We start from the raw sequence: 57,184 nt of genomic DNA on the forward strand, positions 1-57,184 counted from the left end.
CGCGCGGGCGCGGAGTGCGATGCGCGCGCCGGGGCGGTGCTCGACGCGGCCGCCGGCGCTCCCGCCTGTTCGCGCGCCGGTTGCGCACGCGCGGGCGCCGGAGACTGCACTTCCGCGCGGGTCTGGTGCCGTGCCGGAGGCATGGCGAAGGCCCGGACGTCCACCGAGTCGGTGATCACGTCCGGAGCGTCGGCGTCGGGCTCCCCCTCTTCGGCGGAGCGCGCGCGCAGGTCCTTGGCGTACCGGCGCTCCATCCCCGCCCGTCCGGACAGCAACCGGATGGCTGTGCTGAAGCGTTCCGTCGGACGGGCCTCGTTCAGCTCGTCCTGCCTACGGAGCCACATCGGCACCAAGTAGGCGGCCCAGGCCCCGACAATGACTGCGTAGATGAGGCCGCTGCTGCTCACGCCTCACACCGTAGAGGGGTTTGCGCGAGGCCATCCGCCAATTGGGCCGGTGTGTCGCACGATCTGGCTGATATTTCGAACTTTTTTTGTGATCGATGCGATCAGCGGGCCGCCGAGGCGGCGAATTTAATGCCTTGAGGCGGTCGCAGAGCGATCAATTTCGAACACTTATTCAATTTTCCTGACTACGGGACGGCCATGCGGGATTCCCCGGCGTGTTCTGGGGGTCGCGCGCCGTCTCCTGCGGGGAGTCGGCCGAGGTGCGCTGGGATCGTGCCCGTCGCCAACGGTTGAGCAGCCCGTCCGGAACCTCTTCCGCGGTGAGCGCGAAGACGAGATGGTCGCGCCAGGCGCCGTCGATGTGGAGATAACGCGGCCGGAGCCCCTCCTCGCGGAATCCGAGTTTCTCCACGACCCGGCGACTGGGCCCGTTCTCCGGGCGAATGCAGACCTCGATGCGGTGCAGACCGACCGTGCGGAAACAGTGGTCCACGACAAGCGCCACGGACGTCGGCATCACTCCGCGCCCGGCCACCGACTCGTCCACCCAGTAGCCGACGTGCCCCGAACACATCGATCCCCAGGTGATTCCCGCGACCGTCAACTGACCGACCAGCCGCCCCTGGTACTCGATGACGAACGGCAGCATGCGGCCCGAATTCGCCTCGGCCCGAAGATGCCTCACCATCTGCCGATAGGTCGGCCGGTGTGCGATCGGCCCGCTGGGCGTGGGCGGCGGAATGGTCGCCTCCCAGGGGCGCAGCCAGTCGCGGTTGCGCCGGTTGACCTCGCGCCACGCCCGTTGGTCGCGCAGCTTTATCGGCCGGAGGACGATGTCGCCGTCCGCCAGCACGACGGGCCAGGATGGGCTGTTCAGCTCGCACCCCCACTGGTGGCGCCGGGTCTGGGATGGTCGCCGCCGCGGATCTGGTCGACGGCGTGGGTCAGAAGGGGCTCCAGAACGGCCAGCCCGTCCTTCACCCCGCCCGTGGAGCCCGGCAGGTTGACGATCAAGGTCCGTCCCGCCACTCCGGCCAGGCCGCGGGAGAGCACGGCGGTCGGTACCTTCTCCCGTCCGAACGCCCGGACGGCCTCCGCGATGCCCGGCACTTCGTAGTCGATGACGGCGCGGGTGGCCTCGGGCGTACGGTCGGTGGGCGAGATGCCCGTGCCGCCGGTGGTCACGATCACGTCGTAGCCGTCCTCGGCGCCGGCCCTCAGGGCGGCCTCCACCGGATCGCCGTCCGGGACGACCTGCGGACCGTCGACGGCGAAGCCGAAGCCCTCGAGACCCGCGGCGATCAGCGGGCCGCCCTTGTCCTCGTAGACACCGGCGGCGGCGCGGTTGGAAGCGGTCACGACCAGCGCGCGATACGGCGCACCGCTCCCGGCGCGCGCCCCGGCGCTCACGCCCGGCTCCAGTCGCCCGACTTGCCGCCCGTCTTCTCCTCCACGCGCACGTCCGTGATGACCGCTCCCTTGTCGACCGCCTTGACCATGTCGATCACGGTGAGCGCGGCGACGGAGACCGCGGTGAGTGCCTCCATCTCGACGCCCGTACGGTCCGTGGTCTTCACGGTGGCCACGATCTCCACGGCGTCGTCCGCGACCGACAGATCCAGTTTCACACCGGACACCGCGAGCGGGTGACAGAGCGGGATGAGGTCCGGGGTGCGCTTGGCGCCCATGATCCCCGCGATCCGCGCGGTGGCGAGGGCGTCGCCCTTGGGCACACCCTCCCCGCGCAGCAGCTCGACCACGCGCGGTGAGACGAGGACGCGTCCGCTGGCCCGCGCGGTGCGCGCGGTCACGTCCTTGCCGGATACGTCGACCATGCGGGCGGAGCCCGCCTCGTCGATGTGCGTCAGTCGGTCCTGCGTACTCATGCTGTGCGGCGCTCCCGGTCCGGGCCCTCGCGGTGCGGCGCGTGGGCCTGTTGTGCGCGACACGGTACCCCCAAGTCGGCGCCGGCAACGGACCAGGACTGCCCCATGGTCCGGTACACGCGCGGGGGCTCAGCCGAGCAGGACGACCTCGACCTCGGTGCCCGGCTCGACGGACTCCACGTCCTCGGGGACGACGATCAGCGCGTCGGCGTGCGCGAGGGCCGCGACCAGGTGCGATCCGGCGCCGCCTACCGGCGTCACGGCGCCGTCCGCATACGTCCCCCGCAGGAACTGCCGCCGGCCCTTCGGCGAGGTCAGCGCGTTGCCGGCGGTGAGGGTGGCGCGGGTCGTGGGCCGGTGGACGTCGTCGAGCCCCATCAGGGCGCGGATCGCGGGACGGACGAACAGCTCGAAGGAGACGTACGAGGAGACGGGGTTGCCGGGGAGGGCGAGCAGCGGGGTGTGGTCGGGGCCGATGGACCCGAAGCCCTGGGGCTTTCCGGGCTGCATGGCCAGCTTGCGGAACTCGACGCCGCCGCCCTCCTCGTCCTCGTCCCCGACGTGGGACAGGGCTTCCTTGACGACGTCGTACGCCCCGACGCTGACGCCTCCCGTGGTGACCATGAGGTCGGCGCGCACGAGCTGGTCCTCGATGGTGGAGCGCAGGGTCTCGGCGTCGTCGGCGACCGCTCCCACGCGGTAGGCGATGGCGCCGGCGTCGCGGGCGGCGGCGGTGAGGGCGAAGCTGTTGGAGTCGTAGATCTGGCCGCTGCCCAGTTGCTCGTCGGGCTGGACGAGTTCGCTGCCGGTGGAGAGGACGACCACGCGCGGGCGGGGGCGCACGCGGACCGTGCCGCGCCCGATCGCGGCGAGCAGACCGATCTGCGGCGGCCCGAGGACGGTGCCGGCCTCCAGCGCACGGTCCCCGGCCTTCACGTCGCTGCCCGTCGCGCGCACGTGCGCGCGTGCCTGGGCCGACCGGTACACGTGCACGTGCCCCTCGGCGCCCTCGGGGGCCAGGCTGCGGGCGCGCATGCCGGTCACCGGGCCTTCGCCGAGGCCCCCGTCGGTCCACTCGACCGGCACGACCGTCTCCGCCCCCGGGGGCAGCGGGGCGCCGGTCATGATGCGGGCGGCCTGGCCGGGCCCCACGTGGAGCAGGTCGGCCTGGCCCGCCGCGACGTCCCCGACGACGTCCAGGACCGCGGGGAACTCCTCGCTCGCGCCCGCGACATCCGCGACCCGCACCGCGTACCCGTCCATGGAGCTGTTGTCGAACGGCGGCAGCGACACCGGCACCGTGACGTCCTCGACCAGGACGCAGCCCTGCGCGTCCAGGAGGTTCAGCTCGATGGGCTCCAGGGGGCGGACGGTCGTGAGGATGTCCTCCAGGTGTTCGTCCACCGACCACAGGTGGTCCGGGCCGGTGGCGCGGGTCGCGGCGCTGCTCAAGTTCCTACATCTCCTCGGCTACGTAACTTCGAAGCCAGGTCCGGAAGTCCGGGCCCAGGTCTTCACGTTCGCACGCGAGTCTGACAATGGCACGCAGATAGTCGCCACGGTCCCCGGTGTCATAACGACGGCCCTTGAAGACCACGCCGTGCACCGGACCGCCGATCTTCTCGTCCTGCGCGAGCTGCTGCAGGGCGTCGGTGAGCTGGATCTCGCCGCCCCGGCCCGGCTCGGTCTTGCGCAGTATGTCGAAGATGTGCGGGTCGAGGACGTAGCGGCCGATGACCGCGTAGTTCGAGGGGGCGTCGGAGGCGTCGGGCTTCTCGACCATGCCCGTCACCCGGACGACGTCGCCGTCCTCGGTGGCCTCGACGGCAGCGCACCCGTAGAGGTGGATCTGCTCCGGGGCGACCTCCATCAGCGCGATGACGCTGCCGCCGCGCTGCTCCTGGACCTCGACCATGCGCGCGAGGAGCGGGTCGCGCGGGTCGATCAGGTCGTCGCCGAGCAGGACGGCGAAGGGCTCGTGCCCGACGTGCGGGGCGGCGCACAGCACGGCGTGACCCAGGCCCTTGGGGTCGCCCTGGCGCACGTAGTGCATGGTGGCGAGGTCGCTGGACTCCTGGACCTTGGCGAGCCGTCCGGCGTCGCCCTTCTTCTGCAGGGCCGACTCGAGCTCGTAGTTGCGGTCGAAGTGGTCCTCGAGGGGGCGCTTGTTCCGGCCTGTGATCATGAGGACGTCGTCGAGGCCGGCGGAGACGGCCTCCTCGACCACGTACTGGATCGCCGGCTTGTCGACGACCGGCAGCATCTCCTTGGGAGTGGCCTTGGTGGCCGGCAGGAAGCGGGTGCCGAGACCTGCTGCGGGGATGACAGCCTTGCTGATCCTGGGTTGCGCCTGAGTCATGGCCGCAACCCTATCCGGTGCCTTGGTAGGGAATCTGAGGCTCCGGTTAATTGGCTCTCATATGAGCGCATTAGGAGGGATACGCGGTGCCAGACGCACGTCACGACGGATCTGCGGCCGAGCCTGACAAGCGAATGTTGCGGCGAGAGCTCCTCGCGGTGAGAAACAGGTTGACGGCGGACGACATGCGAAGAGCCGCCGAGGCGCTGGCCGGGCGCGCTGTCGAACTGCCGGAACTGGCGCACGCGCGCACGGTGGCGGCGTACGTCTCGGTGGGAAGCGAACCGGGCACCCTCGCGCTGCTGGACGCGCTGCGCGCGCGGGGCGTGCGGGTCCTGCTCCCGGCGCTCCTGCCCGACAACGACCTGAACTGGGGCGCGTTCACCGGCGAGCACTCCCTCGCTCGCGTCCAACACGGCGGGAAGATGGCGCTGTTCGAGCCGTCCGGGCCGCGCCTCGGGCCGGACGCGGTGACCGAGGCGGACGTCGTGCTGCTGCCGGGGCTGGCGGTCGACGCGCGCGGGATGCGTCTGGGACGCGGCGGAGGGTCGTACGACCGCGTGCTCGCCCGTCTGGAGCGCGCGGGCGCACGCCCCGCGCTCGTGGTCCTGCTGTACGACACGGAGGTGGTCGAGCGCGTACCGGAGGAGGCGCACGACCGGCCTGTGCACGCGGTGGTGACGCCGTCGGGCGTGCGCCGCTTCCGTGGCGGCGCGTGAGTGTCCGGGGGCGCTCGGCGATCGCCACGCGCCCTGCTTCTCGCGCTCACGCCCCGCTTGCGCGCCACACGCCCCGCGTACCTCGCGCCTCATGAGCCCCGCTCCGCGCGAGCCCCGCGCCCGCCCCCGCGCGCACTCTGCCCCCGTGCACGGGAAAGGGGCCCTCCACGCGCGTGAAGGACCCCTTTCCCGGCTCCGCGGTCTACCGCCGACGGCTCACGGTTTGAGCACCAGCGTGTCCCGGCTGTTCTTGTCGACCGCCTTCTGCGAGAAGTCCCAGTCGAGGAGTTCACCCTTGGCCCACTTGCCGGTCTGATCGGTGTAGTGGGCGCTGAAGGCGTGTCCGGAGGCGCCGGTGAGGTTGATCCACTTCGATTTGTCGAGGTCGCCGAGGTTGACCACCATGCGCATCGACGGCACCCAGACGACGCCGTAACCGCCCGCGGCGTTCCAGCCGCTGGCGTTGACGGTCGCCTCGCCGCCGCTGAGCTTCCAGGGGCCGCGGTTGAGGATGTACCGCAGGAAACCGGGGCCTTCGGTGCCGAGCGTCTGGTTCTTCAGGAACAGCCGGTGCAGCCGGCCCCAGCTCCAGGAGTCGATGTCCTTGCCGAGCTTGGCGGTCAGCTCCCAGCGGGCGTCGATCATCGCGCGCTTGAACAGGTCGTCGCGATTGTTGCTCGCTCCCGGCCGGGTGAGGGACTTCGGGGTGGACCACCAGTCGCTCTTGGGGTCGTTCATGAGGGTGCGCACGACCTCGAACCAGCGGTCGCCGCCGTCCGGCTGCGCCTGGTCGGCGTCACGCTCGCCGCACTCGCGGACCTTGTTCGTCTCGTCGGCCGGCCCGGTGGTGTTGACCGGGTCGACCCACAGGCACTGGCCCTTGACGCGCAGTTCCTTGGGCAGCTTGTTGCCGAAGGCGAGCTTGAGGATGTTGCGCCAGACCGCGTTGAAGTAGGCGGCCGCGGCCGAGTCGGCGTCCTGGGTGTAGTCCCAGCCCTCGAGGAGCTCCTGCGCCTGGCGGACGCTCTTGTCCTCGATGTCGATCTTCAGCAGCTTGGGCACGAGCAGCTTGGCGATCTCGCTGCTGTTGTCCAGCTGCATCTGCCGCATGTCGTCGGTGGAGACCTTGCCGCCGCCCTTGATCTTCGACTCGATCAGGTCGCTGATGCGCTGGCTTCGGGTGCCGTAACCCCAGTCGGTGGTGAGCGTGTAGGGGTACTTGTCCTTGTCGATCACGGCCTGGTTGGCGGTGACGATGTAGCCGCGCTTCGGGTTGAACTCGTAGGGCAGGGCGGCCTTCGGGATGTACCCGGTCCACTTGTAGTCCGAGTTCCAGCCCGGCATCGGGATCGAGCCGTCGTCCTTCTTCGCGCGCGTGGGGATCTTTCCGGGCAGCGTGTAGCCGATGTTGGTCTTGTCGGCGTAGACGAGGTTCTGCGACGGCACGTCGAACAGGGTGGCGGCGGAGCGGAAGTCGCTCCAGTCGGACGCCCTGTCCATGGCGAAGACGGCGTCCATGGAGGTGCCGGGGTCGAGCGCGGTCCAGCGCAGGGCGATGCCGTAGCCGTCGCCGCGGTCGGGCGCGGCGGTGTCGACGGAGGCCTTCTTGCCGACCTTCACGAGTTCGTCGTCGCGGTCGGACAGCAGCGGCATGCCGTCGGCCGTCTCGCGCACGATGATCTTCTTGGACGCGCCCCCGGCGACCTTGATGGTCTCCTCGCGGGTCTTGAACGGCTTGACGGTGCCGTCGTAGAGGTAGCCGTCGCCGTTGATCTTCTCCAGGTACAGGTCGGTGACGTCGACACCGGAGTTGGTCATGCCCCAGGCGATGTCCTGGTTGTGGCCGATGACCACGCCGGGCATGCCGGCGAAGGTGTAACCGGTGACGTCGTACTGGCACTTGCTGGAGACCGTGCGGCAGTGCAGGCCCATCTGGTACCAGACGGACGGCAGCGAGGCCGACAGGTGCGGGTCGTTGGCGAGGAGGGGGTGGCCGGTGATGGTGTGACTTCCGGCGACGACCCACGAGTTGGAGCCGATGCCCTGGCCGTTCACGCCGACGGCCGTGGGAACGTCGTCCAGGACCTTGTACAGGCCCGAGAGCTGGCTCTGCAGGGCCGAGGTCCCCGACGTCGACGATGTGCCCGCAGAGCCGCTCGTGGAGGTTCCGGACGAGGTTCCGCCGCTGGAGGTGGAGCCGTTCTGCTCGAACGTCTTGCTGAACGAGTTGTACGCGCCCTCCTGCACGATCGCCTTGTTGCGGCTGTACGGGTAGTCCGGGTACAGGTCGGCGATCTGCTTGGGGCCGAGGCGGCTGGTCATCAGGGCGCGGTCGATCTCGTCCTGCATGTTGCCGCGCAGGTCCCAGGCCATCGCCTTCAGCCAGGAGATCGAGTCGACCGGGGTCCACTTCGCGGGCTTGTAGTCGTTGGTGAAGCCCAGGGCGGCGTACTCCAGGGAGATGTCCTTGCCGTCCTTGCCCTTCAGGTAGGCGTTGACTCCCTCGGCGTACGCCTGGAGGTACTTCTTGGTGGAGGCCGACAGCTTGGTGTCGTACTCCTCCTTGGCGACGCGGTCCCAGCCCAGGGTGCGCAGGAACTCGTCGTTCTTGACCTGGCCCTTGCCGAACATCTCCGACAGGCGCCCGGAGGTCATGTGCCGGCGCACGTCCATCTCGTAGAACCGGTCCTGCGCCTGGACGTAGCCCTGCGCCATGAACAGGTCCTCGTCGGAGGAGGCGTAGATCTGCGGGATGCCGTAGCCGTCGCGCTTGACGTCCACGGGCCCTGACAGGCCGTCGAGGGTGAGGGAGCCCTTCGTCTGCGGGAAGGACGCGCGCACCGTACTGATGGACCAGTACGCCCCGTAGGCGATGCCTCCGATGATGGCCAGGACCAGTACCAGCACGACGAGTCGGGCTTTTCGCCCCTTCTTCCTGCCGGACTTGCCGGGCTTGTCACCCGTTGTGGCGGTGATGTTGGGGGGCATCGCTGTCCTTGCTGTCCTAACGCGAGCGGCAGGCGGTCCTGGAGTGCTGGAGCAACCATAGGCGCAGGGCCCTGTGCCCCTTGACGCGGAGTCGGGAACGAGAGCCGGCCGGTGTTCGATCTTGCCTCGGCGAGCGTCAAGAAAGCGTCAAGAGTTAGGTAAGGTAACGAAGTACTTGGGTGCGGGGTTTCACGACCTCGTGTCCTATGTACGAGAGCTCCCGCGCGCGATGCGCGTGAGCCGGGGAAGGGAACGGCCGCTGACTGTCCACCACCTCAACCAGCTTCTGCTCGTCTGCTCGCTCGTCCTGCTCGTCGCTGTGGCAGCGGTCCGGATCTCCTCGCGCAGCGGGCTCCCCAGCCTGCTCGTCTACCTGGGGATCGGGGTCCTCATGGGCCAGGACGGCATCGGCGACATCCACTTCGACAACACCGAGCTGACCCAGGTCATCGGGTACGCCGCTCTCGTGGTGATCCTGGCCGAGGGCGGTCTCGGCACGAAGTGGAAGGAGGTCAAGCCGGCGTTGCCGGCCGCCTCCGCGCTGGCACTGGCGGGGGTCGGGGTGAGCGTCGGGGTCACGGCGTGGGCGGCCCACTACCTGATCGGGCTGGAGTGGCGGCAGGCGCTCATCGTCGGGGCGGTCGTCTCCTCGACGGACGCGGCGGCGGTGTTCTCGGTGCTGCGGAAAATACCTCTCCCCACGCGCGTGACGGGCACCTTGGAAGCCGAGTCCGGCTTCAACGACGCCCCGGTCGTCATCCTGGTGGTGGCCTTCTCCACCGCGGGACCGGTGGAGCACTGGTACGTGCTGGTGGGTGAGATAGCGCTCGAACTGGCCATCGGCGCGGCCATCGGCCTCGCGGTGGGCTGGCTCGGCGCCTGGGGCCTGCGGCACGTGGCCCTGCCCGCCTCCGGTCTGTATCCGATCGCCGTCATGGCGATCGCCGTCACGGCGTACGCGGGCGGCGCGCTGGCGCACGGCAGCGGCTTCCTGGGCGTCTACCTCGCCTCGATGGTCATGGGCAACGCCAAGCTGCCGCACTGGCCCGCCACGCGCGGTTTCGCCGACGGGCTCGGCTGGATCGCCCAGATCGGCATGTTCGTCCTGCTCGGCCTCCTGGTCACACCGCACGAACTCGGCGACGACGTGGTGCCCGCGCTCGTCATCGGCCTGGTGCTCACCATGGTCGCGCGCCCCCTGAGCGTGGTGCTGTGCCTCACGCCGTTCCGGGTGCCCTGGCAGGAGCAGGCCCTGATGTCCTGGGCCGGTCTGCGCGGCGCGGTGCCCATCATCCTGGCGACGATTCCGATGGTGGAGGGCGTGGACGCGAGCCGCCGCATCTTCAACATCGTCTTCGTGCTGGTCGTCGTCTACACCCTCATCCAGGGCCCGACGCTGCCCTGGCTCGCCCGCAAGCTGCACCTGGGCGGGAGCGGCGAGGCCGCCGACCTGGGCATCGAGTCCGCCCCTCTGGAGCGGCTGCGCGGGCATCTGCTGTCCGTCGCCATCCCCGAGGGCTCGAAGATGCACGGCGTCGAGGTCAACGAGCTGCGGATGCCCGCCGGTGCCGCGGTCACCCTCGTCGTGCGCGACGGAAAATCGTTTGTCCCCCTGCCGACGACAGTGCTGCGCAAGGGCGACGAGCTCCTCGTCGTGGCCACGGACCCGGTCCGCGACGCCGCGGAGAAGCGCCTGCGCGCCGTCGGACACGGGGGCAAGCTGGCGGGGTGGCTCGGGACGAACGGGGCGGGTACGGGGCGCTGAGTGCGGGGTGAGCGCGGGGCGCGGGGCGCTGGCGCGGCGGAGTGCTGGGCGCGGGAGCGGGCGCGGGGCGCGGGGCGCTGGATTCGGGGCGCGGGGCGGGGGGCGTGCACGGCGCGCAACGCGGCGCTCGCGACGTTAAGGGCGCGTTTCGTACGGTTCACACCCCCGCCAATCGCAGGCGCGCCCGGCCCATGGTGCTCACTTTCACAGGCGCGCCGCTGGTTGATCCTTGTAAGATGAAGGCATACCTTGATCGAACCAACTCTGCCTGACGCAGAGCTGGCGCGACCGTATGGCGGTCGGGCTGCCCTCCACTGCGGGCGCCGGCATCTACCGCAGTCCGCGCAAGAGGACAGCTCTCGGCGCCCCCGCACGGGCGCGCTACCAGGCGGCAGAAAGGCACGGGCCGTGGCGTCCACGGTCACCACCGAGCCGTCGAAGGACTCGTCGGCTTCCTCCCGCCCCGGATACGGGCAACTGCTGCGCACCCGAGGCGCCTGGACGTTCCTGCTCCCCGGTTTCGCGGCGCGTCAGCCGTTCGCGATGCTGACCATCTCCATCGTGCTGCTCGTGCAGCACACCACCGGCTCCTACGGCGCCGCGGGCGCCGCAGCGGCGGTCACCGGTGTCTCCATGGCGCTGTTCGCGCCCTACAGCGGCCGTCTGGCGGACCGCTACGGGCAGCGTGCCGTACTGGTCCCCGGCGTGCTGCTGCACGCGCTGTCGGGCCTGACCCTGACGGCGCTCGCGCTGGCCCACGCGCCGCTGTGGGCGCTGTTCGCGGCGGCCGTGCCCACGGGCGCCTCGGTGCCGCAGGTCGGGCCCATGGTGCGGGCCCGCTGGGGCGGGAAGCTCCAGGGCACGCCCCTGATGACCACCGCGGCCGCCTTCGAGTCCGTCACGGACGAGCTGACCTTCGTCTTCGGCCCGCTGCTGGCCACCGCCCTGTGCACCGCCGTCGACCCGGCCGCGGGTCTGGTCACGGAGGCGGCGCTCACCCTCCTCGGCGGCCTGCTGTTCGCCGCGCAGAAGGGCACCCAGCCCACTGTCGCCCCCGCCGGGCACGCGCGCGTGGAGCACGTTTCCGCGCTGCGCGTCCCGGGTGTGCGCGTCCTGATCGCGGTCTTCCTCGGCATCGGTTCCGTCTTCGGCGGGATGCAGGTGTCGCTGGCCGCGTTCAGCGAGTCGATCGGCGAGCCGGGCCTGAACGGCGTCCTGTACGGCGTCTTCGCCGCGGGCAACATGCTCTCCGGCATCGTGTGCGGCGCGGTCGCCTGGAAGGTGGCCCCGCAGCGTCGCCTCGTGGTCGGGTACGGCGCGCTCGCGCTGGCGGCCTCCGGTCTGTGGGCCGCGCACTCGGTGCTCGTCCTGGCCGGTCTGGGTCTGCTCGTCGGCATGTGCATCGCGCCGGCGCTGATCACCGGCTACACGCTGGTCGAGGGACTGGTCCCGGCCGGGGCCCGCACCGAGGCGTTCACCTGGCTGACCGGCGCGGTGGCGCTCGGCCAGGCGGCGGCCGTGACCGTCGCCGGTCAGCTGGAGGACCGGTTCCGGGACGGCGCCGGTTTCCTGGTTCCGATGGCCGGTACGGTCCTCGCCCTGGCGACCCTGGTGGCCCTGCGTTCACGCCTGGTCTCACGGCCCCGGAGCCGGACCGTGGCACGTGGCGTCGGTCACCGCATGCCGATGACAGTGGACTGATCCTCAGGAATACGTCACTATGGACCCCCGTTAGCACTCATTGAGTGAGAGTGCCAGGAGGAGACAGTGCCCACCTATCAGTACCAGTGCACCGAGTGCGGCGAGGGCCTCGAGGCGGTGCAGAAGTTCACCGATGACGCCCTGACCGAGTGCCCCAACTGCGGTGGTCGCCTGAAGAAGGTGTTCTCCGCGGTCGGCATTGTCTTCAAGGGCTCGGGCTTCTACCGCAACGACAGCCGCGGCTCCTCGTCGAGCAGCTCGCCGGCGTCGTCCAAGCCGTCGACGTCCACCTCGACCCCGTCTTCGTCGTCCTCGGACTCGAAGTCCTCGGGGACGAACACCTCCTCGAGCAGCAGCTCCGCGGCGTAGGACGCGCGCACAGGACCCTGCCGTCGTACGACGGCGGGGTCACCGGTGTTTCCGGGGCCTGTCGGTGTTTGCGGAGCCCCTCTCCACGCGAGGCTGCCGCCGGATACTGTGCTGGCCATGGTGAACGCAGAGATCGGTGTAATCGGCGGCTCGGGCTTCTACTCGTTCCTCGAGGACGTGACCGAGGTCCAGGTGGACACCCCGTACGGGCCTCCCAGCGACTCCCTCTTCCTCGGCGAGGTCGCCGGGCGACGGGTCGCCTTCCTGCCCCGCCACGGCCGCGGTCACCACCTGCCTCCACACCGGATCAACTACCGGGCCAACCTGTGGGCCCTGCGGTCGGTCGGTGCCCGTCAGGTACTGGGTCCGTGCGCGGTGGGCGGTCTGCGTCCCGAGTACGGCCCGGGCACCCTGCTCGTGCCGGATCAGCTGGTCGACCGTACGAAGTCCCGCTCCGCCACCTACTTCGACGGGCTGCCGCTGCCCGGTGGCGACATGCCGAACGTGGTCCACGTGTCGCTGGCCGACCCCTACTGCCCCGTCGGGCGTGCGACCGCGTTGAAGGCCGCACGCGGCCGGGACTGGGAGCCGGTGGACGGAGGGACGCTGGTCGTGGTCGAGGGACCGCGCTTCTCGACCCGCGCCGAATCGTTGTGGCACCAGGCTCAGGGCTGGTCGGTGGTGGGCATGACCGGCCACCCGGAGGCGGCGCTCGCCCGTGAACTGGAGCTCTGCTACACCTCGATGACCTTGGTAACCGACCTCGACGCGGGTGCGGAGACCGGCGAGGGCGTGTCGCACGACGAGGTGTTGCAGGTCTTCGCCGCGAATGTGGACCGGCTGCGCGGTGTGCTGTTCGACGCCGTGGCCGGGCTGCCGGCGAACGAGGACCGCGACTGCCTGTGCACCAAGGCGCTGGGCGGCATGAATCCCGGGTTCGACCTGCCGTGACGCGGCGCCGGGAAGAGTGCGGGGAAGAGCGTGCGCGGCGGCGGAACCTCCCGTTCGGGTGAGGGAGTTATCCACAACTCGTCGGTAGTCCACCGGTCTCGGCGGGGATCGGCGCAAGGCCTCATCGTGGGCCTGCAAGCCGATTCCCCGACGCAGGTGGTGATCCCGCATGTCCCTACCCCTCCCGCCCTCGTACCCCGCCCCCTCCTCCTCGCACCCGCCCGGAACCGACGTACCCGCCACGTGCGAGGTGCCGCACTTCGCTCCCGTGCGGGTGCGCGGCGGGCGGTACCAGCTGCAACGCCTCGTACGGCACCGCAGGCGCGCCGTCGCGGCCGGCCTCGCCGTGACCGCGGCGGCGCTGGTGGCGGCGGGCCCGCGCGCCACCGAGCAGACGCGCGGGCATCCGGTGGCGGAGCCCGTACGAAAGCACCGTGCCGTCAAGGTCGTGGCCGCGCCGGTCCGTATCGCCGACACGGCCGCCGTCCGGCTGCTGCGACCGGGCGACCGGGTGGACGTCATCGCCGCCCGCGAGACGGCCACCGGGGGTGACGCCCGGGTGGTCGCGCGTGGGGCGCGGGTGACCAGGGTTCCGGAGCCGTTGGACGACGATCCCGGGAACGGGGCGTTGGTGGTGCTGTCGGTTCCCCGGGCCACCGCGGCCCGCCTGGCCGGCGCGGGCGCGACGGCACGCCTGGCGGTGACGCTGTGCTGAGCCACACTGTGCGTATCCTGCGGAAATTCCTGTCAAGTCCCTCGTTGGAGCTACCTGATTGGACAGGACGGCCGAGTGTTGACGTAGGTTGCGGAGCTGTTTGTTCTTCAACCTGTGCATGCGAGAAGAGGCCCGTAGGTGATCGAGAAGAGGGAACCGAGCGTCTGGCAGGGCTTCAAGGCCTTCCTGATGCGCGGGAACGTCGTCGACCTGGCAGTGGCGGTGGTCATCGGCGCCGCCTTCACCAACATCGTCAACACGCTGGTGAAGGGGATCATCAACCCGGTGGTCGGGGCGATCGGGACGAAGAATCTCGACAACTACACCTCGTGTCTGCAGGATCCCTGCAAAGTGGCCGCGGACGGCACGGTGAAGAGCGGCATCCCGATCATGTGGGGCTCCGTCCTCGGCGCCACCCTCACGTTCGTGATCACCGCGGCGGTCGTCTACTTCCTGATGGTGCTGCCGATGTCGAAGTACCTGGCGCGGCAGGAGGCCCGCAGGAAGGCCAGGGAGAGCACGCACGAGGTCATCGAGGTGACCGAGCTGGAGGTGCTCAAGGAGATCCGCAACGCGCTGGTCGCGCAGCGTGGGGGCGGGCACGACGGGCGCTAGCGGCGGCGGCCCGCTGGGGCCGGCGGACGATTCTCGGCGCGGTTCAGAGGTGGTGGGGCGGCTTCTCGTCGAGGAAGCGCTTCAGGTCGGCCGCGCTGTCGTTCCCGGCGGCGGGCCGCTCGCCCCAGCCGCGGTCGGTGTCGTCCGAGGACTGCTGGTCCAGCGGGTCGTCGAAGATCAACACGGGCTTGGGGGCGCGCGGCTCGGGGGCGGGGGCGGAGGTCATGCCTCCAGGGTACGGCCCAGGGGGCGGGCGCCGTCCGGATGGCTCAGACGGCGCGCAGTCCGTGGGACTCGAAGATGCTCCTGGCCGCAGCGGTCTGTTCGGCGGTCGGGGCGGGTGTGTCGTGCAGGACGAAGGGGCGTCCCAGCGCCTGCCACTTGGCCTCCCCGAGCTTGTGGAAGGGCAGGACGTCGACGCGCGTGACATTGCCGAGCGAGGCGGCGAAGGCGGCGACACCGTCGACGTTGGCCGGGTCGTCGGTGAGGCCGGGCACGAGCACGAAGCGGACGTGGACCTCCTTGCCGAGGTCTGCCAGACGCCGGGCGAAGACGAGGGTGGGCTGCAGGGGGCGGCCGGTGACCTTGCGGTAGGTGGCGGGGTCCCAGGACTTGATGTCGAGCAGGACCAGGTCGGTGTCCCTCAGCAGGGCGTCGGTGGCGCGGACGCCGAGGAATCCCGAGGTGTCGAGCGCGGTGTGCAGGCCGAGTTCGTGCTTGAAGCGGTTGAGCAGTTCGCCGGTGAAGACGGGCTGGAGCAGGGGCTCGCCCCCGCTGATGGTCGCCCCGCCGCCGGCGGCGGCGATGAACCGCGTGTACTTGCGGGCCTCGGCGACGATCTCGTCGGCCGTGGTGCGCTTGCCGTCGCGCATCCGCCAGGTGTCGGGGTTGTGGCAGTACAGGCAGGTCAGCGGGCAGCCCGACAGGAAGGTGACGAAGCGGGTGCCGGGGCCGTCGACACCGGTCGACAGGTCCCACGAGTGGACCGAGCCGACCACCTCGCGCCGGGTCGCCGCGGCGGCCGGGGTGGCCGCCGCGGGAACGGGCCCGCAGGCCGGCGTCGGCAGAACCGACGCCGTAGGAAGAAGCGGAGTCATCGTCCTTGCTCCTCAGAGCGAGCCGTGGAAGGTGCGGTTGATGACGTCGAGTTGTTGCTCACGGGTGAGGCGGACGAAGTTGACCGCGTAGCCGGAGACCCGGATGGTCAGCTGCGGGTACTTCTCGGGGTGCTCCATCGCGTCCTCCAGGGTCGCCCGGTCGAGGACGTTGACGTTCATGTGGAAGCCGTCGTCGGCCACGAACCCGTCCAGGACGCCGGAGAGGTTGTCGACGCGCTCCTCGGGGGTGCGGCCCAGGGCGTCCGGGGTGATGGTGTTGGTCAGCGAGATGCCGTCCTCCGCGTCGTCGTACGGGAGCTTGGCGACGGAGAGCGCCGAGGCGATGTAGCCGTGCTCGTCCCGGCCGTTCATGGGGTTGGCGCCGGGCGCGAAGGGAGTGCCCGCGCGGCGGCCGTCGGGAGTGTTGCCGGTCTTCTTGCCGTAGACGACGTTCGAGGTGATCGTCAGGACCGACTGGGTGTGCACCGCGTCGCGGTACGTCGGGTGACGGCGGACCTTCTCCATGAAGTCGTGGACGATCCAGCGGGCGAGGTCGTCGGCGCGGTCGTCGTTGTTGCCGTACGCCGGGTAGTCGCCCTCGACGACGTAGTCGACGGCCAGGCCCGTCTCGTCCCGCACGACCTTCACGCGTGCGTGCTTGATGGCGGACAGCGAGTCGGCCGCGACGGACAGGCCGGCGATGCCGCAGGCCATGGTGCGCAGGATCGCCCGGTCGTGCAGGGCCATCTCGAGGCGCTCGTAGGCGTACTTGTCGTGCATGTAGTGGATGACGTTGAGCGCGTGCACGTAGGTCTTGGCGAGCCAGCCGAGCATGGCGTCGTAGCGGGCGAGGACGGTGTCGTAGTCGAGGTACTCGTCGGTGATCGGTTCGAAGCCCTCGACGACCGTCTTGCCGGACTTCTCGTCGCGGCCGCCGTTGATGGCGTAGAGGAGGGCCTTGGCGACGTTGACGCGGGCGCCGAAGAACTGCATCTGCTTGCCCATGGCCATCGCGGAGACGCAGCAGGCGATGGCGGTGTCGTCACCGTACTTGGGGCGCATCAGGTCGTCGGACTCGAACTGCAGGGCGCTGGTGTCGATGGCGACCTGCGAGGCGTACTTCTTGAAGGCCTCCGGCAGACGCGGGGACCAGAAGACGGTCAGGTTGGGCTCGGGGGCCGGACCGAGGTTGTAGAGCGTGTTGAGGGCGCGGAAGGTGGTGCGGGTGACCAGGGGGCGCCCGTCGGTGCCGATGCCGCCCATGGACCAGGTGACCCAGGTGGGGTCGCCGGAGTAGAGCTCGTTGTACTCGGGGGTGCGCAGGAAGCGCACGATGCGGAGCTTGATGACGAAGTCGTCGATGATCTCCTGGGCCTCGGACTCGGTGAGCAGGCCGGCCTCGATGTCCCGCTGGAGGTAGATGTCGAGGAAGGCGTCGATGCGGCCGATCGACATGGCGGCGCCGTTCTGCTCCTTGACGGCGGCGAGGTAGGCGAAGTAGAGCCACTGGACGGCCTCGCGGCCGGTGCGGGCGGGGCCGGAGATGTCGTGACCGTAGGAGAGGGCCATGACCTTGAGTTCTTCGAGGGCGCGGATCTGCTCGGAAATTTCCTCGCGTTCCTGGATGACCTCCGCACTCGGCCAGAGAGCTTCGACTGCGAGTTTGTCCGCTCGCTTCGCGACGATGAGCCGGTCCACGCCGTAGAGGGGGACGCGGCGGTAGTCGCCGATGATGCGGCCGCGGCCGTAGGCGTCGGGCAGGCCGGTGATGATGCCGGAGGAGCGGCAGGCGCGGATCTCGGGGGTGTAGGCGTCGAAGACCCCGTCGTTGTGGGTCTTGCGGAGCTTGGTGTAGATCTCCCGGACGGCCGCGTCGGGCTCGTACCCGTAGGCCTTCAGGGCGGTCTCGACCATGCGCCAGCCGCCGTTGGGCATGATGGCGCGCTTGAGCGGGGCGTCGGTCTGCAGGCCGACGATCACGTCGAGGTCGCGGTCGATGTACCCGGGGGCGAAGGCGTCGATGCGCGAGGGGGTCTTGGTGTCGACGTCGTAGATGCCGCGCTCGATCTCGGTCGGGAACATCCCGAGGAGCTTCTTCCAGACGAGGCTGGTGCGCTCGGTGGGGCCGGCGAGGAAGGAGCCGTCGCCTTCGTAGGGGGCGTAGTTGTGCTGGACGAAGTCGCGGACGTCGACGGTGTCGCGCCACAGGCCGCCGCGGAAGCCCTTCCAGGCGTCTCCTTGCGAGGACGGTTCACGCGGCGTCTCCTCGGCAGGGGTGACCGGGGTGGTTTCCGCAGGAGTGGCAGTCATGGCCGAGACCTTCCGCATCGCTTCGTGGGTACGGCTCCATTGCACGCCGACGCGGGCGCCCCAGGGAGTTGCGTTGGTCCCCGATCTCGGTCCAAAGGTCCTATCGATTATCGATCAGAATCCCGGCGAAAGACGCTGACCTGGCCCTTTCGACGGGACCTTAGGACCGGGACCGCTTGTGAAACGCTTCACAAGAATTCCGGCAGGTTATCTGGTGTGCTTGGGTCCATGACGTCCAGTGCCACTCCTCCCCCGGCGCCCTCCGGCGCGCACGAACGCCACAGACCGCTGCGCCGGCTCACCGCGCGCGGCCGGGACGAGGCCCATCGTGTCGCTTCGCCGCTCGAGCTCTTCTTCGACCTGTGCTTCGTCGTGGCCATCGCCCAGGCGGGCGTCGGCCTGGTGCACGCCGTGGCCGGTGGGCACGCGGGCGACGGCATCATGAGCTACGCGATGCTGTTCTTCGCCATCTGGTGGGCGTGGATGAACTTCACCTGGTTCGCCTCGGCCTACGACAACGACGACGCCCTCTACCGGGCCGTCACCCTCGTGCAGATCGCCGGCGTCCTCGTGCTGGCCGCCGGGATCTCCCGGGCCTTCGAGGACCACGACTACACCGTGGTCTGGCTCGGCTACCTGATCATGCGGCTGGCGATGGCCGCGCAGTGGCTGAGAGCGGCGAGATCCGCGGAAGGCGCGGAAAGAACCACCGCCCTCAGGTACGCGGGCGGCATCCTGCTCTGCATGGTCGGCTGGCTCGGGCTGGTCCTGCTGCCCGAACCGGCCCGTCCCTGGGTCTTCCTGGTGATGGTCATCGCGGAGCTGTGCGTGCCGCTGTACGCCGAAAAGGCCTCCACCACGGCCTGGCACCCGCACCACATCGCCGAGCGCTACGGGCTGTTCACCATCATCGTGCTCGGCGAGACCATCGCCGCCGCCACGGTGGCCGTGAAGTCGGGCGTGGACGAGCACGACGCGCTGGGCGAGCTGCTGCCGATCGCGGCGGGCGGCCTGCTCATCGTGTTCGCCGCCTGGTGGATCTACTTCGTCGTGCCGATCCACGGACGCCTGCGCACCAGTGGGCAGGCGTTCCTCTGGGGTTACGGCCACTACCTGATCTTCGCCTCGGCGGCGGCGATCGGCGCGGGGCTGGAGGTGGCGGTGGAGCAGGCGGTCGGCAAGGCGCACATCTCCACGCTGTCCGCCTCGGCCGCGGTGACCCTGCCGACGGCGCTGTACCTGCTCACGGTGTGGGCGCTGCACTCCCGCTACTTCAAGGTGGGCATCGCGCAGCAGCTGGTGCTGCCCGTGACGGCCCTCCTGGTGATCGCCTGCACTTTCCTGGGTGACTGGGCGGTGCTCGCCGCCGGCATCGTGTCGGGGCTCGCGGTGGCGACCGGCGTGACCTTGACGGCGCGCATGCTCTCCCGGGAGCGCCGGGCGGCCGGGGCGAGCGGGGAGCGCACGACGAGTCCGGTCGCCTGACGAAGCCGCTCACGTCATGGACCCGGTCCACACTGGGTCCATGGCAGTTGACGCTTTGACCGACGTCCTCGGCGTGCGCGTGGGCCACGCGACGCGCACCGGTGACGGCTGGCTCACCGGAACCACCGTCGTCCTCGCCCCGGAAGGCGGCGCGGTGGCCGCCGTGGACGTGCGCGGCGGCGGTCCCGGTACGAAGGAGACCGACGCCCTCGACCCGCGCAACCTCGTGCAGAAGGTCGAGGCGGTCGTCCTGACCGGCGGCAGCGCGTACGGGCTCGACACGGCTTCCGGTGTGATGGGCTGGCTGGAGGAGCGGGGGCGTGGGGTGCGCGTCGGAACGGATCCACTGCACGTCGTGCCGGTCGTGCCCGCCGCGTGCGTCTTCGACCTGGGGCGGGGCGGCGACTTCCGCGCCCGGCCCGACGCCACCACCGGCCGGGCCGCGGTCGAGGCGGCCGCGGCGAGCACGGTCGGCGCGCCCGTGCCGGAAGGGTGTGTGGGCGCCGGTACGGGGGCGGCCGTCGGGCCGTTGAAGGGCGGGGTGGGCACGGCGAGCGCTGTTCTCGGCTCCGGAGTGACCGTGGCCGCGCTGGTGGTGGCCAATGCGGCGGGGTCGGTGGTGGACCCCGAAACGGGCGTCCTGTACGGGGAGTTGTTCCAAGGGCGCGTGAAGTACCCGGAGGAGGGCGTCCACGAGGCCGCGCGCCGGCGTCTCGCAGAGTGTGCGGCGAGGAACGGGCGCCCGCCGCTCAACACCACCCTCGCCGTGGTCGCCACCGACGCGGACCTGTCGAAGGCGCAGGCGCAGAAGCTCGCCGGCATGGCGCACGACGGCATCGCGCGCGCCGTGCGGCCGGTCCACCTGCTCAACGACGGCGACACGGTGTTCGCGCTGGCGACAGGCGCGCACCCGCTCGACGCCGAAAACCCCCTCGCGCTCAACGAGATCCTCGCTGCCGGCGCGGACGTGGTGGCGCGGGCCATCGTGCGCGCCGTACGCGCCGCGGAGTCGGTGGACGGACCGGGCGGGGCGTGGCCGTCGTACGAGGAGCTGTACGGGAGCCGGTGAGCCGGCGGCGTCCGAACACACCGGGCGCACAGCGCGAGTTCACCACGGCACCGCGCCGTGCGCGCCGGCTCCGCGCGCCCGCGCCCCCACCAGCGACAACACCCCTCCCGCACATTGTCCCGGTTCTGTCACGCGACGGCGTCCAAGGCGTACGGCGGGAACCTCCCGGACCACCCGCCCCCTCTTTCCCCACGCACTGGAGCGGAGCACGCACACCACGAAAACCGGGAGCAGCACGTGAAAACGCCGAACATGGCAGCGCGGCGCGCACTGGGGGCAAGTGCCGTCCTGATGGTCGGCGCCCTCACCCTCACCGCCTGCGGCGGTGACGCCAACGCCGACTCGAACAGCGACGGCAAGACCGGCAACAGCTCGCCCAAGACGTCCACGGCCAAGATCAGCATCTCGGCGAAGGACGGTTCGACCGCCGCGTCGATCAACTCGACCGGCGTGAAGGTCAGCGGGGGCAGACTGACCGCCGTGAAGATGACCCTGGCGGGGACGGGACAGGCCGTGCCGGGTTCCATATCCGGCAACGGCGGCACCTGGAAGCCGAACCAGCAGCTGGAGCGCGGGACCAAGTACCAGATCTCGGCGACCGCGAAGGACTCGGACGGTCGCACGGCGGCCGCCAACTCCATCTTCACCACGGTCACTTCGGCGAACAGCTTCATCGGTACGTACACGCCGGACAACGGGACCACGGTCGGGGTCGGGATGCCGGTGTCGTTCGACTTCGACAAGGTGATCAGCGACAGGAAGGCCGTGCAGTCGCACATCACGGTCACCTCCAGCAGCGGGCAGAAGGTGGTCGGACACTGGTTCGGCTCGCAGCGGCTCGACTTCCGGCCCGAGGAGTACTGGAAGGCCGGCTCCAAGGTCACCATGAAGATCGACCTGGACGGCGTCGAGGGCGCGAACGGCGTCTACGGGGTGCAGAAGAAGACCGTCACCTTCACCGTCGGGCGCTCGCAGGTCTCCACGGTCGACGTGAACACGCAGACCATGACGGTGGTGCGGGACGGCAAGACCTTCAAGACGCTGCCGATCTCGTCGGGCAGCCCGGATCACACCACGTACAACGGGCAGATGGTGATCTCGGAGAAGTTCGTGCAGACGCGCATGAACAGCCAGACGGTCGGCCTGGGCGGCGAGTACGACATCCCGGATGTGCCGCACGCGATGCGACTGACGACGTCGGGGACGTTCATCCACGGCAACTACTGGTACAACAAGGGCAACCCGCCCTTCGGCCGCGAGGGCACCAGCCACGGCTGCGTGGGGCTCGCGGACGCGCAGGGCGCGCAGGGCGCCACGAACGCCAAGTGGTTCTACGACAACTCGCTCGTCGGGGACGTCGTGATCGTCAAGAACTCCCCCGACAAGACCGTGGCGCCGGACAACGGACTCAACGGGTGGAACCTGCCGTGGAACGAGTGGGTGGCGGGAAGCGCCGCGTGATCGCGCACACCGCGCATGATCGCCCCAAGGAGCTCCTGAGCAGCGAGTTCTGACAGGTCATCGGGCCGTGTGGGAATTTCTCACACGGCCCGCTCGTTTTCCGTGCGCACGTTTTCTCGGTTCCCGGACATGATGTCCGACCGAGGGGCTACGGTATGCACCCACAAGGTGACATGCAGCAACGCCGGGAGAAACCTTGAGCGTTCCGTACGAGACAGCAGCGTACGAACCACCCGAGTCGCCCGAGTCTCCGGAGGAGCACCTCGCGCGACTCCTCGGCCGTGCCCTGAACTCATTCGAGTTGCCGGACGAGGTCATACAGCGTCTGGAGTGTGCGCTGGCGCACGACAGCTCGCTGCACTCCGCGCACCACAGTTCGGGGCTGCACCGCGAGACGTACCGGCACACCTGGCTGCTGGCCGACGGCTCGGCACTCACCCTGTGGGAGCTCGTGCACAATCCCGCGCCGGGCAGCGCCGCCCAGCACGAGGTGTACGTCGACGAGGAGGAGCTGCGCGCCGCCACCGCGCGCCTGCCCCTGCCGCCGGACACCCCCGACTTCGAGTTGCCGGTGACGGTGCACCTGTCGCCGGTTCCCGCGCCCCGGCACGCGTACGCGCCGGACGACTCGGCCGACCACGCGCGCCGGCTCCTGCGCCGCGCCGAGAACACCGACCGGCCGGGCGCGGAGACGGCCGCGTTACTCACGACGGCGTTCGCGCACCAGATCACGCAGGCCTTCGGGCGCCCCTGCCGCGCGCGGCGCGCGGGACTGTGCTTCGCGCTCTACGAGCACGCCTTCCTGCTGCGCGACGGCGAGGAGGTCTCCCTCTGGGAGGTCGAGCACACGGCGACGCCGGACGGGCGGCACATGTGCGAGGTGTACGTGACGGAGGACGCGGCGCGGGACGCCATGGAGCGGCGGGCGGCTCAGGTCTCCTGAGAAACGGAGCGCGCAGGCCCTCTACGCACGCCTCCGGCGCCCGCCCCGGCGGCCGTCGCTGAGCTGCCGTACGAGCCCCGCGAACGCGGCTCTCTCCGCCGGGGTCAGCTCAACGAACTCGATGTGGGGAGCGGACTGGCGCCGGCGCGGGAGGACGCGCGGACCGCGGACGACGGCGAGCCCCGGAACGGGCCCGAAGTGACCACGGCGGGCGAAGGCGTACAGGGCGAACACCCACAGGGCGGCGGTGAGGAGAAGTATCGCCGCGCCCATCGACTGCAGAACCGGGACGTGCTCATCAGGCATGCACCCAGTAGACACCACGGTCCGGACCCTTGGGCCCGGACCGTGACGTATCTCGCAGGTGGCGTGAACCACTCACAGCGCCTCAAAGAGACAAATGGATCTTTACGCCGCCACCGGCTGCTTCGCCTCGGCCGCCGCGGTGGCCGTGCCGTCCGTCTTGCCGGCGCCCACGGCGCCCGGTGCGGGCTTGCGCATGCCCTTCAGTACGACGACCAGGGCGGTGGTGACGCACACGCCGACCGCGATGGCGATCAGGTAGAGGAAGGGGTTGCCGATCAGCGGGACCACGAAGATGCCGCCGTGCGGGGCGCGCAGGGTGGTGCTGAAGGCCATCGACAGCGAACCGGTGATCGCGCCGCCCACCATGGCGGAGGGGATGACGCGCAGCGGGTCGGCGGCGGCGAACGGGATGGCGCCCTCGGAGATGAAGGAGGCGCCGAGGACCCAGGCGGCCTTGCCGTTCTCGCGCTCGGTCTCGGTGAAGAGCTTGCCGCGGACCGTGGTGGCCAGGGCCATCGCCAGCGGCGGGACCATGCCGGCGGCCATGACCGCGGCCATGATCTTCATCGCGGAGTCGCTCGGGTTGGAGACGGCGATGCCGGCGGTGGCGAAGGTGTACGCGACCTTGTTGACGGGGCCGCCGAGGTCGAAGCACATCATCAGGCCGAGCAGGGCGCCGAGCAGGATGGCGTTGGAGCCGGAGAGGCCGTTCAGCCAGTCGGTCATGGCCTTCTGGGCGGAGGCGATGGGCTTGCCGACCACGACGAACATGAGGAATCCGACGATCGCCGAGGAGATCAGCGGGATCACCACCACCGGCATGATGCCGCGCAGCACGGCCGGGATGTCGATCTTCTGGATGGCCATCACCACGCCACCGGCCAGCAGACCGGCCACCAGGCCGCCGAGGAAGCCCGCGTTGATCGTGGAGGCGATCATGCCGCCGACGAAGCCGGGGACGAGGCCCGGCCGGTCCGCCATGCCGTAGGCGATGTAGCCGGCCAGCACCGGGACCAGGAAGCCGAAGGCCACGGCGCCGATCTGGAACATCAGGGCGGCCCAGCTGTCGGTCTGCGTCCAGACGAAGTGGTCCATCACCGAGGGCGCCGACTTGATCTTGTACCCGCCGATCGCGAACCCGAGGGCGATCAGCAGACCGCCGGCCGCGACGAACGGGACCATGTAACTCACGCCGGACATCAGCCACTTGCGCAGCTTCGTGCCGTAGCCCTCGCCGGAGTCGCCGGCGCGCTCGACCGGCGTACCCGCGCCCGAGGCGGCGCCCGCGGTCACCTCACCGCGCGCCGCCTTGCCGCGCACCTCGGTGATCAGCTCGCCGGGGCGGTTGATGCCGGCCTTCACGCCGACGTCGACGGTGGGCTTGCCGGCGAAGCGTTCCTTCTCCCGTACGGGAACGTCGTGCGCGAAGATCACGCCGTCCGCCGCCGCGATGACGCCCGGGTCGAGCCGGGTGAAACCGGCCGAGCCCTGGGGCTCGACGACGACCTCGACGCCCGCCTCGCGGCCGGCGTTCTCCAGCGACTCGGCCGCCATGTACGTGTGGGCGATGCCGGTCGGGCAGGAGGTGACGGCGACGATGCGGAAGGGCCGCTCGGCGGAGGCGTCCTCGGCGGGAGCGCTCGCGCCCGCTGCCGGGGCGGTGTTGTCCGTGGCGTCGTCGGCGGAGGCCGCCGCCGACGACGCCACGGAGTCCTCGGAGGCGCCCTGCGCGGCGCCCGTACCCGCGCCGGCGACCGCCGCCTCGGGCGTCTCGTCCCCGCGGATCAGCGCGGCCGCGGCCGACGCGTCCCCCACCGCCCGCAGCGCGCTGGTGAACTCCGCGTTCATCAGCTGCCGGGCCAGCGACGACAGGATCGTCAGGTGGGCGTCGTCGGCACCGGCGGGCGCCGCGATCAGGAAGATCAGGTCGGCGGGGCCGTCCGGCGCGCCGAAGTCGATCCCCGCGGCGCTGCGCCCGAAGCCGAGCGTCGGCTCGGTGACGTGCTCACTGCGGCAGTGCGGGATGCCGATGCCGCCGTCCAGGCCGGTCGGCATCTGCGCCTCGCGCGCCGCCACATCGGCGAGGAAGCCCTCCAGGTCGGTCACCCGGCCCAGGGCCACCATGCGTTCGGCGAGGGCACGCGCCGCCGCTTCCTTGGTGTCGGCGGACAGGTCGAGATCGACCAGGTCCGCGGTGATCATGTCGCTCATCGCGGGCTCCTTAGCACGCGTATCGCCCATGGAGTGGGGTGGGCGGGGGTGGGGACGGGGACGGGGGTGCCGTGGGGGGTGGCATGCGGGGTGGCGGAAAACTCAGGGCCGCCGGTGCGGGCGGGTCCGGTCAGGACACGTCCAGTAGAGGCGAGCCGGGTGGAGGCGGCTCCGGTGGAGGCGGGGCCGGGGAGACCCCGCCTCCCGGTGAGGTCAGGGCGGCTCAGGTGGCCCTGCCTCCCGTCGGCCGCGGCGAGTAACGGGGAGTCTCGCCGCCCGGCGGCCGTATGACGCACACCGGAACCTCGGCCGGTATGGACGTGCACGGCACCGGAACCACGGCCAGTACGGACATCCACGACACCGGAAGCACGGGCGTCACGGACGTCCACGGCACCGGAACCTCGCCCGGTACGGACGTCCACGACACCGGAACCTCGCCCGGTACGGACGTCCACGACACCGGAACCTCGCCCGGTACGGACGTCCACGACACCGGAACCTCGCCCGGTACGGACGTCCACGACACCGGAACCTCGCCCGGTACGGACGTCCACGACACCGGAACCTCGCCCGGTACGGATGTTCATGACGCCGGCTCCGTCAGCTCGCGGTCGACCGGTACGTCGGCGGTCACCGTCACCGCCGCCAGGTCCAGGTCGTCGGGCGTCGGCATCTCGCTGCCCGGCAGCTGGACGGCCGCCGCGCCGTGCGCCACCGCCGAGGCGAGCGCCTCCGGTCCGCTGCCGCCGGCGATCAGGAAGCCGGCCAAAGACGAGTCGCCGGCGCCGACGTTGCTGCGTACGACGTCCACGCGCGCGCTGCCGAACCAGGCGCCCGCGCCGTCCACCAGGAGCTGTCCGTCGGCGCCCAGGCTCGCGAGCACGGCGCGCGCGCCCATCTCGCGCAACTCCTCGGCCGCCTTCACCGCGTCGCCCACCGTGGCGAGCGGGCGCCCGACGGCCTCCGCGAGCTCCTCGGCGTTCGGCTTCACCACGTCGGGCCGCTCGCGCAGCGCCTCCAGGAGCGCACGCCCCGAGGTGTCCAGCGCGATCCGCGCGCCCCCGGCGTGCGCCCGCGCGACAACATCGGCGTACCACGCCGGCGCGAGGCCGCGCGGCAGGCTCCCGCAGCACGCGATCCAGTCCGCGTCGCGCGACTGCGCGCGCACCGTCTCCAGCAGCAGTTCCTGCTCCTCCGCGGACAGTTCCGGACCCGGCGCGTTGATCTTGGTCAGCACCCCGTCCGCCTCCGCGAGCGCGATGTTGGAGCGGGTGGCGCCGGCGACCGGCACCGGCGCGACCTCGATGCCCTGCGCGTCGAGCAGGTCGGCGACGAGCGCCCCCGGCGCACCACCCAGGGGCAGGACCGCCACCGTGCGCCGTCCGGCGGCCGCGACGGCGCGCGAGACGTTCACGCCCTTGCCGCCCGGGTCCATGCGCTCGCCGGTGGCGCGGATGACCCCGCCGCGGTCGAGCGAGGGGACCTCGTAGGTGCGGTCGAGGGAGGGGTTGGGGGTGACGGTGAGGATCATGCGCGTACTACTTCCGTGCCGCCGCGCTCGATGTCGACGGCGTCTTGTCGGCTCAGCCCGCTGTCGGTGATCAGCAGATCCACGTCGCTCAGGTCGCCGAAGCGGGCGAAGTGCTCCTGGCCGTGCTTGGAGGAGTCGGCGAGCAGCACCACGCGGCGGGCGGCGGCGACGGCCGCGCGCTTGACCGCGGCCTCGGCGAGGTCGGGGGTGGTCAGGCCGTGCTCGGCGGAGAAGCCGTTGGCCGCGACGAACAGCACGTCCGCGCGGATCTCGCCGTAGGCGCGCAGCGCCCACGCGTCGACGGCGGCGCGCGTGCGGTGCCGTACGCGCCCCCCGACGAGGTGGAGCTGGATGCCGGGGTGGTCCGCGAGGCGGGCGGCGATCGGCAGGCTGTGCGTGACGACGGTGAGCGAGGACTCCAGCGGGATCGCGGCGGCCACGCGGGCCACGGTCGTCCCGGCGTCGAGGATCATCGTGCCCTCGGTCGGCAGTTCCGCGAGGGCGGCCTTGGCGATGCGGTCCTTCTCGTCCGTGGAGGTCCCCTCGCGCTCGGCGAGGTCCGGCTCGAAGTCGAGGCGGCCGGCCGGAATGGCGCCGCCGTGCACCCTGCGGACCAGGCCGGCGCGGTCGAGGGCCTTCAGGTCCCGGCGGATGGTCTCCGCCGTCACCTGGAACTCCTCGGCCAGCGACACCACGTCCACGCGGCCGCCGTCACGGGCGAGCCGGAGGATCTCCTGCTGCCGCTCCGGTGCGTACATCTCCGTCGCCTCCGCCTCGATGTCCGAGTCTTCCCACCTGATGCCCGAACTTGTGGTTTCTCTCGGAGGCTACGCCCGGATTTCTGGAAAGTAAACAGCTTCGGGCATCATCCGGACACAAACGGGCCCGCACCCCCTGCCTCCCCCGGACACAAACGGGCCTCCGCCGCCTGAAGCTCCCGGACGCAAACAGGCCTCCGCCGCCTGAATCCCCCGGGAACGCAAACGGGCCTCCCACCCCCTGAGAGGAGTGGGAGGCCCCGTGACGCCCGCAGCCGACGCGCCAAGCGACGGCGCCCCTCCCCTACACCGCCGCCCCTTCCCGGGCCGGCCGGCTTTCCGCAGCGGCCTGCCCGGCCTCGTCGTCCTCCGCCGCCGAGACGTCCGTACCGTCACCGCCCGGGACCTGCTGGGCCGCCCGCCGCGGCAGCGCGAACATCAGCAGGAAGATCGCCGTCATCACGGCCGCCACCCAGCCCAGCGCGTGCTGGAAGGCGTGCACGAACGCCGGTCCCACCTCGGCGGGAGCCAGCCGGTCCCCGATCGCGCCGAAGAAGACCACCGACACCAGGCCGAGGCCCAGCGCGTTCCCCATCTGCTGCACGGTGTTGATGAGACCGGACGCCGAGCCCGCGTGCTCGCGGGGTACGTCCGTGAGCACCGCGTCCGTCAGGGGAGCGACGATCAGCCCCATCCCGACGCCCATCACCACCAGCGGCAGCGCCATCTGCCAGGAGGCGATGCCGAGCCCGTACCGGTCGGACTCCCAGATGTAGAGCAGGACGCCGGCCACCATCAGCAGGGCGCCCGCCTGCAGCACCTTCCGTCCGAAGCGCGGCACCAGCTTCTGCACGGACAGTCCCGCCGCCGTCGAGACGGCGATCGAGAAGGGGATGCCGGTCAGCCCCGCGCGCAGCGCGCTCCAGCCCAGGCCGATCTGCATGTACAGCGTCCACACCAGGAAGAACACGCCGAGCGCGACGCCGAAGACGGTCTGTACGGCGATGCCGGCCGCGAAGCTCTTGACCCGGAACAGGGAGAGTTCGACCAGCGGGGAGCCGTCCCGCGCCGCCTTCCGCCGTTCGTACGCCACCAGCGCCGCGAAGACCAGCACCGCGCCCGCCATCGAGACGTACCCCCACAGCGGCCAGCCCAGCTCGCGGCCCCTGGTCAGCGGGTAGAGCAGCATCAGCAGGCCCAGCGTCACCAGCGCCACGCCCACCAGGTCGAGTTTGAGGGCCCGCGGCGCCTTCGACTCGATGATGAAGCGGCTGCCCAGGATCAGGCCCGCGACGCCGAAGGGGAGGTTGATGAGGAAGATGGGCCGCCACTCGAGCCCGAAGAGGTTCCACTCCGTCAGCAGGGCACCGAGCAGCGGGCCGAGCACCGCGCCCAGCCCGACGACGGCCCCGAAGAGCCCGAAGACCTTGCCACGCTCGTGCGCCGGGAAGGTGGCGTGCACGATCGACAGCACCTGCGGCACCATCATCGCGGCCATGCCCCCCTGCAGGACGCGCGAGGCGACGAGCATCTCCGGGTTGACGGCGAAGCCGCACAGCGCCGAGGCGAGGGTGAAGCCGCCGATCCCGATGAGGAACAGTCGCTTGCGGCCATGGATGTCGCCGAGACGGCCACCTGTGATCAGGCCGGCGGCGAAGGCCAGCGCATAGCCGGCGGTGATCCACTGGATCTGGCTGAAGGAGGCACCCGCGTCCCGCTGGATCGACGGGATGGCGACGTTGACGATCGTGACGTCGACGAGGTCCATGAAGGCCGCGGTCATCACGATGGCGAGGGCGAACCAGCGACGCCGGTCCGGCGGTACGACGGGGTTCTCGATGCGGTTCATGGCTCGACGCTATGACCCCAGTAGGTCAGAACAGGTCCTACTTCCGAGGCATCCTCGACAGCATGACGACGGACACCCCGGCTCGGCTCCTGACGCTCCTCTCCCTCCTCCAGACACCCCGCGAATGGCCCGGCGGAGAGCTCGCCGAGCGGCTCGGCGTCTCCCGGCGCACGGTCCGCCGGGACATCGACCGGCTCCGCGAACTCGGCTATCCGGTGCAGGCCACCATGGGCGCCGACGGCGGCTACCGGCTGGTCGCCGGCAAGGCGATGCCGCCGCTGGTGCTCGACGACGAGGAGGCCGTGGCCATCGCGGTGGGCCTCAGGGCGGGCGCCGGGCACGCCCTCGAAGGCGTCGACGAGGCCTCCGTACGGGCCCTCGCCAAACTGGAGCAGGTCCTGCCCTCCCGCCTGCGCCACCGCGTCACCACCCTCCAGGCCGCGACCACCCCGCTGACCAGCGGCGACGGGGCCAGCATCGCGCCCGAGACGCTGACCGTGATGGCCTCCACGGTCGCCGGGCGGGAGCGGCTGCGCTTCGCCTACCGCGCCGGGGACGGCACGGAGTCACGGCGCCTGACGGAGCCGTACCGGCTCGTGTCGACCGGACGCCGCTGGTACCTCGTCGCCTACGACCTCGACCGCGCCGACTGGCGGACCTTCCGCGTCGACCGGGTCAGCGAGCCCTTCGCGACCGGCGCACGGTTCGCCCCGCGGGAGCTGCCGACGGGGGACGCGGCCGAGTACCTGCGCCGCTCCATGCAGCGCCGGCAGGAGGTCTACGACTTCGACGTCACCTTCGCCGCGCCCGCCGAGGCCGTCGCCGCGAAGGTGCCCGCGTGGCTGGGGACACCGGAGCCCCTGGACGCGAACTCCTGCCGGCTGCGGGGCAGTTCAGGGGACGCGCCCGAGTGGACGGCGGTACGGCTGGCGCTGCTGGGGTTCGAGTTCACCGTGCGAAAGCCTGCCGAACTGGCCGAACAGGCACGGGAGTTGGGGGCGCGGCTGACACGCGCCGCGGGCGGGTGACGGCGCCCGGCGCGCCGGAGAGCACCCCTAGCACCGCGGTCCCGCCCCTACCCCTCCCCCGCGATCTCGTCCCAGGGAAAGTCGCGCACCGCCTCCAGGTTCTGCAGCGCGAGCGCCGCCGGCCCCCGCGCCCCGCTCGCCGGCGCCTCACCGGCCGCCCACACCTCGACGGCCACGCGTACGGCGGCCCCGGCGACGGCGGCGGCGAACCGCAGCCGAGAGGACCCGGCGGCCCGACTGCCAACGTTGTCACGCCCATCGCCGCCGGGACTTCCCTGACCGCCGCCGCTCTCCCCGGCGCCCTCCGGAGTGTCCTCCCCGGCCCTCGCCGCCATCCTCCCCGCCAGCACCTCGCCCAGCCGCCCCTCGGACTCCTGGCAGACCTCCGCCCAGACCTTGGCCAGGGCCGGGCTGTCGTCGGTCAGGCGGATGAGGGTGCGCACCAGTTCCCAGGTGGCCGCCGAGACACCGGCGCCCGGTGTCAGGGTGTGGCGGACCGCGTGTTCCAGGGCCTCGGGGACGGAGAGGTGGGCGGGGGCCTCGGCGAGGGCCTCCGTCCAGCGCTCGGCGCCTGCCGCGTACAGGGGGGCGACGGCTTCTTCCTTGGTCGCGAAGTAGCGGTAGAAGGTGCGGGGGGCGACTCCCGCGGCCTGGGCGATGTCCTCCGCGCGGGTGGCGCGCAGGCCCTGGCGCACGAACAGGCCGGCCGCGGCGCGGGCGATCTCCATCCGGGTCGCGGCCTTGCGCCGCTCGGTCAGGGAGAGCGGCGCCGCCGTGGAGGAGCGGGGGTTCGATGCGGGGGTGGGGCTGCTCACATCGGCAGGCTATGCCGATGTGGCACAATCTGCCACCGGCGGGCCACCCCGGGGTTCAGGTTCGGGGTGCCCCGCCCTCCAGCATGCGCGGACACCGGCCGACCGGCACGCGGACGCCCTCCGGTCAGTACGCGAGGATCCTCCGTCGACCACGCGGAGAGGCCCACCGGTCAGTACGCGAAAATCCTCCGTCGAGCACGCGGAGACACCCGCCCGCCCAGCACACGCGGAGACACCCTCCGGCCAGCACACAAGGACACCCTCCGACCAGCACGCCGGGACACCCCCCGGCCAGCACACAAGGACACCCTCCGACCAGCACGCCGGGACGCCCCCCGGCCAGCACACAAGGACACCCTCCGACCAGCACGCGGAGGCACCCTCCGGCCGGCACCCGAGGACGACCTCCACCCCAGCGCCCGCGAACGCCCCTCATCCAGCCCGCCCGAACACCCCCGCCCAGCCAGCGATGCGCGGCCGCGCGGGCGGATGAAAAAGAGCCGGGCTACGGCGCCCGGGGGGAGGGGCGCCGCAGCCCGGCTCAGGGAAGGTCCCGGCGCCGGGGGGGGGGGGGGGATTGCGTCGGGACGTGGTTCGGGTGGGTCGCGCTGGGCGGCCGCGCCGGTCCGGGTCGCCCCGAACACCTGCCGGTTCGCCCGAACTCCAGTGCCCTGAAGTCTTTTTCCCAGGGCACCGCCGGTTGAAGCGGCGTTACGCGCCATGTTTGCGCGGTCTTCCGCCACCCGGCGTACGCGGCCCGGGCCGTCGTACGCCGACGCCGCGGGCCGGCTCGCAGCGCGCGCCCACGCGCGCGGACCGGCCGCAGCGGCTCGTCGGTGTTACGCCGCCGCCTCGAAGCCGGTGTCGCGGGCCAGCTTCTTCAGCTCCAGCAGCGCGTGCTTCTCGATCTGCCGGATGCGCTCACGCGTCAGGCCGTGCTCCTTGCCGACCTCGGTCAGCGTGCGCTCGCGGCCGTCCTCGATGCCGTAGCGCATCTTGATGATGGAGGCCGTGCGCGGGTCTAGGCGGCCGATGAGGTCGTCCAGTTCCTCGCTGCGCAGCAGGGTGAGGACCGACTGCTCCGGGGAGACCGCGGAGGTGTCCTCGAGCAGGTCGCCGAACTGGGTCTCGCCCTGGTCGTCCACCGACATGTTCAGGGAGACCGGGTCGCGGGCCCAGTCCAGGACGTCGGTGACGCGGTCGGCGTTGGAACCGAGCTCGGCGGCGATCTCCGCGGGCTCCGGGTCGCGGCCGTGCTCGCGGTTGAACTCGCGCTGCACGCGGCGGATGCGGCCCAGCTCCTCCACCAGGTGGACGGGCAGCCGGATGGTGCGGGACTGGTCGGCTATCGAGCGGGTGATGGCCTGACGGATCCACCAGGTCGCGTACGTGGAGAACTTGAAGCCCTTGCGGTAGTCGAACTTCTCGACCGCGCGGACCAGACCGGCGTTGCCCTCCTGGATCAGGTCCAGCAGGGGCAGGCCGCTACGGGGGTAGCGGCGGGCCACGGCCACGACCAGACGGAGGTTGGAACGGATGAAGATGTCCTTGGCGCGCTCACCCTGGTCGACGAGGGCTTCGAGCTCCTCGCGGGTGGCCTCGGCCTTGGACTCCTCGTACCCGTCGAGAACCTGTCGCGCGAACACACCCGCCTCGATGATCTGGGACAGCTCGACTTCCTTCGCGGCGTCGAGCAGCGGTGTGCGCGCTATCTCGTCGAGGTACATGCCGACCAGGTCGCGGTCTGCGATCTCGCCGCCATGAGCGCGAACACTGCGTGCCGCGTTGCCGGTCTCGCCGGCGGCGGACTGACGACGGGCGACGGCACGGGTTGCCATGCGTGCTCCCTTGCGATGGTGGGCTGGCGGGTATTGGTCCTTCTCGGACGCCGGGCACTCACCTTCGAGTACCGCTAAGCACCTTGGTCGGGTGCCCTGCATCTGTTGGAAACAACGACTGGAATCCGGACAGAATTCCCAACCCGTCACCCCAATTTTCTGATCATGCAGTACCCTGTGCGGCCACATGAGGAGGTCCGATGCCGTCGGAGCGGGCAGAGGTGCAGGTCAGGCCGGGAGTCGAGAACGACCTCGAAGCCCTCACCGACATCTACAACCACTACGTACGTGAGACGCCGATCACATTCGACACCGCCGTCTTCACTCCTCAGGAGCGCCGTCCGTGGCTGCTCTCCCACCCGGAAGACGGCCCGTATCGCCTGATGGTTGCCACGGAAGCGGACACACAGGAAATTCTGGGCTACGCCACATCCAGTCCTTATCGCGCCAAGCCCGCGTACGCGACCTCCGTGGAGACGACGGTGTACGTGGCCCCGCACGCGGGCCGCCGCGGCATCGGCACGCTGCTGTACAAGGCCCTCTTCGAGGCCCTGGCCGGCGAGGACCTGCACCGCGCCTACGCGGGGATCGCCCAGCCCAACGAAGCGTCCACGCGGCTGCATGAACGCTTCGGGTTCCGGTACGTCGGCACGTACCGCGAGGTGGGCCGGAAGTTCGGCCGCTACTGGGACGTCGCCTGGTACGAGAAGGAGCTGTAGGCAGAGCTCCGGGTCAGCCGAACTGCACCGACCGCTTGGCCAGCCCCATCCAGAACCCGTCGATCACGGACTTCTGCGCGTCCAGCTCGCCGACCGCGTCGGCCGCGCCCATGGTGACGAACAGCGGGGCGAAGTGCTCGGTGCGCGGGTGGGCGAGCCGGCCGGCCGGGGACTTGTGCAGGAAGTCGAGCAGCGCGTCGACGTCGCCGTCCTCCAGCCTGCGGTGGCCCCAGTCGTCGAACTCGGCGGACCAGCCGGGCACCCCCTGGCCGACGTGCCGCAGGGCGGCCAGGTTGTGGGTGAAGAAGCCGGAGCCGACGATCAGCACGCCCTCGTCGCGCAGGGGCGCGAGCTTGCGGCCGATCTCCATCAGCCTCACCGGGTCGAGCGTCGGCATGGAGATCTGCAGTACGGGGATGTCGGCGGCCGGGAACATCTCGACGAGCGGGACGTACGCGCCGTGGTCCAGCCCCCGGTCCGGGATGTCCTGGACGGGCATGCCGGGCGCGCGCAGCAACTTGCGGACGGACTCGGCGAGTTCGGGGGCGCCGGGCGCTTCGTACCGGACGCGGTAGTAGTGCTCGGGGAAGCCCCAGAAGTCGTAGACGAGCGGGACCGTCTCCACGGCGCCGAGCGCCAGCGGGGCCTCCTCCCAGTGGGCGGAGACCATGAGGATCGCCTTCGGGCGGGGCAGGTCGGCGGACCACGCGGCGAGCTGGCCGGGCCAGACGGGGTCGTCCGCGAGGGGCGGCGCGCCGTGACTGAGGTAGAGGGCGGGCATGCGCTCCAGTGTTTCGGCGGACATGACGGCGGCTCCCTGTACTTCCCGGTACTCCCCTGCGGTTTCCCGACGGCTTCTCGATGGTTGAAATCTAAAACGCTATGAAAAGACCGTACGCTTCATTTGTTTAAATTTCAAGGAGAGGTCTCGTACAGTGGATGCATGAAGACGGCACCCCCCTCCGCTGCACCCGCTTCCGCGGCACAGGAGCCCCCCGCGGGCACCCCCTGGCTCTCCGACGAGGAGCAGCGCGTCTGGCGCTCCTTCATCCACGCCACCACGCTCCTGGAGGACCACCTCGACCGCCAGCTCCAGCGGGAGGCGGGCATGCCGCACGTCTACTACGGCCTTCTCGTCGGCCTCGCCGAGGCCCCGCACGGCCGGCTGCGGATGACGGAGCTGGCGATGAAGGCGAAGATCACCCGTTCCCGTCTCTCCCATGCCGTCGCCCGGCTGGAGAAGAACGGCTGGGTGCGCCGCGAGGACTGCCCCTCCGACAAGCGGGGCCAGTTCGCGGTGCTGACCGAGGAGGGCCACGAGGTGCTGCGGCGGACCGCGCCGGGCCACGTCACGGCCGTACGGCAGGCGGTGTTCGACCGGCTGACCCCCGAACAGCAGAAGTCCCTCGGCGAGATCATGCAGATCGTCGCCGAGGGACTGCAGCCCGACGAGGCGGGCGCGGATCTGCCCTGGCTCCGCTGAGCCGCTCACTCGGCGAACCAGGGCAGATCCTGGGGTCGTACGCGGGAGGCGTCCCCTTCCTCCTGCGTACGAGTGGTTCCGAAGGGGTACGGCCGGGCGGCCGCCGTCAGTGGGCGACCACCGGGACGGCGAGCTCGTCCTCGACGCCCTCCTCGGACCCGGCCACCGCGGTGGAACCGGGGCGGCCGGCGTTGACCAGGGTCACGACGACCACCGCGGCCAGGACCAGCATGCCGACCGCGATCCAGATCGCGTTGGTGTAGCCGTGCACCGCGCCCTGCATCTGCACCAGCTGCGCCTGCGACTTGGAGGTCGCGGAGCCGATGTGGTCCTTGATGTACGCGGTCGTCGCGGACGCGGCGATCGTGTTCAGCAGGGCCGTGCCGATCGCGCCGCCCACCTGCTGCGAGGTGTTGACCATCGCGGAGGCGACACCGGCGTCACGGGGCTCGACGCCCAGCGTGGCCAGGGACATGGCCGGCATGAACGCCGTACCCATGCCGAGACCGAGCAGCAGCATCGAGGGCAGGATCGTCGAGGAGTACGACGAGCCGATCTCCAGCTGCGTCATCAGCAGCATGCCGACCGCGGCGACCAGGAAGCCGGGGCCCATCAGCGCCCGGGCCGGGACCCGGGTCATCAGGCGGGCGCCGATCTGGGTGGAGCCGATCATCATGCCCGCGATCATCGGCAGGAACGCGAAGCCGGTCTTGATCGGCGAGTAGCCGTTGATGACCTGCAGGTAGTAGGTCAGGAACAGGAAGGTGCCGAACATCGCGATGATCGCGATACCGAGCGAGAGGTAGATGCCGCCGCGGTTGCGGTCGGTGATCACGCGCAGGGGCAGCAGCGGGGCCTTGACCTTGGCCTCGGTGACGACGAAGGCCGCCAGCAGCACCGCGGAGGCGACGAACAGGCCGACCGTCAGGGAGTCGCCCCAGCCGTCGGACTCGGCGCGGGTGAAGCCGTAGACGAGCGAGACCAGACCGAGGGTGGACAGCAGCACGCCGGGGATGTCGAGCGGGTTGCGGTTGCGGCCGCCCTCCGGCTCACGGATGACGAAGTACGCGCCGAGCGCGGCGACGATGGCGAACGGGATGTTGACGAAGAACGTCCAGCGCCAGTCCAGGTACTCGGTCAGCACGCCGCCGAGGATGAAGCCGACGGCGCCGCCACCACCGGCGATCGCGCCGTAGATGCCGAACGCCTTGGCGCGCTCCTTGGCGTCCGTGAACATCACGGCGAGCAGGGAGAGCGCGGCCGGGGCGAGCATGGCGCCGAAGACGCCCTGCAGGGCGCGGGCGCCGAACATCATGGCGCCGGTGGTGGCCGCTCCGCCGAGCGCGGAGGCGGCGGCGAAGCCGGTCAGTCCTATGACGAAGGCGCGCTTGCGGCCCCACAGGTCGGCGATCCGGCCGCCGAACAGGAGCAGTCCGCCGAACGCGAGGGCGTAGGCCGTGACGACCCACTGCCGGTTGCCGTCCGAGATGCCCAGGTCGGCCTGGGCGGAGGGCAGCGCGATGTTCACGATGGTGGCGTCGAGGACGACCATCAGCTGGGCGAGCGCGATGAAGACGAGCGCCTTCCAGCGGTTGGAGTCGGCGGCGCCTGGGGCGCTGCCGGGAGCCTTCACGGCTGTTTCAGACATGGGGGTACCCACTTCGGGACTTCGTGACGGAAAAAGGGTGTCGTAAGGGGACGGCTCGCCCGGGGGCGAGAACCGGTCAGTCGGTGCTGGTGCGTGTCAGGTATCGGAAGTGCTGACCGCCGCGACGGGCGGAACTAATCGCGGAACCGATCGGCGGAACCGATCGGCTGCGCTAGTCGCAGGGTCGGCGCAGGTCCTCCACGGTGACGGGCGTGCCCGGCAGGACCGAACGGGCCGGCGCCCGCAGTCCGTCCAGGAACATCTGCAGATGGCGGTGGACGAAGCGGTCGTTGGTGAGGCAGTCCGTGCCCGCCGGGGGCCGGCTGAGCTGGGCCACGACGACCATCAGGTCGCCGACGCCCACGTCGGTCCGCAGCTGGCCGGCCTGCTTGGCCCGGTCCATCAGCGACTCGACGATCTGCTCGCACCGCTCACGCGCCGCTTCGAGATCGGGATGGTTCTGGTCGAAGGTGCTCTGGACCATCGGGCACAGCGCGCTGATCCGCTCGTCGGCGGCGATGTGCACGAAACGCTCGAGCGCCTCGAAGGCGTCCCCGGTCTCCGCGAGCGCCTGCTCGGCCGCCTCCGACGTCCGGTCCATGACGGAGCAGACGACCTCGCGGACGAGCGCGTCGCGGTCGGGGAAGTTGCGGTACACCGTGGCGTTGCCGACGCCGGCCCGGCGGGCGATGTCGTCGAGCGGCACGTACGGGCCGAACTCGGTGAACATCTCGCGGGCGGCGGTGACGATCCGCTCCCGGTTGCGCAGGGCGTCGGCACGGGGCCGGGGCACCTTGCGCTGCGCGGGCTTCGCGGTCGTCGTGGCGGTCACGGTGGACTCCTCGGAAATCTGTGGTGCGCGATGGAAATCTGTGGTGCGCGATCCGGGGAAGCAGTCCCCGTTTCGCTCGGACACCTGACTAAACGGGGAGACGCTCCCCGGTTATTTCGGGTTGAGCGGAAGTAATGACGTGACCTGCGTCACATCCCCCTGATGGCCCCATCACGGCCCGCTCTCGGCCCCGCCCCACGTTCGGACTCCTCCAGCGAGCGCCCGCCCACCCCGCGACCGAGGGTGATCGAAAGGGCGCAGCCTGACACCGGCGGCTGCCATGGACGAAGGGCCCGTGCATGCAGCTCAGCCGTCGGATACGTCCGCGCCGCGTCGCCGCCCTCGCGTCCGTCGCCGCCCTGATCCTCGCGGTCGGCACCTCGGCCGGCAGCGGGCACCTGCGGACACCGACCAGCGCGGCCGGGGCCGGCCCGATCGCGGCGGCCAGGGGCTCGGCCTTCGGCCCGTGCATGATCAGCGGCGGCCACACCGTCCAGATGTCGGAGGGCGTACCGACCTCCGCCGGCTACTCCCGCTCCACGGGCACCGTCCACGCCCTGACCCTGATGGTCGACTTCCCCGACGCCCCCGGCCCCGGCGACGCGCTCGCCCGCTACCGCGAGTTCTTCCCGCAGACCGCGAGATGGTTCCGCACCGCCTCCTACGGCCGCCTCGACTACCGCCCCGAGACCCCCATCCGGCACTGGCTGCGCATGCCCAAGCCCTTCAAGGCGTACGGCATAGAACGCGGCGCGCCCTTCGACCCCGGCTATCGCGACCTGGTCCAGGACATCGTCGGCGCGGCCGACCCCCAGGTCGACTTCCGCGACTACGACTTCCTGAACGTCCTCATGACCCCGAACGCGGGCCCCTCCGCGCTGGACACGGTCCTGTCGGTGACCTTCGCCGGCAACACGGAGGCGCCGGTCGCCGACGGCGTCCCGGTGGCGAACGCCTCCTTCGTCTACTCCCGTCAGGACGACGGCTCCGGCTCCTACGACCGCACCGGCTACCGCGTCCTGCCCCACGAGAACGGCCACGTCTTCGGCCTTCCCGACCTCTACACGCAGGAGGGCGGGGGCGCGGTCGGCCACTGGGACATCATGAGCGAGGACTGGGGCGTCAACAACGACCTCCTGGGCTGGCACAAGTGGAAACTGGGCTGGCTCGACTCCTCCCAGGTCGCCTGCGCGGCGACCCCGGGGACGATGTCGTACGCCCTGACGCCCCTGGAGCGGGCGGGCGGCCCGAAACTGCTCTTCGTCCCCCTGGGCCCCCGCACGGGATACGCCGTCGAGGTCCGCACCCGCGCGGGCAACGACGAGGCGGTCTGCCGGCCCGGGGTGCTGATCTACCGGGTCGACGCGGACGTGGACACCGGGATGGGGCCGGTGACGGTGTACGACTCGCGGCGGGACAGCGGGGGCTGCACCCGGAGCCCGAACGTGCAGGCGGAGCTGTCGGACGCGCCGTTCGGGGTCGGGGAGGTGTTCAAGGACACGAAGAGGGGGGTGCGGATCGAGGTGGCGGGGGCGGGCGGGGACGGGGAGTACCGGGTGGTGGTGGAGCGTAGGTGAGGGCGGTTGCCGGGGCATGAGGGTGGGGGTGCCGTCTACGGTAGGGCTGCCCTGACCGCCGTACCGGAGAGCCGATGCCACCCGCGAACCCCGCCCTCGACACCGCCTCCGACGCCGGCGCGCCGGCCGAGGCGGTCACGCCGCTGATCCGCGGGGTCGCCGTGCTGCACACCCTGACGGACGCCGGCGGCACGCTGAGCCTGAGCGCGCTGGAGCGGACGACGGGACTGGCCCGCTCCACGGTCGACCGGATCACCTCCACGCTGGCCCGCATGGGCTACGTCCGCCTGGACGGCCGCGACGCGGTCCTCACCCCCCGCGTGATGGAACTCGGCAACGCCTACCTGTCGGCCCTGCGCCTCCCCTCGCTCCTGGCCGGACGCGCCGACGTCCTGGCCGACGAACTCGACGAGTCCGTGTCCCTGGCCGTCGCCGACCGCGACGGCATCCGCTTCATCCACCAGGCCACCCGCCGCCGCGCGATGTCCCTCAGCTTCCGCATCGGCGACCTGCTGCCGGCCGAACGCACCGCGCCGGGAGCCCTGTTCGCGACGGAGTGGCGGGAGCCGGAGTGGCGGGCGTGGCGCGCGCGGCGGGCCGCGGATCCGCGGGACAGCGGCTTCGCGACCGTACCGCCGCGGCAATCGGCCGACGCTGGAGGGGACTTCGAGGAGCGGGTGCGGGCGGCGGCCGGGAACGGCTGGTCCCTGGACGACCAGTTGATCGAACCGGGGCTGGTCGCGGTGTCCGTTCCCGTACGGGACCCCCGTACCGGCAGGATCGCCTGCGCGGCGAACGTCGTCAGCCACACCAGCCGGCACACGGCGGCGGAGCTGCGCGAGACGCTGCTGCCGCGACTGCGGGAGGCGGTGCGGAGGATGGAGAGCGACCTGCGCACGCCGGTACGCGCCACCGCGCCTGCCCCGTCGGGCCTGGCGACGTGGACCGGCGCGTCCAAGCAGGAACTGGGCCGGGGGTTCGTCGAGTCCCTGGCGCGTGGACTGACGGTGCTGACCGCCTTCGGGGAGGGCCGGGCGGCGCTCACCCTGACGGAGGTCGCCCAGGCGACGGGGCTCGCGCGGGCGACGGCGCGGCGGGCGCTCATCACGTACGAGCACCTGGGGCTGGTCCGGGCGAGGGACCGCGTCTTCGAACTCACCCCGCGGGTCATGGGGTTGGGCTTTCCGCCGCTGTCGCGGACCTCGCTGCCCGAGATCGCGCTGCCGCACATGACCGAACTCTCCGAGCTCGTCCATGAGTCGACGTCGCTGTCGGTGCTGTCCGGACGGGACATCCAGTACACGGCGCGAGTGGCGACGGGGCGGGTGATGAGCGTGAACATCACGGTGGGCACGCGGCTGCCGGCGTACGCGGCGTCCATGGGACGCGTGATGCTGGCGGACCTGACGGACGCGGAACGCGAGCTGGACGCCCTGACCCCGCTGAGGCCGCTGACCAGGCACACGGTCACGGACCTGCCGACCCTGCGGCGCGTGCTGGACGAGGTCCGCGCGCAGGGGTACGCCCTGGTCGACGAGGAACTGGAGGAGGGCCTGCGGTCCATCGCGGTACCGGTACGGGACCGCACCGGCCGGGTGGTGGCAGCCCTGAACGTGGCCATGCACGCGGCCCGGCACACGGTCGAGGAGTGCGTACGGGACATCCTCCCCGAGCTGCGAGCGACAGCGGACCGCATCGAGGGAGACCTGCGGGTGGCGGGACGGTTCACGGGGGTCACGGTGGTGTGACGGGGTGGCGGCGACGTGACCGCCCCCGGGGGACAAGATCCGAGCGGCCCCCGGAACAGATCCGGTACGCTGACGCCTGTGGCCTTCACGGCCACGACCACGCCTTCGTAGCTCAGGGGATAGAGCACCGCTCTCCTAAAGCGGGTGTCGCAGGTTCGAATCCTGCCGGGGGCACAGTCAGAAGGGCCAGCTCAGGAGGGGTTTCCTCCAGGGCTGGCCCTTGGCCGTTTCACCCGCTGGACCACGTCAGGTCAGGAGGTATGCCTTCAGGATCGTCACCGTGTAGGTGTTGCCGGTGGTGTCGGTCAGGGTGGATTTGAAGGAGACCGAGCGGGCGTTTTCCGGGTGGGTCAGGGTGAGGGTCCTTTTGCCGTGGGTGGTGGTCACCGGGGCGGGGGACCATGTCTTGCCGGCGTCGTAGGAGACCTTCACCGTCAGGGATTTCAGGTGGGTGGCCGCCGGGCCCTGGAGGGAGAGGGGGATCGTGGTGCGGCGGCCTGCGGGGGCCGTGCCGGCCAGGGTCAGCTTCGGGTGGAAGCGGACAGTGGAGAGGGGCAGCGCGCCGGAGTCGGACGGGCTGGACGTGAAGGTCCAGGCCGCTGTCAGGCGGCTCGTGGTCGTGGCCACGCCTGGCGGGCGGGTCAGGGTCGTTCGGATCGTGTAGCGGGCCGGGGCGGACGGGAGCTTCTCCACGGTCTGGCAGAGGTCGCCGTCGTTGTCGAGCAGGGTGCTGCCGTCCGCGGTGACCGTGGTGTGGCGTTTCGCGGTGGAGAAGGCGGGGTGTCCGCTCCCGTCGGCGAGGTCGGGGACGCACAGCTCCAGGGTGTCGCCGTCGCGCCGTGCGCCGTACGCGCCGCCGGTGATCGGGCTGAAGACACCGATGTTGTACGTGGCCGCGTAGGTCCGGCCCGCCCGGTACGACCTCGCGCTCTCCGTGCCGTAGAAGACGTCGTCGTCGTCCCCGGAGGCGTTTCGCTGGCCCAGGTTGGCCGTCCACTTGAAGCCCTTGGGCGTGGTGACGTAGATCTTCGCGGTCGTCGGCAGCGGGAAGGGGTCGCTCACCGTGCCCAGCGACAGGGTGGGGCTGCTCCACAGGACGTTGACGATGCCCTTGCGGTGGGCGGCGGACGAGCCGAAGTTCCGCTTCAGCAGGGCCAGTTCGTTCATGCGCGTGGTGTGCCGATAGCCGGTGGGGAAGCGGTCGGGCAGGTTGTGGAGCAGGTGGTAGGTGGTGCTGCCCTTCTGCCACAGGCCGCCGAGCTGCGTGCTGAGCCTCCCGGCCGGGGCGTTCGGTCCCAGGGTCGCGGTGCGCAGGTTCTTGAACGTCCCCCAGAACAGGGTGCTGTTGTGCGCTGCGCTTCCCCTGTCCCCGGTGCCGACGGCGACGTTGAGCTGGCCGTCGGACATCTTCGCGCCCTGCGGCGCGGTGATCCGGACCGGCTTCGCCTTGCGCGCGTCGAAGACGACCGTGGTGTCCCCGGTGAGGGAGAGCCGGGGCCGGACCAGCGCGGAGGTGCCCTCGGCGTCGTCCATCACGGTGTCCACGACGTAGTCGCCGCGCGGGACCCGCACCCGGTACACGCCCTTGGAGATCTGCTCGGAGTCCTCGAGGTTCGTGGTCCAGTACGTGCCCGAGTACGCGAGGATCTCGGTCAGCGGAGCGCTCATGGGCTTGCCGCCGCGGTCGAGGAACTTCAGGGTGAGGTCGTATGCCTCAGCCTCGCGTACGACGCCGAAGGCGGTCCGTACGGCCGTGGGGTCGGCGGCCGCGGGGTCGGCGCCGTTCCGCGCGGTGGCGACCAGCGTGCCCGAGTAGGTGCCGTCCGCCGCCTCGACGCGGGTGTCGGCGGTGAGGTCGACGCCGGCGGTGCCGCCCGCCGGGACGGTGAGCTGAGTGGTGCTCAGCGTGAACATGCCTTCGGGGGCCGTGCTGCCTCCGGGGCCGGTCGCGCCGGCCGTCAGGTCCAGGGTGACGGGGCGGTCGCCGTCGTTGCGGTAGGTGATGTGCCGGGTGACCGGCCGGTCGTCGGTGTGCGGCCACAGTTGCTTGCCGAAGGACACGGAGGTCTGTTCGCTCGCCACCGCCCCCTGAAGTGCCCGGGACACGTCGAGCCGGCCCGTCCCCTGCTGGAAGACGGTCGCGCCGGCAGTCGGGGTGGTGGACGCGGTGAGCGCCTGCTTGATCCGCGCGCCGGTCCAGTCGGGGTGCCGCTGGGCGAGGATCGCGGCCGCCCCCGCGGCATGCGGCGTCGCCATCGACGTACCGGACATGGAGACATAGCCGTCGGCGGCCGGGTCGCCCATGTGGCCGTGCGCCGCCCTCGCCGAGACGATGTCCACGCCCGGCGCCGTGAGGTCCGGTTTCAGCGCGTTGTCGGTGGTCGGGCCGGTGCTGGAGAAGTCGGCGAGCCGGTCCTCGCCGTCGACGGCGCCCACGGTGAGCGCCGATTCCGCGGCCCCCGGGGAGTCGACGGTTCCCGCGTCGGGGCCCTCGTTGCCGGCCGCGGCGACGGTGAGCATGCCGCTGCTCTTCGAGAGGGCGTTCACCGCCGCCTCGACCGGGTCGTCCCCCGGGGTGTCCTCCTGGCCCAGGCTGAGGTTGGCCACCTTGGCGCCCTGTCCGGCGGCCCACTCCAGGCCGGCGATGACGCTGGAGTCGCTGCCCTCGCCGTTGTCGTCCAGCACCTTGGCGTTGAGGAGCTCGGCACCGGGCGCGACGCCCTTGTACCGGCCGTCGGACCGTGCGCCGGAGCCCGCCAGTGTCGCGGCCACATGGGTGCCGTGGCCGGCCATGTCGTCGGTGCTGCCGGTGGTGGTGAAGTTCTTCGACGCCTTCACCGCCGAGACGAGGTCCGGGTGTGTGGTGTCGATGCCGGTGTCCAGGACGGCGACCTTGACGCCCTTGCCGTCGTATCCGGCCGCCCAGGCGGCCGGGGCGCCGATCTGCGCGACGCCGCCGCCCGCCTCCCCGGCCTTCGCACCGTCTTCGTCCGCCGGCGCCTTGAACCGGCCGTCCAGCCAGACCCTCGCGACTCCCTTCTCCTCGGTGAGGGCCTGCCACATGTCGTCGGCCCCGGCCTTGGGGACGGTGATCGCGGCGCCCGCCACACTGGGCAGTTCCCGGCGCACGGTGGCGTCCGCGTCCGCGACCAGTGACTTCTGGGTGCTCCGGCGCTGGGCGGACGTGCCCTCGTACGACACGATCAGCGGGAGCGTGCCGCGCCGGGTGTCGTCGTAGCCGGCGCGTATCAGGCCGCTGACGTCGAACAGCCGCATGTCCAGGACGCCTTGGCCGATCAGGGCGGCGGCGTCGGCGGGTACGACGTACTGATCGCCGCCGACGCCGCGCACGGACACCGGGACGTGCTCACGGCCCGGTGCCCGCCGTACGCCCGTCACCCGGCCCCGGGCGTCCAGCCGGACCCGGTCGCCGGTGAGGAGGGTGACGTACCGGCCTGCTGCGGAGGCGGAGGCGGAGCCGGCGGGCGCCGCGACGGTGGCGGTGTCCTGCGTCCGTACGCCGAGGCCGGAGCCCGTGGCCGCCACCGAGACGCCCGTCATCAGCCCCGCCACCAGCAGGGCGGCCAGCGAGGCGCTTGCGGTTCTGTCGCGCATTCAGCTCACCTGCCCGGGGAGCTGCTTGTTGGCGTCGACGACCGCGCGCTCGGTGATCGCGCTGGTGTGCGTGACGGTACCGACCTTGAGGGGATTGTCCGCCGTGGCCTTGACCACCACGATGCGCTCGCCGAGGAACCGCAGGGTCTTCTTGTCGAAGATCCACTCGATGCGCTCGCCGTTGCCGGAGTCCTCCCGCGCGATCGCGACCCCGTGCCGGCCCGTGGCGTCGACCGCGTCGTCCACCGAGACGACTCCGGGGATCTTGGCCGCGGCCTTGTAGAGGGCGGCGCCGACCTCGGCGGGCGGGTAGCTCTCGAACAGCAGATCGCCGATCGCGACGAAGGCCGCCTGGTCGCGCGGGACTTCGGGGTCCCGGACGGCGTCCGACTCGCGGTAGATCCGCTGCAGCAGCGCGTCGGGGTCGGTCGGCAGCGCGGCCAGGGCGTTGTAGGCGCCGCTGAACGGGGTGTCGCCCTTCAGGGTGATGCCCTTGTCGCTGGTCTGACCGTCCTCGATCAGCCAGCCGTCCCTGCCGTCGAGGGAGTTCCAGACCTGGCGGGAGTGCAGCTCGTCGCTGACCGCCTCGCTCTTGTCGCCGACGGTCTTGATGTAGCTGTCGGCCACCTTCGAGGCGATGTAGATGTACTGGCCCTTGCGCGGGGTGGGCTCGGAGGTGTCGGCGGCGGCCAGGGAGATGCGTTCGAGGAGCTGGGGGGCGCCCTTGGCGTCGGCGACGCCGATCTGGGTGGTCAGGGCGGGGCCGGTGGCCAGGGTGGTCTTGCCGTCGTCCGGCCCGCCGCCGGTGAGGGCGAGACCGCCGACGACCGCGCCGGCCAGGGCGAAGGCTGCGGCGGGCAGGAGGATCGCACGGCGCAGGAACGGGTTGGAGCGCTTCACGGGCGCGACCGGAGAGGTGGCGGGCGTACGGGAGGAGGTGCGGAGGTCTTCGTGGATCCGGGCCATCATCTGCTCCTTGTGGAACTGGTGGCGGCCCGCCGGCAGATCCCGCTCGGCGGAGGGCAGCAGACTCTGCGTCTCCGTCCACTCGGCCGGGTGGGGCCGGTGGGAGGGGCTGGCGTTCATCGGTTTCCTTCCTGTGCGGACCGGACCGCGTATCCGCGATCACCTGTTGTCTGCCGGTTCGTGCGGGTGGGTTCCCGTTTTTCTCCGAGCAGTTGTGCGTCGGTGAGCTTGCGCAGCTTGGAGCGGGCGCGGGAGAGGCGGGAGCGGACGGTGCCGACCGGGATGCCCAGGGCGCGGGCCGCCTCGGCGTACTCCATCCCCTCGAACAGGCACAGCGTCAGGACCTCGCGCTCGGGGCGCTTGAGCAGACTCAGGGCGGCCAGCGTGGCGTTGATCCGCCGCCGGTCGTCCAGACGTCCGGCGGTCTCCTCGGCGTGGTCCTCGACCCGTTCTTCGGCGGCGTGCGCGGCGGCCGCGGCGCTCGCCGCGTTGCGGTAGCGGCGGTTGCTGCGGTGGTGGGAGCGGGCGACGTTGGTGGCGATGCCCAGCAGCCACGGCCGCAGCGAGCCGCCCTCGGCCTCGACCGAGGCCCGGCGCCGCCACGCCTCCATGAAGGTCGTCGACATCACGTCCTCGGCCAGCGACCAGTCGGCGGTCAGCCGGAAGGCGTGGTTGTACACCGCGCGGGCGCACGCGTCGAAGAGTTCCGCGAAGGCGTCCGGATCTCCGTTTCGCACCCGGGTTCGCATATCTGTGGTCACGTCTTCAACTGACGTACGGTGCGGGTGAGTTCCCGTGAGACACGTCACAGCCGTCGCACAGGTCACCGGGGCGGGGACCGCACGGGGACTCGGTGCGGGACCCGGTCCGGGGATACGCAGGCTGGTCGAGAACTGTGGGAGGTGTCGAGGCCGAACGCTGGCGCGGAACTCCTAAAAGCAGGTGTCGCAGGTTCGAATCCTGCGGCATCTGCTTCTGACCACGTCCTGCCGCATCTGCTTCTGACCACGACGGCGCGGTGCGCATGGGGCGGACCGGCGAGGAATCCGTAGGACTCTCAGCGCCTTAGCTGGGCCTTTGGCTGGAAACGGCGCATCGGCGTCCGGCGTCGGGCAGGCTTCCAGGTGCACTGGGTCGACCGAGGAGACCGACAGGACATGGAAGAAATACCGCCCCTCCAGCCCGCCGAGGACGGTGCCACCGTGGGGCTGTTCTGGGTCTCGGCGGACGGCGTCTCCGTGGGAGCCCCGGCTACGGCACCGGCCCCCAACGTGGTGTTGACGGCGGAGGGGCCCCAAGTCACCGGTCCGCACCCGCGGCAGTGGGCTTGGGCCGACCTCTTAGGGCTGGAGATCACCGAAGTCCCGGCCCGTTCCGCTCCGCAACGGTGGGCGACCCACGCCGCGAGCTTCGTCGCAGCGGCTCTGGACGCCTGGGTGCCGAGCAGCCCCACCGAGATGACCGTCTCCGTCGTCGCGTCCGACGGCACCTACCGGACGCCGGCCTACTCCAGCGCCGCCGTCGCCTACTCCCCGCGCGAAGTCGCTCTGTCCCGCCGGTTGATCAGCCATTTCATCCAGGGCACCGCGACGCCGGCCGTCATGACGGAGTGGTGGGTAAAGACCCGGCCGACCAAGATCCTCCGTTCACGCGAGCGGGAAGCCGTGCTCGAACTCTGGCTCGCACGCGCCTGACTGTTCCTTCGGGGCCCCATCGGTGGATGCGGGGCCCGCCGCTCGACTCGTCCATCGCCTGGTGGCCACCCACCGGCACCGCATGCCTTCGGGCACGGCAGCGTGCGCGCTGCCCCGGACGCACGACGGAAGACCGACATGATCCGCGTTCCCACCTGCGTACTCAGCAGCTTCGAACCGCCTCAGGTACGCGACGGCCACAGCCTGGACCTGTTCGTGCAGATCGGGTCCCTGGCCAAAACGCTCACCGCGACCGTCCTGACCGCTTTGGCCGGCCGCGGCGACCTGGACCTCGACGACCCGCTGGAGTCGTTCCTGCCCGCACCCACGGGCACCGGCATCACTCTGCGCCACCTCGCCGAGCACACCTCGGGCCTGCCACGGCTGCCCCCCGGGATCAACGGCCGCGACCCCTACGCGGCCTTCGACGCCCAGGCCCTGGAGACGGTCGTACGGCGCCTGGACAGCCTGGTCACGGCTCCCCCGGGCACCCACGAGGAGTACTCCAACCTCGGATACGCCCTGCTGGGCGCCGCCCTGGTCGCGGCCACCCGCACGCCGTACGAGGAACTCCTGCACCGGCATGTCCTCGACCCGCTCGGAGTCACCGACGTCGCCGCTGATCCGCCGCCCGGCAGACGGCTGTGCCGCCGGGGGCTCTTCGGGCGACCGCAGCGTCCCTGGACCATGAACGGCGCGATCCTGCCCGCCGGCGGTCTGTGGGCCACCCCCGAAGCGACCGCCCGTCTCGTCACCGGCCTGCTCGTCGACCGCAGGCTCGGCGAGCCGGCCCCGGCCTGGCAGCAGGCGGGACCCCTGGTGTGGCACAACGGCGCAACGGGCAGCGCCTCGGTCTTCGCCGGCGCCGTGCCGCAGGGCTGGATCGTCGTCCATCGCCTGTCCGGCCGGAGCGCCACGACGGATCGGCTGGCCCTGGACATGCTCAGACGTTTCGTCGACGCCCCGTCCCAGTGAAGGAGCGGTTGTACTGCGGGGGAAGCGGGTGTCGCAGGTTCGGCGGCAGTCGCCTCTCCGTAATGGCGAACCGGCCGGGAGGGCGGTGTTCGGGTGGAGGGTGTTTGGTGTTGGCTCGAGCGGCAACGCGGAGTTCATGAGTCAATCGAACAGCGGCACGAGTCAAGATTCAGCATCCAAACGCAGCGCTGCGACCAAGGCCCGGCGGGCCACGGCGAAGGCGACTGCTCCCGCGTCGCAGGCGGCGGACAAGGCGGCCGAGAAGTCGGGTGACGTGCAGTCAAAGGCGGTGGACGCGGCCGGGCGTACGGCCGGGGCGGGCTCCGCGGTCGTGCAGGGCGCGGCCGAGCGGGTCCAGGCCGGCCGTCAGGCCGTCGTCGCCGCCTCCGGGCAGGCCGCGGCCTTCGCCAAGACGGCGTGGACGGTGATCGCGCATCGGAAGGTCCTCGCCGCCGGTGTGGGTGCGGGCCTGTCGGCGTTGAGTGCCACGTCGTATCTCGTGGGCCGGCGCTCGGGGCGCCGCACGCACGGTCCGATCACCCGTCTGACCGGTGGCCGGATCTGAGGTGAGTGGCGGGCCCGTTGCCACTCGGCTCGAACTCGCCGGAGCAGAACGGCACATGGCCCCGGACCGGGATGGTCCGGGGCCATGTGTATGCGGGTGAGTCTTTCGGAGGAACACCCGCGTTTGCGGGTGTGGGGATCGTCGCCGTGTTGTGTGCGGGATGTGGGGACGGTCGGTGTGCGGAGCGGCAGGCCCTCTTCCTGCCGGTGATAAGTTCGAGCGCGTGATATCTACGGGGGCTTCGAGCCGTACGGGGCTCGCCTTGAGTCGGGTCACCCTGGTCGGTGAACGGCGGCGCGTCGAGCTTGTGTTGCCCTCGCGGGAGCCGGTCGCGCGACTGCTTCCCGAGGTGCTGCGGCTGCTCGATCCCCCGGCGAGTGCGCGACCGCAAACGCGGTATCTGGTGGCCGCGGACGGCAGTGTGCTCGGTCCCGACGCCACCTTGGAGTCCGCCGGTGTGGTCGACGGGGCCGTACTGCGGCTCGTGCGCGGCGTGGCCGACGGGGCCGCCGCCGATCTGGACGTGCCGGGCCGGCGCTGGGGCGCGACGGCGGGGCGTGCCGTCGCCGGTTGCGCGGTGGTGGCGTGGGCGTCCGGCGCCGCGCTGCTCGCTCGGCGGGAGTTCGACGCGGCCGAGGTCGGCGCGGTGCTCCTGGTGGTCGCCCTGCTTGCCGCCCTCGCCGGAGCGCTGTTCGCGCGGGTCGGCGACGGACGCGGGGTGAGCGCGGTCCTCGTCGTCGCCGGCGGCGCCCTGGCGGTGTTCGGGGTGTGGAGTCTCGCGGATGCCCAAGGGTGGTCCGGTGCCCTGCGGTTCGCGGGGGTCGCCGGGGTCGCGGCCGTCTTCCTGGCGCTCCTCGGGTGGTGTTCTCCGCTCGGGCGTACGGGATTTGTCGGTGCCGTTGCCGTCTTGGGTGGCGCCTTGTGCTGGGAGGCCGCGGTCGCGGTGGCTCCCGTGGAGCGGGCCGGTGCTCTGCTCGGCGTGGTGTCCGTGGTCGCTCTCGGTCTGCTGTCCCGGTTCGCTCTGACGGCTTCCGGGCTGTCCGGGCTGGACGACCGGCGGTCCGGTGCGTCGTCGGTGAGCCGGTACCAGGTGTCCACCGCGCTTGCCGCGACCCACCGGGACCTCTCCCTCGCCACGTACGTGACGGCCGGGTCCGCCGCCGTGGGCGGGGTGCTCGTGCTGCGTACCGTGAACGGGTGGACGGTGACCCTCGCCCTGGCCCTCGCCCTGGTCCTCGGCCTGCGGGCCCGGGCCTGTCCCCTGGTGCCGGACGTCGTGGCCGTGTTCGCGGCGGGCGGTGTCGTCGCCGTCCGGCTCGCCTGGGTGTGGGCGGACCGGGGTGGTGCGGGCGGAGCGGTCGCCGCGTTGGTCGCCGCGGCCGTCGGCAGCCTGAGCGTGCTCGTGGTGCGGCCGACCGAGCGGATGCGGACGCGGATGCGCCGGTGTGCGGATGCGTTCGAGTCGGCCGGGGTCATCGTGCTGCTCCCGCTGCTGGTCGGCGTCTTCGGGGTGTACGGGCGACTGCTCGGAACCTTCGCGTGAGCGTCAGCGTGAACGTGAACGTGGGCGAGCATGAGGCGGCGGGGATGAACCGGGCTCAGGGCAGCGGTGACGGCGAGAACGACGAGGTGCTGCGGGACATGCGGGAAGGTGACACGGTGGCGCCGGCCACCGTGCCGGAGGTCTCGGTCGACTCTCGCGCGGCCGTGAACAGCGACGCCCCCGGCGACAAGGCTCCCCTTCCCGTACGGCACCCCGACGAGCAGCGGCCCAACCCGGGCTGGTCCCTCTCCGCGCGCATCGCCGCCGCGGCCGCCTCCGACGACGTACCGCAGGAGCGGCGAGAGCAGGCGGAGCCGCAGGAGCAGGAGCAGGGGCAGGGGCAGCAGCAGGCGGCGGGGGTGGCGGCTCCTGGGCCTCTCACCGACTTCGATCCGCAGCCCGTATCGGGGTACGACGTACGGGCGTCGCAGGCCCCGCCTGCTCCCGCGCCCGCGCCTACACCCGCACCCGCACCCGCCCCGCAGCCTCCCCCCGGGGCTGCCCAGGCCGCGCCTCCCATGCCCCAGGCCCCGCCCGCCCCTCCGGCTCCGGCCCCCCGCCCCCGCCCCTCCGCTCCCGCGCTCGTCCAGCCCACCCCCGAGTCCGTTCCCACCCTCGATCCGCGGCTCGCGCTCGCCCTCGGCAAGCCCGCGCACGGGGACTCCGTGACCCGGCGTACCGCGCAGTCCCTGCGTCGGCTGACCTCCTCCGCCGCGCAGGACGTCGCCGAAGAGACCCGTGTGGGGCGGGAGTTGCAGCAGCCCGTCGCCACCGGGCGGGTCATCGCCGTGACGTCGATCCGGGGTGGTGTGGGCAAGACGACGACCGCCGCGCTGCTCGCCCGTGCCTTCAACCACTACCGGCACGACCCGGTGCTCGCGCTGGAGGCGGACGCCGCGCTCGGGACGCTTCCCGTGCGGCTGGGGGCGGAGTCGGTGCGCTGGTCCGTCGGCGATCTGGCCCAGATCCTCAAACCGTCCATGCAACTGACCGATGTGATCGGCTACTTGGTGCCCGTCTCCGGCGGGGGCTGGCTGCTGCCCGCGAGTCAGGGGCGGGTCGGTGCGCCGCTGGACATCCGGACGTACCGCAAGGCGACCCTCGCGCTGCGCCGGTACTTCGGTGTGACGGTCGTGGACTGCGAGACGCTGCCGGGCGAGGTGGCCCGTACGGCCATGGACACCGCGCACGCCCGGGTGGTCGTCGCGCCGCTGACCGCCGAGGGCGTCGGCGGCACCCGGGTGGTGCTCGACTGGCTGGCCCGCCTGCCGCACTCCGCGCTGGCGTCCACCGTCGTCGCGCTCATCTCGGCCACCCCCGACCCGAACCTCGATCTGAAGACGGCGACGGCGCATCTGCGGGAGACCGGCGTCAGCGTCGTGCACCTGCCCTACGACCGGCATCTCGCGGCCGGCGGACCCATCCGTACGGAACTGCTCGGCTCGGCGACCCGTCATGCGGCCACGCGGCTCGCGGCGGAGTCCCTGCAGCGGGCGGTCCGGGCCCGCTGACCGGCACGGGCGCCGATCCCGGCCGCGGGAGCATCCGCCCCTCCGAAGAACCAACCGACGAACCAGCCGAATAAATTCGAATGCGTTCTCGCAGCGGGCCCGGTAGCGTCCCGTTCCGACGCCTTCCGATGCGCTGTGCCCCGGTTACTTCCTGTCAAAGACCACACCGGTGCCCATTCCGATCTCGGAAGGCGCCACCTTTTTCCAAGGTGCGTCCAGGGGGACCTTCTGCATGACCCATTTCAACCGTCAGCGTGCCAAGTCCGAGGCCAGGAACGAGATCCAGGCGGAGATACCGGGTTTGACCGCAGGCGGAGCGACGTCGTCGCTCTCCACCCACGGACGGTGGCTGCTGCCGGCGTCCGGCCCGTCGGGGGCCGCACGTCCCCGGGCCGGTTGGTCGTGGCACGACCGTACCCACCAGGGCGGCGCGGGATACGCCCGTACGCCGAAGGCCGAGCTCTTCCTGCTGGCCGTCGCCGACATGGTCGGCCACCGCACCTTCTACGAGGGCGCCCGGGCCCGTGACGAGCGCTATGAACAGCTGGTGCGCGCGCTCGCGGTCAGCGACCCCGAGTGGACCCTCGGCCTGCTGCGCTGGCTGCGCACCGAGGCGCACATGCGGACCGCTTCCCTGGTGGGCGCGGCCGAGTTCGTGCGGGCCAGGCGGGAGGCGGGGCTGACCGGCTTCTCCCGGCAGGCCGTGGACGCCGTACTCCAACGGGCGGACGAGCCGGGCGAGTTGCTCGCCTACTGGACGGGCCGGTACGGACGGAGGCTGCCGCAGCCCGTGAAGCGGGGCGTCGCCGACGCCGTGCGGCGCCTCTACACGGGGCGGTCGCTGCTCAAGTACGACACCGGGTCGCGGGGTTACCGCTTCGGTGACGTCGTCGAGCTGACCCACCCCTCACCGCATCCCGAACGCCCCTGGCAGGGCGGGCTGTTCCGGTATGCCATCGACCGGCGGCACCGGGGCGACCATGCCGTGCCGCCGCCCGGCGAGGAGCTGCTCGCCGCGCACCGGGCGCTGCTCGCGGTACCGGTGGAGGAGCGGCGTGCGCTGGTCACCGGGGAGGGCGGGGCCGAGCGGCTGGCGGCGGCCGGGATGACCTGGGAGTCGGTGGCGGGCTGGCTGCAGGGGCCGTTGGACGCGGCGGTGTGGGAGGCCGTGATCCCCTCGATGGGACCGATGGCGCTCGTCCGCAACCTGCGCAACTTCGACCTCGCGGGCGTGAGCGACCGGGTGGCCGCCGAGGTGGCCCGGCGGATCGCGGACCCGGTCGAGGTGCGGCGCTCCCGCCAGTTCCCGTTCCGCTATCTGGCCGCCCACCGTGCGGCGCCCTCGCGGCGCTGGGAGGACGCCCTGGAGACGGCCCTCGGGCACTCTCTCGCCAACGTTCCCGCGCTGCCCGGCCGCACGCTGGTGCTGGTGGACCGCTCGGGGTCGATGTTCGACCGGCCCAGCGAGCGGACGCAGCTCAACCGTGCCGACTCCGCGGCCGTCTTCGGCACGGCGCTGGCGATGCGGGCGGAGCGGGCCGACCTGGTCGAGTTCGGCAGCGACAGCCGTCGTGTCGAGGTGGCGCCGGGCGAGAAGGTGCTGCGTGTCCTGGACCGCTTCCACGACCTCGGCGGCACCGACACGGCTGCGGCCGTCACCCGGCACTACGACCGGCACGACCGGGTGGTCGTGGTGACCGACGAGCAGACGGAATCGACGCCCTGGGCCGACCCGTTCCGCGCGGTCCCGGTGGGCGTGCCCGTCTACACCTGGAACCTGGCGGGCTATGCGATGGGGCATGCCGCGTCCGGCCCGCACCGGCACACCTTCGGCGGCCTGAGCGACGCCGCGTTCCGGCTGATCCCGCTCGTGGAGGCGGGCCGGGCGGCCGACTGGCCGTGGTGCGCGGACGACGCCCCGGACGGTCCGGTGCCGGACATCGCGGCGCCGTAAATCCAGGTGAGGTGTCCGCCGTCGCGGTGGTGGGATGGCGGGATGAGCGACGACGTGACGGTGGAGGGCTCGCCCGTCGTGGACCGGGGGCGTTTCGCGGAGACGGTGACGCCCTGGGACGACGAGGTGTGGCGCCGGGCCGCCCTGGGGTGGGTGAGCGAGGTGCTCGGCGCGCGGGGGCTGCGGGAGACCGGGCCCCGGCAGGTCCGGATCCGGCCCTGGTCGGTGCTGGTGCGGCTGGCCGTCGACGCAGACGGCGGTACCGGCGGGGCGGTGTGGTTCAAGGCCAATCCGCCCGGCAGCCGCTTCGAGGCGGCACTGGCCGAGGCGCTGGCGGGGTGGGTGCCGCGGCGGGTGCTGACGCCGGTCGCGGTGGACGCGGCGCGCGGCTGGTCGCTGCTGCCCGACGGGGGGCGGCGGTTCGCCGACACCCTGGACGCCGGGGAGGGCGGCCCGCGGGCATGGGAGGAGATGCTGGGCCAGTACGCCGAGGTGCAGCGGGCCCTCGTCCCGCACGCGGGGGCGATCGAGGTACTCGGCGTGCCCCGGGCCCCTACCGCCGAGCTGACCGCTCTGTTCGACCGGCTCGTCGAGGACAACGCGGCGCTGACCGGGGAGGAGCGGGCGGTGCTGGACGGGCTGCGGCCGCGGGTGCAACGGTGGTGCCCCGAACTCGCGGAGGCCGGTGTCGGGGACTGCCTCGACCACTCGGACCTGCACGAGGGTCAGGTGTTCCACGCGCCGGAGCAGGGCCGTTTCACCTTCTTCGACTGGGGCGACGGCCTGGTGACGCACCCCTTCTGCAGCTTCCTGGTCCCCGCCCGCTGTGCCGTGGACCGCCACGGCCCCGGCGTACTGCCCCGCCTGCGGGACGCCTACCTCGAACCGTGGACGGCCGACGGCCACCGCCCGGCGGATCTCCGCCGCGCCCTGGGCCCGGCCTGGCGGCTGGGCGCGATCGGGCGGGCCTGCTCCTGGGGCCGGCTCTTCCCGGGCGCGGCGGACGGCACGGAGCCGGCCGGTGGGGCCGCGGCGGCCCAGTGGCTGCTGCGGCTGGCGGACGAACCGCCGCTGTAGGCGCCGGCTCAGCGGCCCGGCGGCGGGACGAACCGGAACTCGGCGGGCGTCAGACGGCGCGTGCTCTCGGCGTACTCCCGCATGTAGCCGGGCCAGTTGGCGACGTTGCGGCCGTCGGGTGTGCGGTACCAGGAGGAGCAGGTCTGCCATGCCGTGCCCTCGAACCGCGCCCGCAGGGCGGCGAGCCCGGCCTCCTCCACCTCGGGCCGCACGTCCAGGGCCACGGCTCCGTGGCGGCGGGCCAGTTGCAGGGCCCGGCGCACGAAGGCGGCCTGTGCCTCCAGGAAGAACAGGATGGACCCGCCGGAGGTGTTGGTGTTGGGGCCGTACATGAGGAACAGGGAGGGGAAGCCGGGGACCATGATGCCGAGGTGGGCGCGGGCCCCGTGCGCCCAGCACTGGGCGATCGTGCGGCCGTTCACGCCGCTGATCGTCATGGGCAGCACGAAGGTGTTGGTGCGGAAGCCGGTCGCGTGGATCACGCAGTCGACCTGGTGCAGCCGTCCGTCCTCGGTGAGCGGCCCTTCGGGGGTCATCCGCACGATCCGGTCCGTCACGAGGTCCACGTCGGGGCGGGCGAGGGCGGGCAGGAACTCCGAGCTGAGCAGGACCCGTTTGCAGCCGAAGGCGTAGTCCGGCCAGACCCTGCGGCGCAGTTCGGGGTCGGGCAGCCGGCGGCGCATGTGCGCGGCGGAGAGCAGGGCGCCGACGCGGCCGACGGTGCGGGGACGGCGTATGCAGAGGGTGAGCAGCTCGATGCCGTGGAAGAGGAGCCGGCGCCACAGTCTGCGTGCCCAGGGCCGGCGCAGCAGCCGGTTCAGGGCGGCCGGCATGGGGCGGCCCGTGCCCGGCAGGAACCAGTTGCCGGTCCGCTGGAACACGGTCAAGTGCGCGGTGAGCGGCGCTATCTCGGGCACGAGCTGGACCGCGCTCGCTCCCGTGCCGATGACGGCCACCCGTTTGCCCCGCAGGTCGTAGTCCTCGTCCCAGCGGGCGGTGTGGAAGCTGCGGCCCGCGAAGTCGGACAGTCCCTCCACCGCCGGGTAGGCCGGCTTGTCGAGCTGCCCGGTGGCCAGTACGACGGCGTCCGCGACCCACTCGCGCCCCTCCCCCGCGCGCACCGTCCAGGTCCGTGTCTCCTCGTCCCAGGCGCACGAGGTCACCCGCGTGCCGGTCACGATCCGCGGGGTGATGCCGAGCGCGTCCGCGGTCTCCCGCGCGTACCGCAGGATCTCGTCCCGGCGGGAGAACAGGTGGGTCCAGGTGGCGCGTTGGGCGAAGGAGTACGAGTACAGGTGGCTCGGCACGTCGCAGGCGGCGCCCGGGTAGCGGTTGTGGAACCAGGTGCCGCCCGGTTCCGCGGCGGCCTCCAGCAGGGTCACGTCGTCGAGTCCGTGCCGCAGGAGTTCGGCGGCGACGGCGATGCCGCCGAAGCCGGCGCCCACCACGACGACCCTCGGCGGGCGGCTCTCCTCGGGGCGGTTTTCTTGACGATCTCCTGACACGTGCGGGCGCATCCGGCCAACTCCGTCCGGTGTCTACTTCCTTGTCGCCATCCTTACGGGGAATCTTTTCGAGGAATGGAGTGCCATGGAAGGCACTGTGGTCGCGCTGGTGCTGGTGGCCCTGGCCGCCCTGATCGTGCTGCGCAGCGGGATGCGGGTGGTCAACCAGGTCGAGCGCGGGGTCGTGTTCCGGATGGGCAAGGCTTTGCCGTCGTACCGGCAGCCGGGCGTGACGTTCCTGATCCCGTTCGTCGACCGGATGCGGAAGGTGAACACGCAGGTGGTCACCATGCCGGTGCCCACCCAGGAGGGCATCACCAAGGACAACGTCTCGGTGAAGGTCGACGCGGTCGTCTACTTCCGGGTGACCGATCCGCTGCGGGCCGCCATCGAGGTCCAGGACTACGTCTTCGCCGTCGGCCAGGTCGCCCAGTCCTCGCTGCGCTCCATCATCGGCAAGAGCGACCTCGACGACCTGCTGTCCGACCGTGAGCGGCTGCACGAGGGGCTCGCCCTGATGATCGACAGCCCGGCCGCCGGCTGGGGCGTCCACATCGACCGTGTGGAGATCAAGGACGTGCAGCTGCCGGAGT

48 protein-coding genes and 1 tRNA gene (1 of these 49 cut by a window edge) are annotated in these 57,184 nt (G+C 71.5%); 25 read left to right on the plus strand and 24 right to left on the minus strand.

The window, feature by feature from the left end; genetic code table 11:
- The 6 genes from M8J74_RS22635 to galU all read right to left on the minus strand — a co-directional run.
- Positions 1–407, minus strand: a 407-nt coding sequence (locus M8J74_RS22635) for a SepX/GlpR family protein (protein ID WP_505016708.1), incomplete at its 3' end; no start/stop codon positions are given.
- A gap of 172 nt (positions 408–579) precedes the next feature.
- Positions 580–1,260, minus strand: coding sequence for a GNAT family N-acetyltransferase (locus M8J74_RS22640; protein WP_249838195.1), 681 nt, complete (start codon positions 1,258–1,260; stop codon positions 580–582).
- Positions 1,261–1,280: 20 nt separating this feature from the next.
- The gene (locus tag M8J74_RS22645; RefSeq protein ID WP_372500242.1) at positions 1,281–1,829 is read right to left on the minus strand and encodes a MogA/MoaB family molybdenum cofactor biosynthesis protein; all 549 of its coding nucleotides are present in this window, start codon (positions 1,827–1,829) and stop codon (positions 1,281–1,283) included.
- Complete coding sequence (moaC, locus tag M8J74_RS22650; protein WP_249838196.1) at positions 1,814–2,293, minus strand: cyclic pyranopterin monophosphate synthase MoaC; 480 nt, start codon at positions 2,291–2,293, stop codon at positions 1,814–1,816. The genes M8J74_RS22645 and moaC overlap by 16 nt, the downstream gene beginning before the upstream one ends.
- A 129-nt stretch (positions 2,294–2,422) precedes the next feature.
- Positions 2,423–3,745: a molybdotransferase-like divisome protein Glp gene (glp, locus tag M8J74_RS22655; protein WP_249838197.1), complete on the minus strand. Its 1,323-nt coding sequence runs from the start codon at positions 3,743–3,745 to the stop codon at positions 2,423–2,425.
- A 4-nt stretch (positions 3,746–3,749) separates the two neighbouring features.
- Positions 3,750–4,652 carry a UTP--glucose-1-phosphate uridylyltransferase GalU gene (gene galU / locus M8J74_RS22660; protein ID WP_058924806.1) on the minus strand — a complete coding sequence of 301 codons (903 nt, stop codon included), beginning with the start codon at positions 4,650–4,652 and terminating at the stop codon, positions 3,750–3,752.
- A gap of 134 nt (positions 4,653–4,786) precedes the next feature.
- Between galU and M8J74_RS22665 the strand changes: the two genes are divergently transcribed.
- A complete protein-coding gene (locus M8J74_RS22665; protein WP_249838198.1) occupies positions 4,787–5,371 on the plus strand; it encodes a 5-formyltetrahydrofolate cyclo-ligase in 585 nt (194 codons plus the stop codon).
- Positions 5,372–5,587: 216 nt separating this feature from the next.
- Here M8J74_RS22665 and M8J74_RS22670 read toward each other — a convergent pair whose 3' ends face one another.
- Positions 5,588–8,359 carry a penicillin acylase family protein gene (locus M8J74_RS22670; protein WP_249838199.1) on the minus strand — a complete coding sequence of 924 codons (2,772 nt, stop codon included), beginning with the start codon at positions 8,357–8,359 and terminating at the stop codon, positions 5,588–5,590.
- A 229-nt stretch (positions 8,360–8,588) separates the two neighbouring features.
- Here M8J74_RS22670 and M8J74_RS22675 point away from each other — a divergent pair, with 229 nt between their 5' ends.
- From M8J74_RS22675 to mscL, 6 genes are all read left to right on the plus strand, one after another.
- Positions 8,589–10,124: a potassium/proton antiporter gene (locus tag M8J74_RS22675; RefSeq protein WP_249838245.1), complete on the plus strand. Its 1,536-nt coding sequence runs from the start codon at positions 8,589–8,591 to the stop codon at positions 10,122–10,124.
- Between the two features lie 408 nt (positions 10,125–10,532).
- Complete coding sequence (locus tag M8J74_RS22680) at positions 10,533–11,825, plus strand: MFS transporter (protein WP_249838200.1); 1,293 nt, start codon at positions 10,533–10,535, stop codon at positions 11,823–11,825.
- Positions 11,826–11,891: 66 nt separating this feature from the next.
- Positions 11,892–12,194: an FmdB family zinc ribbon protein gene (locus M8J74_RS22685; protein WP_079078103.1), complete on the plus strand. Its 303-nt coding sequence runs from the start codon at positions 11,892–11,894 to the stop codon at positions 12,192–12,194.
- A 117-nt stretch (positions 12,195–12,311) separates the two neighbouring features.
- A complete protein-coding gene (locus tag M8J74_RS22690) occupies positions 12,312–13,145 on the plus strand; it encodes an S-methyl-5'-thioadenosine phosphorylase (protein ID WP_249838201.1) in 834 nt (277 codons plus the stop codon).
- A gap of 169 nt (positions 13,146–13,314) precedes the next feature.
- Positions 13,315–13,860, plus strand: coding sequence for a CpaB family protein (locus M8J74_RS22695; RefSeq protein ID WP_249838202.1), 546 nt, complete (start codon positions 13,315–13,317; stop codon positions 13,858–13,860).
- 138 nt (positions 13,861–13,998) lie between these two features.
- A complete protein-coding gene (gene mscL / locus M8J74_RS22700; RefSeq protein WP_249838203.1) occupies positions 13,999–14,475 on the plus strand; it encodes a large conductance mechanosensitive channel protein MscL in 477 nt (158 codons plus the stop codon).
- Between the two features lie 43 nt (positions 14,476–14,518).
- On the opposite strand, the gene M8J74_RS22705 is transcribed toward mscL, so the two are convergent.
- Genes M8J74_RS22705 through pflB form a run of 3 tightly spaced genes read right to left on the minus strand, consistent with a single transcriptional unit; the run spans position 14,519 to position 17,882 of the window.
- Entirely contained in the window at positions 14,519–14,701 is a 183-nt protein-coding gene (locus M8J74_RS22705) for a hypothetical protein (protein WP_249838204.1), read from the minus strand.
- A 43-nt stretch (positions 14,702–14,744) separates the two neighbouring features.
- Positions 14,745–15,572, minus strand: a complete 828-nt coding sequence (gene pflA, locus M8J74_RS22710) for a pyruvate formate-lyase-activating protein (protein ID WP_249838205.1) — start codon at positions 15,570–15,572, stop codon at positions 14,745–14,747.
- Between the two features lie 12 nt (positions 15,573–15,584).
- Complete coding sequence (gene pflB / locus M8J74_RS22715; protein ID WP_249838206.1) at positions 15,585–17,882, minus strand: formate C-acetyltransferase; 2,298 nt, start codon at positions 17,880–17,882, stop codon at positions 15,585–15,587.
- Positions 17,883–18,110: 228 nt separating this feature from the next.
- Between pflB and M8J74_RS22720 the strand changes: the two genes are divergently transcribed.
- The 4 genes from M8J74_RS22720 to M8J74_RS22735 all read left to right on the plus strand — a co-directional run bounded on the left by M8J74_RS22720 (position 18,111) and on the right by M8J74_RS22735 (position 22,840).
- The gene (locus tag M8J74_RS22720) at positions 18,111–19,367 is read left to right on the plus strand and encodes a low temperature requirement protein A (RefSeq protein ID WP_249838207.1); all 1,257 of its coding nucleotides are present in this window, start codon (positions 18,111–18,113) and stop codon (positions 19,365–19,367) included.
- A gap of 40 nt (positions 19,368–19,407) precedes the next feature.
- Positions 19,408–20,436: a P1 family peptidase gene (locus tag M8J74_RS22725; protein WP_249838208.1), complete on the plus strand. Its 1,029-nt coding sequence runs from the start codon at positions 19,408–19,410 to the stop codon at positions 20,434–20,436.
- A gap of 252 nt (positions 20,437–20,688) precedes the next feature.
- Positions 20,689–21,897 (plus strand): L,D-transpeptidase, encoded by a 1,209-nt coding sequence (locus M8J74_RS22730; RefSeq protein ID WP_283948470.1) that lies wholly within the window; start codon positions 20,689–20,691, stop codon positions 21,895–21,897.
- 196 nt (positions 21,898–22,093) lie between these two features.
- The gene (locus tag M8J74_RS22735) at positions 22,094–22,840 is read left to right on the plus strand and encodes a DUF6227 family protein (RefSeq protein ID WP_058924795.1); all 747 of its coding nucleotides are present in this window, start codon (positions 22,094–22,096) and stop codon (positions 22,838–22,840) included.
- 21 nt (positions 22,841–22,861) lie between these two features.
- Here the strand turns inward: M8J74_RS22735 and M8J74_RS22740 are convergent, their stop codons facing one another.
- From M8J74_RS22740 to M8J74_RS22760, 5 genes are all read right to left on the minus strand, one after another.
- A complete protein-coding gene (locus M8J74_RS22740; protein WP_249838210.1) occupies positions 22,862–23,146 on the minus strand; it encodes a hypothetical protein in 285 nt (94 codons plus the stop codon).
- A gap of 102 nt (positions 23,147–23,248) precedes the next feature.
- Entirely contained in the window at positions 23,249–25,357 is a 2,109-nt protein-coding gene (locus M8J74_RS22745; protein WP_249838211.1) for a PTS fructose transporter subunit IIABC, read from the minus strand.
- A gap of 586 nt (positions 25,358–25,943) precedes the next feature.
- Positions 25,944–26,891: a 1-phosphofructokinase gene (pfkB, locus tag M8J74_RS22750; RefSeq protein WP_249838212.1), complete on the minus strand. Its 948-nt coding sequence runs from the start codon at positions 26,889–26,891 to the stop codon at positions 25,944–25,946.
- Positions 26,888–27,649 (minus strand): DeoR/GlpR family DNA-binding transcription regulator, encoded by a 762-nt coding sequence (locus M8J74_RS22755; protein ID WP_249838213.1) that lies wholly within the window; start codon positions 27,647–27,649, stop codon positions 26,888–26,890. Before M8J74_RS22755 ends, pfkB begins: the two co-directional genes overlap by 4 nt.
- 304 nt (positions 27,650–27,953) lie before the next feature.
- Positions 27,954–29,498 (minus strand): MFS transporter, encoded by a 1,545-nt coding sequence (locus M8J74_RS22760; RefSeq protein ID WP_249838214.1) that lies wholly within the window; start codon positions 29,496–29,498, stop codon positions 27,954–27,956.
- Between the two features lie 62 nt (positions 29,499–29,560).
- Here M8J74_RS22760 and M8J74_RS22765 point away from each other — a divergent pair, with 62 nt between their 5' ends.
- Positions 29,561–30,526: a helix-turn-helix transcriptional regulator gene (locus M8J74_RS22765; RefSeq protein ID WP_249838215.1), complete on the plus strand. Its 966-nt coding sequence runs from the start codon at positions 29,561–29,563 to the stop codon at positions 30,524–30,526.
- Positions 30,527–30,573: 47 nt separating this feature from the next.
- On the opposite strand, the gene M8J74_RS22770 is transcribed toward M8J74_RS22765, so the two are convergent.
- Together M8J74_RS22770 and M8J74_RS22775 are read right to left on the minus strand one after the other, a co-directional pair.
- Positions 30,574–31,341, minus strand: a complete 768-nt coding sequence (locus tag M8J74_RS22770) for a TetR/AcrR family transcriptional regulator (RefSeq protein WP_249838216.1) — start codon at positions 31,339–31,341, stop codon at positions 30,574–30,576.
- An 839-nt stretch (positions 31,342–32,180) separates the two neighbouring features.
- On the minus strand, positions 32,181–33,179 hold the full coding sequence (locus M8J74_RS22775; RefSeq protein ID WP_249838217.1) for a sigma-70 family RNA polymerase sigma factor: 999 nt from the start codon (positions 33,177–33,179) through the stop codon (positions 32,181–32,183).
- Between the two features lie 200 nt (positions 33,180–33,379).
- On the opposite strand from M8J74_RS22775, the gene M8J74_RS22780 reads away from it, so the two are divergent.
- Entirely contained in the window at positions 33,380–33,898 is a 519-nt protein-coding gene (locus M8J74_RS22780) for a GNAT family N-acetyltransferase (protein ID WP_249838218.1), read from the plus strand.
- A gap of 13 nt (positions 33,899–33,911) precedes the next feature.
- Here the strand turns inward: M8J74_RS22780 and M8J74_RS22785 are convergent, their stop codons facing one another.
- A complete protein-coding gene (locus M8J74_RS22785; protein ID WP_249838219.1) occupies positions 33,912–34,703 on the minus strand; it encodes a dioxygenase family protein in 792 nt (263 codons plus the stop codon).
- A gap of 138 nt (positions 34,704–34,841) precedes the next feature.
- Between M8J74_RS22785 and M8J74_RS22790 the strand changes: the two genes are divergently transcribed.
- Entirely contained in the window at positions 34,842–35,381 is a 540-nt protein-coding gene (locus M8J74_RS22790) for a MarR family winged helix-turn-helix transcriptional regulator (RefSeq protein WP_249838220.1), read from the plus strand.
- 106 nt (positions 35,382–35,487) lie between these two features.
- Here the strand turns inward: M8J74_RS22790 and M8J74_RS22795 are convergent, their stop codons facing one another.
- Together M8J74_RS22795 and M8J74_RS22800 are read right to left on the minus strand one after the other, a co-directional pair.
- Positions 35,488–37,029 carry an MFS transporter gene (locus M8J74_RS22795; protein ID WP_249838221.1) on the minus strand — a complete coding sequence of 514 codons (1,542 nt, stop codon included), beginning with the start codon at positions 37,027–37,029 and terminating at the stop codon, positions 35,488–35,490.
- 172 nt (positions 37,030–37,201) lie between these two features.
- Positions 37,202–37,861: a TetR/AcrR family transcriptional regulator gene (locus M8J74_RS22800; protein WP_249838222.1), complete on the minus strand. Its 660-nt coding sequence runs from the start codon at positions 37,859–37,861 to the stop codon at positions 37,202–37,204.
- Between the two features lie 299 nt (positions 37,862–38,160).
- On the opposite strand from M8J74_RS22800, the gene M8J74_RS22805 reads away from it, so the two are divergent.
- The 3 genes from M8J74_RS22805 (at position 38,161) to M8J74_RS22815 (ending at position 41,360) form a co-directional block, all read left to right on the plus strand.
- Positions 38,161–39,438 (plus strand): M6 family metalloprotease domain-containing protein, encoded by a 1,278-nt coding sequence (locus M8J74_RS22805; RefSeq protein ID WP_249838223.1) that lies wholly within the window; start codon positions 38,161–38,163, stop codon positions 39,436–39,438.
- Positions 39,439–39,512: 74 nt separating this feature from the next.
- On the plus strand, positions 39,513–41,186 hold the full coding sequence (locus M8J74_RS22810) for an IclR family transcriptional regulator domain-containing protein (protein ID WP_249838224.1): 1,674 nt from the start codon (positions 39,513–39,515) through the stop codon (positions 41,184–41,186).
- Positions 41,187–41,287: 101 nt separating this feature from the next.
- Positions 41,288–41,360, plus strand: a tRNA-Arg gene (locus M8J74_RS22815).
- A gap of 72 nt (positions 41,361–41,432) precedes the next feature.
- Here M8J74_RS22815 and M8J74_RS22820 read toward each other — a convergent pair.
- Genes M8J74_RS22820 through M8J74_RS22830 form a run of 3 tightly spaced genes read right to left on the minus strand, consistent with a single transcriptional unit; the run spans position 41,433 to position 46,528 of the window.
- Positions 41,433–44,801 (minus strand): S8 family peptidase, encoded by a 3,369-nt coding sequence (locus M8J74_RS22820; RefSeq protein ID WP_249838225.1) that lies wholly within the window; start codon positions 44,799–44,801, stop codon positions 41,433–41,435.
- Positions 44,802–45,887, minus strand: a complete 1,086-nt coding sequence (locus M8J74_RS22825; RefSeq protein ID WP_249838226.1) for a CU044_5270 family protein — start codon at positions 45,885–45,887, stop codon at positions 44,802–44,804.
- Positions 45,884–46,528, minus strand: a complete 645-nt coding sequence (locus M8J74_RS22830) for an RNA polymerase sigma factor (protein WP_249838227.1) — start codon at positions 46,526–46,528, stop codon at positions 45,884–45,886. Before M8J74_RS22830 ends, M8J74_RS22825 begins: the two co-directional genes overlap by 4 nt.
- Before the next feature lie 396 nt (positions 46,529–46,924).
- Here M8J74_RS22830 and M8J74_RS22835 point away from each other — a divergent pair, with 396 nt between their 5' ends.
- The 7 genes from M8J74_RS22835 to M8J74_RS22865 all read left to right on the plus strand — a co-directional run bounded on the left by M8J74_RS22835 (position 46,925) and on the right by M8J74_RS22865 (position 55,086).
- A complete protein-coding gene (locus M8J74_RS22835) occupies positions 46,925–47,461 on the plus strand; it encodes a hypothetical protein (RefSeq protein ID WP_249838228.1) in 537 nt (178 codons plus the stop codon).
- Positions 47,462–47,599: 138 nt separating this feature from the next.
- Positions 47,600–48,436, plus strand: a complete 837-nt coding sequence (locus tag M8J74_RS22840; protein WP_249838229.1) for a serine hydrolase domain-containing protein — start codon at positions 47,600–47,602, stop codon at positions 48,434–48,436.
- 100 nt (positions 48,437–48,536) lie between these two features.
- Positions 48,537–49,001 carry a hypothetical protein gene (locus tag M8J74_RS22845; RefSeq protein WP_372500243.1) on the plus strand — a complete coding sequence of 155 codons (465 nt, stop codon included), beginning with the start codon at positions 48,537–48,539 and terminating at the stop codon, positions 48,999–49,001.
- Positions 49,002–49,224: 223 nt separating this feature from the next.
- Positions 49,225–50,544: an EsaB/YukD family protein gene (locus tag M8J74_RS22850; RefSeq protein ID WP_249838231.1), complete on the plus strand. Its 1,320-nt coding sequence runs from the start codon at positions 49,225–49,227 to the stop codon at positions 50,542–50,544.
- On the plus strand, positions 50,541–52,055 hold the full coding sequence (locus M8J74_RS22855) for a nucleotide-binding protein (protein WP_249838232.1): 1,515 nt from the start codon (positions 50,541–50,543) through the stop codon (positions 52,053–52,055). Before M8J74_RS22850 ends, M8J74_RS22855 begins: the two co-directional genes overlap by 4 nt.
- A gap of 232 nt (positions 52,056–52,287) precedes the next feature.
- Positions 52,288–54,009 (plus strand): TROVE domain-containing protein, encoded by a 1,722-nt coding sequence (locus M8J74_RS22860; protein WP_372500240.1) that lies wholly within the window; start codon positions 52,288–52,290, stop codon positions 54,007–54,009.
- 42 nt (positions 54,010–54,051) lie between these two features.
- Positions 54,052–55,086 (plus strand): aminoglycoside phosphotransferase family protein, encoded by a 1,035-nt coding sequence (locus M8J74_RS22865; protein ID WP_249838233.1) that lies wholly within the window; start codon positions 54,052–54,054, stop codon positions 55,084–55,086.
- Between the two features lie 8 nt (positions 55,087–55,094).
- Here M8J74_RS22865 and M8J74_RS22870 read toward each other — a convergent pair whose 3' ends face one another.
- A complete protein-coding gene (locus M8J74_RS22870) occupies positions 55,095–56,603 on the minus strand; it encodes a flavin-containing monooxygenase (protein WP_249838234.1) in 1,509 nt (502 codons plus the stop codon).
- A gap of 73 nt (positions 56,604–56,676) precedes the next feature.
- Between M8J74_RS22870 and M8J74_RS22875 the strand changes: the two genes are divergently transcribed.
- A protein-coding gene (locus M8J74_RS22875) for a slipin family protein (protein WP_249838235.1) crosses the window boundary here: on the plus strand, positions 56,677–57,184 show its 5' portion. The gene runs 404 nt beyond the window's last position; the window shows 508 of its 912 coding nt (coding positions 1–508); the start codon lies at positions 56,677–56,679; its stop codon lies off the right edge, out of view.

Source organism: Streptomyces panaciradicis (assembly GCF_023516615.1).
In the GTDB taxonomy this organism is placed as follows: Bacteria; Actinomycetota; Actinomycetes; order Streptomycetales; family Streptomycetaceae; genus Streptomyces; species Streptomyces panaciradicis.

Coding starts and splice junctions, on each gene's coding strand:
- M8J74_RS22755 (WP_249838213.1), bottom strand. CDS start 27,649: ATGTACGCACCGGAGCGGCAGCAGGAGATCCTCCGGCTCGCCCGTGAC.
- M8J74_RS22730 (WP_283948470.1), top strand. CDS start 20,689: ATGGCAGCGCGGCGCGCACTGGGGGCAAGTGCCGTCCTGATGGTCGGC.
- M8J74_RS22865 (WP_249838233.1), top strand. CDS start 54,052: ATGAGCGACGACGTGACGGTGGAGGGCTCGCCCGTCGTGGACCGGGGG.
- M8J74_RS22810 (WP_249838224.1), top strand. CDS start 39,513: ATGCCACCCGCGAACCCCGCCCTCGACACCGCCTCCGACGCCGGCGCG.
- M8J74_RS22795 (WP_249838221.1), bottom strand. CDS start 37,029: ATGTCTGAAACAGCCGTGAAGGCTCCCGGCAGCGCCCCAGGCGCCGCC.
- M8J74_RS22840 (WP_249838229.1), top strand. CDS start 47,600: ATGATCCGCGTTCCCACCTGCGTACTCAGCAGCTTCGAACCGCCTCAG.
- M8J74_RS22825 (WP_249838226.1), bottom strand. CDS start 45,887: ATGAACGCCAGCCCCTCCCACCGGCCCCACCCGGCCGAGTGGACGGAG.
- M8J74_RS22745 (WP_249838211.1), bottom strand. CDS start 25,357: ATGAGCGACATGATCACCGCGGACCTGGTCGATCTCGACCTGTCCGCC.
- M8J74_RS22765 (WP_249838215.1), top strand. CDS start 29,561: ATGACGACGGACACCCCGGCTCGGCTCCTGACGCTCCTCTCCCTCCTC.
- M8J74_RS22665 (WP_249838198.1), top strand. CDS start 4,787: ATGTTGCGGCGAGAGCTCCTCGCGGTGAGAAACAGGTTGACGGCGGAC.
- M8J74_RS22725 (WP_249838208.1), top strand. CDS start 19,408: ATGGCAGTTGACGCTTTGACCGACGTCCTCGGCGTGCGCGTGGGCCAC.
- M8J74_RS22805 (WP_249838223.1), top strand. CDS start 38,161: ATGCAGCTCAGCCGTCGGATACGTCCGCGCCGCGTCGCCGCCCTCGCG.
- galU (WP_058924806.1), bottom strand. CDS start 4,652: ATGACTCAGGCGCAACCCAGGATCAGCAAGGCTGTCATCCCCGCAGCA.
- M8J74_RS22775 (WP_249838217.1), bottom strand. CDS start 33,179: ATGGCAACCCGTGCCGTCGCCCGTCGTCAGTCCGCCGCCGGCGAGACC.
- M8J74_RS22760 (WP_249838214.1), bottom strand. CDS start 29,498: ATGAACCGCATCGAGAACCCCGTCGTACCGCCGGACCGGCGTCGCTGG.
- M8J74_RS22860 (WP_372500240.1), top strand. CDS start 52,288: ATGACCCATTTCAACCGTCAGCGTGCCAAGTCCGAGGCCAGGAACGAG.
- M8J74_RS22870 (WP_249838234.1), bottom strand. CDS start 56,603: ATGCGCCCGCACGTGTCAGGAGATCGTCAAGAAAACCGCCCCGAGGAG.
- moaC (WP_249838196.1), bottom strand. CDS start 2,293: ATGAGTACGCAGGACCGACTGACGCACATCGACGAGGCGGGCTCCGCC.
- M8J74_RS22835 (WP_249838228.1), top strand. CDS start 46,925: ATGGAAGAAATACCGCCCCTCCAGCCCGCCGAGGACGGTGCCACCGTG.
- M8J74_RS22790 (WP_249838220.1), top strand. CDS start 34,842: ATGAAGACGGCACCCCCCTCCGCTGCACCCGCTTCCGCGGCACAGGAG.
- M8J74_RS22690 (WP_249838201.1), top strand. CDS start 12,312: ATGGTGAACGCAGAGATCGGTGTAATCGGCGGCTCGGGCTTCTACTCG.
- pfkB (WP_249838212.1), bottom strand. CDS start 26,891: ATGATCCTCACCGTCACCCCCAACCCCTCCCTCGACCGCACCTACGAG.
- M8J74_RS22740 (WP_249838210.1), bottom strand. CDS start 23,146: ATGCCTGATGAGCACGTCCCGGTTCTGCAGTCGATGGGCGCGGCGATA.
- pflB (WP_249838206.1), bottom strand. CDS start 17,882: ATGACTGCCACTCCTGCGGAAACCACCCCGGTCACCCCTGCCGAGGAG.
- M8J74_RS22675 (WP_249838245.1), top strand. CDS start 8,589: ATGCGCGTGAGCCGGGGAAGGGAACGGCCGCTGACTGTCCACCACCTC.
- M8J74_RS22720 (WP_249838207.1), top strand. CDS start 18,111: ATGACGTCCAGTGCCACTCCTCCCCCGGCGCCCTCCGGCGCGCACGAA.
- M8J74_RS22695 (WP_249838202.1), top strand. CDS start 13,315: ATGTCCCTACCCCTCCCGCCCTCGTACCCCGCCCCCTCCTCCTCGCAC.
- M8J74_RS22780 (WP_249838218.1), top strand. CDS start 33,380: ATGCCGTCGGAGCGGGCAGAGGTGCAGGTCAGGCCGGGAGTCGAGAAC.
- M8J74_RS22705 (WP_249838204.1), bottom strand. CDS start 14,701: ATGACCTCCGCCCCCGCCCCCGAGCCGCGCGCCCCCAAGCCCGTGTTG.
- pflA (WP_249838205.1), bottom strand. CDS start 15,572: ATGACTCCGCTTCTTCCTACGGCGTCGGTTCTGCCGACGCCGGCCTGC.
- M8J74_RS22670 (WP_249838199.1), bottom strand. CDS start 8,359: ATGCCCCCCAACATCACCGCCACAACGGGTGACAAGCCCGGCAAGTCC.
- M8J74_RS22820 (WP_249838225.1), bottom strand. CDS start 44,801: ATGCGCGACAGAACCGCAAGCGCCTCGCTGGCCGCCCTGCTGGTGGCG.
- M8J74_RS22785 (WP_249838219.1), bottom strand. CDS start 34,703: ATGTCCGCCGAAACACTGGAGCGCATGCCCGCCCTCTACCTCAGTCAC.